Here is a 54,693-nt window from a genome sequence, read left to right on the forward strand (position 1 = left end):
TTGCGCCTTGCTCGAGGTGAGCGGAGCCAGCGCGACCAGGACTTCGGCGTAGTCGGCGGCGGCCTCGGCAACCTGCGCTCTGGCGAGAAGTGCAGGAACGTACATGATTTCGTAGGCGTGAACGCCGGCGTATGCGCGTCGTACGTGGTCACGAGCCAGTTCCCAGTTGCCGCGCAGAGCGTGAATCTGTGCTCCCGACCAGTGAACCAACGGCCGGATGATCTCGATCTCGAACCGATCTACCTCGGCCCCGGCGCCCTCGACGGTTGAGAGCGCTTCGTCCCAGGCACCGAGGGCGAATTGAGTGCGGGCGAGCCAGGCCTGTGCCCACAGCGAGATTCTTGCCGAACCACTGGAAAACTCTGTGGATACTGCGCTTTCGAGGTCGCGTCTGGCGGACTCCGGGTGGTCCAACGCAAGCTCGAGCCAACCGCGTCCCATCTGGAAGCGCTGTGCTTGAGCTCCGGGGCGGACGCGATCGGACAGTTCGTCGTATGCCGCGAGCGCGTTCTCGGTTCTTCCGGTAGCGCCGAGCCCGAGACCCTTGATCGCTTCTGACTCCACTGCTGCGGGATCAGAAGGACCTACCAATTCGACTGCGCGGTCCACCCACTCGACGAGGGCTGTGCCATCGAGCCGAGCCAGAGAATGCAGGACCATTCGTTGGGCGATCATCGCAGCGGTGCCTGGCTCACGATTTGCACTGCAGCTGTCCCACGCTCTGGTCAGCAGATCAGCAGCCTCGGTCGATCGCCCTCGATGAATGGCGAGGTAGCCGAGGACGGCGTCGCGGAGAGGCCCGCGCGAAATACTCTCGATCTCCGGCACGAAGACCATGGCGCGGGGGATGTCACCCGATCCGGTCAGCGCGTCGACTCCGCGGAGTAGTCGGTCCTCGTGTTCGGTTCGGGCCGTGGTGAGACGGCTTGCCGTGACCATGGCGTCGGCGACTTCCGACCACGCGCCGTCGGATGCTCGTAGTGATGCGTACGCAACGAGTTCGGCGGCAAGGTCCTCGTCGTGGGTGGTGCTGGCAGCGGCAAGGTGGAAAAGCCGTTCACCTTCTCCCCAAGCGATCTCGGCTGCTCGAGTGTGCAGGAGATGCAAGTGTGCGGGTCCCAACGCCGCGTGCACGGCGGCTGTCACCATCGGGCCGCTCAGTGACACCTCGGTGCTGCCGCGCTGCTCGTGGACGGAGAGGAGGCCGCTGGCGAAGGCGCTGTCCAAGGCGCCGACCACGTCGTCGACGTCGGCCAACTGAGCAAGGTGGGACAACGTCGTGCTGCGTCCGAGAACTGCTGCGGCTTCGATCAACGTTCGTGCTCCCGCCGAACACGCCGCGAGGGCGGCGGCGATCGCCACCGCACGATGGCGAGGGACGGGTAAGGTTCGGTGCCACTGGGACCAATAGGCCGGTGGCAGCTCGTCGAGGAGCGAGACGATGTCGAGTGTGTTGCCTGCTGTGAAGTCCTGAAGGGCAAGCGCGACGCCGGAACTGAGGTCGATTCCGCTTCGCATCCGCGCGATGTCGATGATGACGGGTGCGTCGAGCGGGCTGATGTGCAAACGTGTCGACCAGTGCAGGTCGAGAATCTGCCTGACATCCTCGCGCAGGAACGGCGTTTCCTCGGCGACGAGGACGAACAGCAGTGGTGCCGTTCGGCCTCGATGGAGGGCGGAGGTGATTGCCTGAAGCGAGCTGACATCGCTGTGATGGGCATCGTCGACGACGATCAGGGTCAGTTGCTCCGCTGCGTCGACGATCTCGTGTGCAACGGCTACCGGGTCCAAGATGGATACCGGACGTTCGAGTAGTTGTCCGATCACTCCGAAGGCAGTGTTCGATTCCCATTCCAACCCACGGGCACGACGGAGCGTATGAGCGGAGGAGATTTCGGCGAACCGGTCGACGAGAGTGGACTTACCGCTGCCGGCATCGCCCTCGACCAGCACGAGAGTCGGCACTCCTGACTCCGCCGCGGCCAAGGCTCGGCCGAGAACGGCAAGCTCGCGTTCTCGGCCGAGCAGCAGGTCGCGAAGTGTCACCCGACTACCGTAACGCCGGGCTCACCACGGGTTTCCTTTTCGGCACGGTCTTCATCGGATCGAAGTTCAGTGGCGCCCAGGTCGGGTGCTTGCTTCGGCACGAAGAAGGTGACGATCGCGCCCAGCACCGCGATGCCGGCGAAGACGTAGAACGCCGATTCGGAACTGATTCCGGCGCTGATCAGACTGCCTCCGATCAGTGGCCCGAATATCCCGCCCAGACGTCCGAATCCGGCGCACCACGCGACACCTGCGGCCCGAGCGGCCGTCGAATAGTAGTTGGACACGAATCCGTAGATCAGGACCTGAGTACCGATGGTGCCGACACCCGCGATGGCAACGGAGGCGAGGAGTACGGGAAGGGGGAACCCGAATGTGAACAGCAGCAGGGCGAGTGCAGCTAGGCCGAAGGTGGTGGCGACAACCCGTTGCGGACCGGTGACGTCCGCGATCTTGGAGGCGAGAAGTCCACCGATGATGGCACCGCCGTTGAGTACCAACAGGAACGAGAGCGAACCCTTCGCGTTGTATCCCGCATTTTCCATGATCTTGGGCAGCCAGGTGTTGAGTCCGTAGGTCAGGAGGAGGCCGGCGAAGCTCATGAGGCCGAGAAGCGCGGTGCCCCAGACGTATTGTCTGCTCGCCAACGCTTGGAAGCCGACCTTCTCGGCTACGGCGTCGTTGGGTCGATCTGCACCGACAGGCAACGGAATTCCAGTTTTCGAGGAAATGGCGCGAGCTTCCTCGACACGTCCGCGAGCAATGAGCCACGCGGGAGACTCCGGCAGTTTGAACCAGGCGAGTGGGAACAGGAACACCAACGGCAGCGCGCCGATGAGAAACAGTCCGCGCCATCCGATGGAATCGCGGAGAACGATCGCCAGGACGGAAGCCATGACGCCACCGGCAGGGACACCGCTGTAGACGATGGCGTTGAACAGATTGCGGCGTCCCGGCGGCGCGAACTCGGCAATCATGGCTCCGGCGGTGGCGACGAGCCCACCGACGCCGATGCCGGTGAAGAACCGCAGCAGACCGAAGGTGGTGATGCTGGTGGCGAACGCTGCGAGTGCCATTCCGACCGAGAACCAGATGATGTTGATCAGCATCATCTTTCGGCGACCGAAGTGATCGCCGATCGCTCCACATGTCAGTGCGCCGACCATCACTCCGACGAGTGCATACGAACCCAACGCACCGGCCTGAGATGCGGTCAAGGTGCCGATGTGGCTGGGGTCGTCCATGAGCACCGGCAGGATCGTGCCGTAGACGACCAGGTCGTATCCGTCGAACAGAATGGCAATGGCGGCGATGGTGACCACCCACAACACTGACGAGCGATGGCGGGCACTGGCCCAGGAACCACGTTCGATCGAGGACATGGCGAATCTCCGTTCGAGAGATCAGGAATCGGGGGAGGCTGGATTCAGCCGAGGTCGCCACCGGCGACGGGCAGAACCGTTCCGGTGACATACGAAGCCTCATCGGAGGCAAGGAAAGTGATAGCGGCAGCTTGTTCGTCCAGGGTGCCGTAACGCTTGAGCAGCGACGAGTCGACGGTCTGGTCGACGATCTGCTGGTACCAGGCCTTCTCCTCGTCGGTCTCGGCGCCCGGTCCGCGTGCTACGACGCGTGGTGGCGCCTCGGTTCCGCCGGGAGCGGTTGCCACGACACGTATTCCGTACTGCGCGACTTCCATCGCCAGTGCAGCGGTGATCGCGCTGACTCCGCCCTTGGCCGCCGCGTAGGGAACACGGTTGACGCCGCGGGTGGCGACCGAGGAGACGTTGACGATGGTGCCGCTCGCCTGCTCGATCAGATGGGGCAGTACCGCACGGCACGTCCAGAGCGTGGGGAACAGCGATCGTGTGACCTCGGCTTGTATCTGCTGCGGTGTGTAGTGCTCGTAGGGTTTGGCCCAGATGGTGCCGCCGACGTTGTTGACCAGGACGTCGATGCGTCCGAAGCGCTCCAATGCGGAATCTATTGCATGCTGGGCACCTTCGAACGTCTCGAGGTCCGCGGTCACCGAATGGGAACGTTCCAACGGTGTCGCGATGTCGTGAACCAGTTCGGCTCGATCCACAAGCGCGACGGAACCGCCTTCTGCGGAGACTCTTTCGGCAACGCTGCGCCCGATCCCCTGAGCCGCTCCGGTGACGACCACGACCCGGTCGTCGAACCGGCCGGCGAAGAATCTCGCGCTCACGACGCCACACTTTCCCGAGCGTCAGTGATGGCCCGGTGCATCGTCGACTTGGCGTGTTCGCTGTGCTGGACGATCAGATCACGGGCCGAGGCGCGATCATTCTGCTCGAATGCATGCACTATACGTGAGTGATCCTCCGCGACATGCTCGTCCACCCAATCGGCGGTGCGGAGCACGCGGTTCATCAGTTGTGTGACCTCGAGACGGTGGTATGCCTGCAGCAGCACATCGTTTCCGGTGCAGCGGAAGAGGAAGTCGTGGAACAGGGCATTGGTTTCGGTGAATGCCGCTGCGTCCGTGAAGTGATCGCGGTCGATGGAAGTGGCCGAGTTCTCCGCCAGAATGCGGTACTCCGTCAACTGCGCCGGAGTGAGGCGGCCGATCGTGAGTTCCATTGCTCCGAGTTCGAGTGCCATCCGCGCGTCGAACTGTGCGTCCGACTCCGCGACCGGCAGATGTTCTTCACCGATCTCGTACGTGTCGGCCGCAGATTCGTTGGCCGAGGCTGCCGGTGAATCAGCCGGTGCTGCCGCGTTGTTGAACTTCTCGAAGTAGAAGTTCGCGGGTGTGATCGAGACGTCCTTGAAGTGCAGACGTACGGCTTCAACCATCGGCGGCGGGCCGCACAGGTAGACGTCTACGTTGCCGTCGTCGAGGTGATCGGACTCGATCAAGCCCGTGACATAGCCCTTGTTCGGGGCTGTGCTGTCGGGATCGGATACGCAGTAGTCGAAGGTGAACTGGGGTAAAGACTCCGCGTAGCCGTGCAGTGTGTCGATCCCGACGAGATCGGTGTCGGAGCTGACGCCGTAGACCAGATGAACAGGCCGAGTGGAGCTTTCGGTACGCATCTTCTCCAGTATGGAGAGCAGCGGGGCCAAGCCGGTTCCACCGGCAAGCAGTAGGGCTCTCCGTTGACCTGACCGGAGGAAGAAGCTACCCATCGGGCCGGTCAGTTCGAGAGTGTCACCTATCTGCGCACGCTGACTGAGATACTCGGACATCAGACCACCCGGGGTGATCTTGACCAGGAACGACGCCGACTCGACCTCGGGGCCGGTGCTGAACGAGTACGACCGCGTCGCTTCGGTTCCGGGAACGAGGATGTTCACGTACTGACCGGGGAGAAAGACCAGATCTGGCCGGTTGTCGACTTCGACGGTGAAACCCACAGTCGAATCCGAATGGCGAATGATCTCGGTGATCGTGGACGTGTACGAACCGGCAGTGGTCTTGGCGACCGCCGACGTGGTGGGAATCTGCAGCACGAGATCTGATTCCGGCACCATCTGGCACGGAAGGCAGTATCCCTGCTCGGCCTCGTCGTCCGTCAGGGCCTCCTCGATGTAGTCGCCGGCGTCGAAAGTGCCTGACTCACAGAGTGACTTGCAGGTGCCGCAGGCTCCGTCGCGGCAGTCCAGCGGAATGTTGATTCGTGCGCGGTACGACGCGTCCGCGACGGTCTCGTCGGTGTTGCATTCGACGAAGCGGGTGATGCCGTCTTCGAAACTCAGGGCTACTTGAAAGGTCGGCGCAGCTTGAATACTCATGGGAAACAGCTCGATTCGAAGGGAAGTCGTGTCAGAAGTGGTAGATGTCGACCACGTGATGGATGTAGTCGTTCTTGAGGACTACCTTCTTCTTCATGATCAACGGCTGCTCGCCCGAGAAGTCGATCGTGTAGTGCGAGGTGCCGAAGTAGGTGTCGACGGTGTTGTAGCGGAAGTACAGCGTGAACCAATTGAAGCGGACGTCGACGACGAAGCCGCGTTCGTCGATCACTTCCACGTTGGTGATGTTGTGGCCGGTGCGGGGCTCGGGAAGGCTTGTCGCGCTGGAACGGTCAGTCCTGATTCGGAACACGCGGTCCTCGATACCGCCTCGATTCGGGTAGTAGATGAGCGAGATCTCCGCGTGCGGGTCCGTGGTCAGCTCGCCGTCGTCGGCCCACGCCGGCATCCAGTACTCGGAATCGGGGTGGTAGCACTCGATCCACTTCTCGAACTCGCGATCGTCCAGATGGCGAGCCTCACGGTAGAGAAACTGCTGCACTGTTTCGAGGGCTACGGCATTGGTGGTGGTGACAGTCATGATGATGGTCCTCAGATGGTCCGGGCAGAAGCGGCGTGCTCGGCATCTACGGCCGCAAGCATGGCGTCGCGCCAGTATCCGTGCTGAATGGGATACAAGCCTTCGTCCTCGGTCTTGGCTCCGCTCGAGAGCACGCGATTCATGCCGAGATCCTTCGCGACGTCGTTCGGACCGGGAATCTGGTGTGTGACACCACGGCTGAGGTCGTTCCACGGGGCGCCGGCTGCCTGGTAAGTCTTCTGGCAGGAACGGAACTCTTCGAGATCGTCCGGGGTGGCCATACCGCTGGCGTTGAAGAAGTCCTCGTACTGACGGATGCGGTTACTGCGTGCTTCGGTGCTCTCTCCCTTGGGAGCGATGCAGTAGATGGTGACTTCGGTCTGGTCCACGGAGATCGGACGGAAGTGCCGGATCTGGCTGCTGAACTGATCCATGAGGTAGACGTTCGGGTACAGGCAGAGATTCCTCGACGCACCGACCATGAATTCGGCTTTCTTGGAACCGAATTGAGCTTCCAGCTCCGCTTTGCGTTCGAACAGTGGACGGTCCTCGGGATTTCCCCACCACATCCAGAGCAGGAGGTGGCCGTAGTCGTAGGAGAAGTATCCACCGCCTTGCTTGCCCCAGGTGCCGGCATCCATTGCTTTGGTCTCGTTGGACGATTCACCGGCGGTGCGGCGAGCGGTGGTAGCAGCGTAGTTCCAGTGCGTCGAGGACACGTGATAGCCGTCAGCACCGTTCTCGGTCTGCAGCTTCCAGTTGCCGTCGTAGGTGTAAGTGGAAGCGCCGCGCAGGACTTCGAGTCCGTCGGGTGATTGATCGACGATCATGTCGATGACCTTCGTGGTGTCACCGAGGTGCTCTTCGAGTGGAAGTACGTCGGGGTTGAGGCTGCCGAAGAGGAAGCCGCGATAGTTCTCGAACCGCGCCACCTTGGTCAGGTCGTGTGAGCCGTCTTTGTTGAACTGTTCCGGATAGCCGCCGGTGCGAGCGTCCTTGGCCTTGAGGAGCTTTCCGCTGTTGTTGAAGGTCCAGCCGTGGAACGGGCAGGTGAAGGTGGTTCGGTTGTCGGTCTTACGGCGACAGAGCATCGCACCGCGGTGGCTGCATGCGTTGATCAGCGCACCCAATTCGCCGTCCTTGTTGCGGGTGATCACGATGGGCTGACGGCCCATGTAGGTGGTGAAGTAGTCGCCGACATTCGGGATCTGGCTCTCGTGCGCGAGGTAGATCCAATTGCCCTCGAAGATGTGCGTCATCTCGAGTTCGAACAGTTGCTCGTCCGTGAAGACGCTGCGCCGCACCTGGTAGCGGCCGGTCTCCGGGTCCTCGACGAGCGCGTCGTCGAGGGCAGCGCGGATGTTCGCGAACTGGTCGGTGCCGCGGGCAGCGTCCAACATATCCGTCATGGGTGTCCTCCAGATAAGAGTGGGCGCCGACCGAGAAATCCGAGGGCAGTCGGACAAAGTCGGCGGGACCCGCTTTCCGGACGGGGCTGCGTCCGGTACTGAATTCACCTTGACATCGTGTGTCTCGGGTCACACTAGGCAATTGCCTAGTCCTGACCAAGGGTGCAGTGTTCGTCGAATTCTGCTGATGGGCCGTGCCTGCTGAAGACGACGACGAGGGCGGACTCGACATCGCGAGTCCGCCCTACCGCCGAGTGGGCTACCGGTTCTTGAAGAAGGAGACGTCGTCGTTGCCGATGAGGTCAGGGACCGTCCAGCCGTCGAGGTCGTATTCACTCAGGCACTGCTCGGCCAGTCCCTTCATGGAACTTGCGTGTCCACGATTCTGGGCTGCGAACAGCAGTTCGGCTTTGACGTTCTCGTGATTGCCGGAGTAGTTGCGCTCGTAGAGTTCGTGTCGACCGCCGAACTCGGTGCCGATCGAATCCCAGAGCGCCTTCATGACTTTCACGCGGTCCACGGCGGTGATGCCGTCGGAACCGCGAACGTACTTGTCGAGGTAGGGACGCACGTCCGGGCTCTTGAAGTCGAGTGAACTCGAAGGCAGGTAGATCAGGCCTGACGCGACGTCCTGTTCGATGATCTCCTTGATCCGCGGGTACCCCTGGATCATGAACATTCGATAGGTGAGGCCGTACTCGAGCTTCGGGATCACCGAATCGCCGACCCACTGTTCGGGATCGCGTGCCATCGATTCGGTTAACGACCAGAAGAGGTTTCGCCACCCGATCACCTCACCGACACGGGTCTGGACTCCGCGGAAGCCGCCGGCGCCGGTGGCTTCGAGTGCCTTCATCAACAGTCCGGCGATGAAGTCGAGTTTGACGGCCAGGCGAGTGCAGCCCTGAAAGGTGAAGCGCGGCAGGAATCCCGATTGAGGGAAGAATGCGTTGATCCGGTCGACGTCGCCGTACATGAAGACGTTCTCCCACGGAACCAACACCTTGTCGAAGACGAAGATGGTGTCGTTCTCGTCCATGCGACTCGACAGCGGATAATCGAACGGACTGCCCATCACCGCAGCATGTTCGGTGTACGAGGTGCGGCAGATCAGCTTCACACCCGGTGCGTCCATCGGTACCGTGCAGATCAGGGCGAACTGCTTCTTCTTGATCGGCAGACCGTAGTGAGCGATGAAGTTGTAGTTCGTGATCGCCGATCCGGTGGCGACCACCTTGGCTCCGCTGACGATCAAACCGGCGTCGGTTTCCTTCTCCACCTTCATGAAGACGTCGCCGACTTCGTCCGGTGGAAGTTGGCGATCCACCGGGGGATTGATGATCGCGTGGTTCCAGTACAGAACCTTCTCCTGCGATTCGCGGTACCAGCGCTCGGCGTTGTCCTGGAACGGTGCGTACAACTCCTTGTTGGCGTGGAGGGTTCCCAGGAAACTTGCCTTGTAGTCGGGGGAGCGGCCCATCCAGCCGTAGGTCATACGTGCCCACGTCGCGATGGCGTCGCGTTCCTTGAGCAGATCAGCCGAGGACGTCGGAGTGCGGAAGAACGGCATGGTGACACCGCCGTTGCCCGTGTCCGTCGGAACAGTCAAGGCGTCCACGTGCTCGCCCGTGTGCAGAGCGTCGTACAGCCTTGCGGTCATGCGGATCGGATTCCGGAACGCGGGGTGCGTCGTGACGTCCTTGACACGATCACCGTGAAGCCAGATCTCGCGACCGTCCTGCAGGCTCGAGATGTACTCGTCACCGGTCATGGGCCGCGTGGCGAAGTTCTTCGTGCGGTTGGCTTCGCAGTCGGCGGCCGGATTGACCTGTGGCGCTCCGGAATCTGCGGGATCGACGCCGGTGGGAGGAATTTCGGTGGTCGTCATGGCAAAACCTTTCAGATCGTTTGGGGTGCGGGCTGAAGATGAATCGGGGTGAACGAAGTGGTGGCGTCGAACCAGCCGCTGTGGGGGTCGTCCTGACTTCCGCTCCAGACTGTGGTCGACGAGGTGGCGCCTAGATCGTGAAAAGTGCTTCGGTAGAACAGAAGCGGATCCTTGCCGCTCGACTGTGCGTCGACGATCTCGCCGATGAAGATGATGTGGTCACCGCCGTCGTACTCCTTCCACGGGATACACGAGATGGTTGCTGCGGCGCCGTCGAGCAAGGGAGCGGTCGGTCCGTCGATCCACCTCGGTTCGGTGCGCTGCGGTCGGCCGGCAAAATGCATGGCCGTGTCTACTTGGTCGGAGGCAAGGATGTTGACCGCAAACGGCGCGTTGCCGAGGTAGCCGCAGGCCTTGGACTTGCGAGTCATCGTGATCTGGCACAGCCGTGGTTCCAGGGAAATGGCCGTGAATGCGGTGACGGTGGCTCCGTGCGGTTGACCGTCGGCATTGGTACAGGTGATGACGGTGACGCCGCTCGCGAATTGACCGAAGATTCCTCGAAGCTGATTTTGTTCCATGACCGGACCTCCTTGTCGGATGGCGGTTGAGTGAAAGTGCCGCGAAGTGCGGGAGGGAAGGAGTGGGCGACTAGCGCCGGGAGTGAAGACGAACGTACGGCGGGCGCAGCCTTCGGTCGATCCGTACAGCGCGGTGGCTATCCGGATTGCGCACCCGATCGCGGCCCGTACCCGTTTCCCCTTGGAAGTGACCGGGGACACAGTGTTCAATGATGTTGAGCGCCCTTGCTCGGCAATGTGGCTGGTCACGGGTTTGGAAGGTGAAGAAGGACGATGGTCGACTCCATGATCGGTACAGCTCCCCGCGACTGGGACGAGGCGTGTCATGCGGTTTCCGACGCCTATTTTCCGCACACGCTGACGCCGTTGTCGCGGCATGCGGCCAGTGGAGTCGGGGTGTGCACCACCGAGTTGGGACCGCTGAGAATCGCTCATATTCGGTGGGGAGCAGACGTCGCCGTCGAATCCGATCATCCCGGCGCCTATGGGGTGAACATCCCGCTCTCGGGCGAGCTCGAGTCGGTGTTCGCGGGCTCGCACGTGCTCTCGACGCAGGGTGTTGCGACGGTATGTCCACCCGACATCACCACAAGAATCACGCGGTGGAGTGCGGACTGCGAGATCGTCGGAGTCCGGATGGACCGTCAGTACCTCGACCGCGAGATGGAAAAGGTTCTCGGCAGGCCCGGAATGCACTTGCCTGATCAGGTGGATCTTCGGGGAGACGACGGGGCCAGATGGCTGAAATTTGTTCGCTCACTGTCGGATCAGATACTCGGCCCGGTCGGCGTGCTGCACAACGAACTGGTGGCAGGTCAGCTCTCCGGCGCCGTGGTCACGGCATTCGTCCTTGCTGCAATGCCTGAAAGCGAGGACGCGGTGCGACACGCCAGGCCACGCATCGTCAAGCGGGTGCTGGACGAGATGCACGACGACCCGGCCCGCGTGTGGACCGCAGCGGAGATGGCCGAGGTGGCGGGCGTCAGCGTACGGAGATTGCAGGAGGGGTTTCGGCAGTACGTGGGCCGGAGTCCGTCGGAGTGCCTGCTCGACATCCGTCTCGAGCGGGTCCATGCAGATCTGGTGGATGCCGACGACTCGACGACGGTCACCGATGTCGCTGTGAGATGGGGTTTTACGCACACCGGACGGTTCGCGTCGTCCTTTCGGCGTAAGTACGGATTGCTGCCTTCCGAGGTGTTGAGGCGCTAGCTTCGGTAACCCATGTCCGCGCTGAGTTGGTTTGCCTTCTCGACGAGGAAAGGCGCGACGTCGGCGCGGAAGGCTTCCGGGGTTGTTCGTCCGGCCGAGGTCGAGCACGCTGTGACTCCGACGACGCTTCCGCCGGCGTCGCGGACGGGGGCGGCGAGGGAAATCAGGCCGTCTTCCAGTTCCTCGGACGTGAGCGCGTATCCCTGCTCGCGCACCACCCGAAGGGCGGTATGGAATGCGCCTTCGTCGGTGATCGTGGTGGGCGTGAGGGCGTCGAACGTGGAGTTCGCGATGACGTTGTCGACGATTTCGGTTGGCGCCCAAGCTAGCAGGGCCCGACCCATGGAGGTGGCATATGCAGGCACTCTGGTGCCGACGCTGACGTTGATGCTCATGATCCGCCGGACGGGTACACGGGCGGCGTAGACCACGTCGACGCCGTCGAGCACCCCGAGCGACGCCGACTCGTGGGTGTGTTCTGCGATCTCCAGCAGGCGAGGGAGCGCCGCCTCCGTCAAAGCATGTGATGCCGAGAAGTGCTGCCCGATGCTCAGAACGCGCGGGGTGAGCGACCACCGACTGTTGTTACCGGTGACGTATCCGAGCTTCTGCAGCGTGAGGAGGATGCGCCGGACCGCTGGGCGGGAGAGACCTGTTTCGGCGGCAAGATCGGCGAGCGACGGGTTGGGGTTCTTCTCGTCGAAGGCCGTCAGCACAGCAAATCCACGCTCGATGCTCTGGATGTAATCGCGATCGTTCTCGCTCACGGAATGGCCTTTCATCTGCGGGTATGCCCGATCGACGCCTTCGAAGGTTGACAAACCTTGTGACTGGGCGCACAGTACAAGCGTACGCAGAGCGTAACAGATGTACGCACAGCGTACAACCCAAACTTGGGGAGCCGACTCAGCCCAGCAGTACGGCACCCACCCGGTAACAGCCACATACGGCCCCGAGGAGGACCACATGACCACTTCCGAGAGCCCCACCGCAGTAGGTTCGGGCACTGCCGCCACCGACAAGTTCCTCCAGGAACGAGTCAGCGCGGACACCCCGCCCGAGCGCGTCTCGGCCATCGCCAAGGACGTTCTCGAGGCACTCGCCGGCGTCATCGACAAGCACGGCATCACCTACCCCGAGTACCGCGTCCTCAAGCAGTGGCTCATCGACATCGGCCAGTTCGGCGAGTGGCCCCTGTGGCTGGACGTCTTCCTCGAGCACAACGTCGAAGAGGTTGCGTACCGCGGCCAGCACGGCACCAAGGGAAGCATCGAAGGCCCGTACTACGTCGCCGACGCCAAGACGTTGCCTGCCAAGTGTGAACTTCCGATGCGTGACAACGAGGTTGGATCGAAGCTGGTCTTCGAGGGCCAGGTTCGCGATCTCGACGGCAAGGGGTTGAGCGGTGCAACCGTCGAACTCTGGCACGCGGACGACGAAGGCTACTACTCTCATTTCGCGCCGCACATCCCCGACGGCAACCTCCGCGGAACGATCGTCGCCGACGACGAGGGGCGCTTCGAGATCACCACGATTCAGCCTGCGCCGTATCAGATCCCGACCGACGGCCCCACTGGCTGGTTCATCGAGAAGGCCGGCTGGCACCCGTGGCGTCCGGCTCACCTGCACCTCATGGTGAAGGCTCCCGGTAAGCGCACGATCACCACCCAGCTCTATTTCAAGGATGGAGAGTGGATCGAGAACGACGTGGCAACGGCGACGAAGCCCGAACTGATTCTCGATCCGAAGCCGGGTGCTGACGGAACCAACCGGGTCACATACGACTTCGTGCTCGATCCGGCCTGATCCACAACTGCTCAATAGAAAGTGATTTGATGACAGACCTGTCGATCGTCTCCATCGAGACGACCATCCTCGACGTTCCTCTGGTTCGCCCCCACAAGTTCGCCACCACGTCGATGACGGCGCAGCCGTTGTTGCTGGTCGCGATTCGCACCTCCGACGGAGTGATCGGATACGGCGAAGGTGTCGTTCCGGGCGGGCCGTGGTGGGGCGGCGAATCGGTGGAGACGATGCAGGTCATCATCGAGAAGTACATCGCGCCGGTGGTGGTCGGCAGGCGCGTGGATCAGATCACCGCGGTCATGGCCGACATCGAAAAAGTTGTCGCCAATGCACGATTCGCGAAGGCCGCCGTCGACGTGGCGCTGCACGACGCCTGGGCTCGTAGCCTGGGAGTCCCCGTGCACACGCTGCTCGGCGGGGCCTTCCGTGAGAGCGTCGACGTCACGTGGGCACTGGGCGCGGCGCCGGCGGCGGAGATCATCGAGGAAGCTCACGAAAAGCTCGAAGCCCGACTCAATTTCAGCTTCAAACTGAAGATGGGCGCACTCGATCCTGCCGTCGATGTTGCGCGCATCGTCGAGATCGCTCAGGCGCTCGACGGTCATGCCGGTGTCCGCGTCGACGTCAACGCGCGGTGGGATCGCTTCACCGCACTGCGGTACCTGCCTCAACTCGCCGAGGGCGGAGTCGAACTGATCGAACAGCCCACTCCGGCAGACCAAATCGAGGTCCTCGCCGAACTCAGCAGGCTTCTACCAATTCCGATCATGGCCGACGAGAGTGTGCAGACCCCACACGACGCTCTGGAAATCGCTCGCCGGAGCGCCGCGGATGTCATCGCCCTCAAGACCACCAAGTGCGGTGGCCTGCAGCGCAGCCGCGACATCGTCGCGATTGCCAAGGCCGCGGGTATCGCGTGCCACGGTGCGACGTCCATCGAAGGTCCGATCGGCACAGCAGCTTCGTTGCACTTCGCGTGCGCCGAGCCGGGAATCAACTTCGGAACAGAACTTTTCGGCCCTCTGCTCTTCAGTGAGGAATTGCTCCAGGAACCCCTGAAGTATTCCGAGGGTCAGTTGCACCTCCCCGCCGGGCCTGGCTTGGGAGTCGAACTGAACATGGACGCCGTCAAGACCTGGACCAGGAACTAGAGGAAAAAGGAACATGGCACTCTTTCACGTTCGGATGGACGTCGATATTCCGCGCGACCTGGATCCGGAAGTTCGCGCCGATACCGTCGCGACGGAGAAGGCGTACTCACAAGACCTTCAGCGCCAGGGCAAGTGGGTTCATTTGTGGCGAATTGTGGGGCAGTTCAGCAACATCAGCATTTTCGACGTCGAGTCGGCTGACGAACTGCACGAGATTCTCTGGAATCTCCCCTTGTTCCCGTACATGAGCATCGAGGTCATGCCATTGACGCAGCACGGATCTTCGATCAAGTAGCCCGCCATGTCTGCCGTGTCTGCCACACCTCCGGGCCTGCTGGAATCTGTGCAGCAGTGGCACTGCGAGATATCGGATACCTTCGGTGGCCTGTCCCCCGAGAGCTCCGTCGATACCGCACCTGTGGGCACGGTCAGCGGCGTAAGTCTCGGGGACGTAGGCGCTTTCGACATCTCCGGTTCACCTCAGATACTGCGGCGGAGCACGCGCGCAGCAAAGCGAGACGGTAGCGATCTGCTCAAGATCTGCACGGTCCGAACCGGGCGAGCGACCCTGCGCCAATCCGACCGCGAGTTGACGGCCCCGCCCGGCGGGATGATTCTCTACGACGTAGAGCGTCCGTACGCGTTGCGTTTCGACGGTCACTGGTCGTGCACCGTCATGACGGTACCGCGCGGCGCAATGTGCCTGACCGAACGAGAGCTGAATTGCGCGCTCGCGCGCATCCACGACGGCCGGCGCGGATCCGGTGCATTGCTGCAGAACTTCATCTCGGGCGCTGTTGCATCGCAGGTAGACGGCAGCGCCGCAGGACTTCTCGGAGATGCCGGAGTCAATCTCGCTGCGGCAGTCCTGGTGCAAGACTTTGCGCCCGCGACACCCGGAAGTTCCTCGCGTGAGGCGATCTTGCGATATGTGCTTCGGAATCTCGATGTACCGGACCTCTCGGTCGCGTCGATCGCCGGTGCGCTGCACATGTCACCGAGAACAATTCAGCGTCATTTCGGCGACGGGGGTCTGACCCTCAACGCGCTGATCCGTCGAGAACGGTTGATCCGTGTACGCCGCGATCTAACCGACGTCTCATTGCGCGATCACTCGATCTCCGTCCTGGCCGCGCGATGGTGTTTCCATGACGCACCGGCATTTTCGCGTGCGTTCAAAGCGGAATTCGGTACGGCGCCGTCGGAAGTACGTCACTGATCTGTCGCATCCGAACAACAAACGTGTCCGATCACGACAACTCGGAGCCCGAATACCGGGGCAGAGTGTGTTCCAGATCGCTTTTCAAGCTCGCGAAGAGCTCGGGCCCGCGAACAGCGAGGGCCGCAGCGGAAGCTACGAATCGAGGAACTCATGACGAATCTGCTCGCTCATCAGCAATGGCACGGAAAGATTTTCGACGGCCAATGGATCGACGGGGGCGGTGACACCGTCGAGTCCGTCGAACCGGCTACCGGCGAGGTGCTCGGTGTGATCGGGACGGCGACTGTTGCGGATATCGATCGAGCGGCACACATCGCGTCGGCCGCGCAGCCGTCGTGGGCGGCCACGATCGGGCAGGCCCGAGCTTCGGTGATCCGTAAGGCGGCGCAGATTTTGGAAGCCGAGCGAGCCGAGGTGGAGCGCTGGTTGATTCGTGAAGGTGGCTCCGTACCAGGGAAAGCCGCGTTCGAAGTTGATCTTGTCATCTCCGAACTGTGGGAGGCGTCGGCACTGCCGACACAGCCGTTCGGACACCTCCTGCCTGCCAGCCAGGAGGGGCGTACGAGCATCGGTCGCCGGGTGCCCCTGGGCGTAGTCGGCGTGATCAGCCCGTGGAACTTCCCGCTGCTCCTCGCCATGCGCGCTGTCGCACCCGCCTTGGCGCTCGGAAATGGCGTCGTTCTCAAGCCGGACGTTCAAACTGCGATCAGCGGTGGCGCGGTCATCGCGGAATTGTTCACGGCAGCAGGTCTTCCGGAAGGTCTCCTGCATGTGCTCGCCGGTGACGCGGAGCCTGGTCAGGCATTGTGCGAGAGCCCCAGCATCGCGATGGTGTCCTTCACGGGTTCGACCGCCGTCGGCCGTCAGGTCGGAGCAACAGCCGGACGCACGCTCAAGCGTGTCTCGCTCGAGTTGGGCGGGAACAATGCTCTGATCGTCCTCGACGACGCAGACCTCGATGCCGCGAGTTCGGCGGGTGCGTGGGGATCGTTCCTGCATCAGGGCCAGGTCTGCATGACCGCGGGCCGACACATCGTGCTGGAGTCGGTCGCCGATCAGTACCTGGACCTGCTGGCCAAGCGTGCCTCGGTCCTACCCGTCGGGGATCCCAATACAGGCAACGTCGCTCTCGGTCCGCTCATCAACGCGAGGCAGATTGCCAACGTCGATCGAATCGTCCAGGGCACCAAGGCGGCCGGCGCCGAAATCCGCGCCGGTGGAACCTACGAAGGGCTGTTCTATCAGCCGACCGTCCTGGCCGGTGTCACCTCGGACATGCCTGCGTTCCGCGAAGAGATTTTCGGACCCGTGGCGCCCGTCGTGGTCGTCAAGGACGAAGACGAGGCCGTCAGACTTGCCAATGACAGCGAATACGGTCTGGTAGCGGCCATTCAAACAGGATCGGTGGAACGCGGCGAGCGGATCGCGGACCGTCTGCGGACCGGCACAGTGCACATCAACGATCAGACGTTGAACAACGATGCCTATGCACCATTCGGCGGTGCGGGTGCCTCCGGAAACGGCGCGAGATTCGGAACTCAAAGCAGCTGGGACGAATTCACCACCTGGCAGTGGCGAACCAGCCGGCCCGCCGCCCAGACCTTCCCGTTCTGAAGTCGAAAGGAACTCCGATGCACACCATCTCGGCTCACGAGCTTCCCGTCGTGTTGCAGGACGGCGAATTCGAACTGCGAATGCGAGAAGAAGGCGACATGATCGTCAACTTCGTCAAAATGCCTGCCGGAGCCAACTTTGCCGAACCGTTCGCGCATTTGGAAGGTGGGCGCTGTCAATGTCCGCACTACGGATACGTCTTGAAAGGCAGGATCTACACAGATTCCGAATCGGGTCGGCAGATCTACAATGCGGGAGAGGTCTTCTACTGGGCACCCGGTCACGTTCCCGGCGCGATCGAGGACGCGGAGTACGTGGACTTCGCTCCGAAGGCCGAATTCCTCGAACTGATCGACGGAGTACGTGAGGCGATGGGTGACTGAGCTGTTCGGCCCTTACCGAGGTCAGCGTATTCCGTCGCGGCGCAATGCGACGGACACTGCGGCAGAGCGGGTATCGACGCCGAGCTTGGCGTAGATGTGCCCGAGGTGGGTTTTCACAGTCGCCTCGCTGATGAAAAGCGCCTTGCCCAGCTCGCGGTTGGTCATCCCCTCGGCGAGCAGGCTGAGCAGTTCGGACTCACGCGCGGTGAGCGCTTCCTGCGGGCGCTGCATCTGCTGGACAAGACGAGAGGCCACGGTAGGGGAGAGAACGCTTCGCCCGGCAACCGCGCCGCGCACCGCTCCGAAGATCTCGTCGGGAGTCGAGTCCTTGAGTAGATAGCCGATGGCACCGGCGTCGACGGCCCGTACGACGTCGGCGTCGGTGTCATAGGTCGTGAAAACGAGTACGGGAACATCGACCCCGTCGTTGCGAAGCCGTTTGATCGCTTCTGCACCGTGCATGCCGGTGCCCATGTCCAGATCCATCATCACCAGATCAGGCGAGGCGGAAGGTATCGCCGTGGCCGCTTCCTCGCCGGACGATGCTTCGCCGACCACCTCGACGTCCGGCTGAGTGTCCAGCAGCGCTCTCAGCCCGGCGCGCACGACCAGATGGTCGTCGACGAGGAACACACGAATAGAGGTGGTCATCGGATCCTCCGTTCGAGCGGGAACTGGGCCGCGACGACGGTGCCGTCTCCTGGTGCGCTTTCCACGGTGAACGATCCGCCGAGCTGAGCCACGCGGCTCCGCATCGCACGTAGGCCGTATCCACCGTACCGAGAATGGTCGGTGAGTTTTCCCGGATCGAAGCCGACGCCGTCGTCGAAGATGTCTACGGAGACGGAGTCGTCGAGATACGTGATCGTCACGCCCGCTGTTTCGGCGCGAGCGTGGCGGGCGATGTTGGACGACGCGCTCGAGACCACTCGCACGATGGCGTGAGCCACGTCCGGCGACACGGCGACCGGTTCGCCCACAGTGCGAACCCGAACATCAGGGGTGAACTGACGGGCGGCGGCAACGACCAGGGCGTCGAAATCAGCGGGGCCACCTTTGGCCGGTGCGAGGTCATGGACGAGGTCGCGGCTCTGCATCAGGCTCGTGCGGATGTTCTCTGTCGCGGCATCGACATCGGTTCGAGACGGCGAACCCGTTGTATTCCACGTTTGTTCGGCTGCCTCGAGCCGAAGTAGGGCGCTTGCCAGTCCCTGAGTAACGGTGTCGTGGATCTCGCGAGCGAGGCGCTCTCGTTCAGCGGCAACGCCGGCAGCCCGTTCGGTATCTGCCAGTGCCGACTGCGCTTCCGCCACCTGGCGCAGAAGCCGAAGGCGTTCTCGGGCATCACGTTCCATCTGACCGTACGCGGCCGCGACCAGTGCAGCGGTGCACAGAGGTCCAAGTAGGGTCACCAATTCTGCGCGACCGGTGACCCGGTAGAACGCGATACCGGCGAGGACCCCCAGGATCCCGACGAGGGGGTAGGCGATCTTGCTCGGATACAGACGAATGCAGAGGAAGAGAACCGGGAAGGCGCACCACGCGAAACTCGGTGCAAGCCAGACCAACGCTGCCCACGTGCTCAGTACCGGCCACATCCAGAGCCGTTGGCGAACCACCTCTCGCGAGGACACCGTAGCCATGACGGCGTAGAGCAGGGCGAGGACCACGGCCAGGACGAGCACCACCCCGAACCGACCGCTGGTGCCGTGGACTGCGACGTACCGAACGCCGGACGTGGACAGCAGCACGAAGAACGACGCGTGGATCGCATACGCCAACGGACCGCGTAGGCCGAGGTCGGCGTCGGCATCCGTCGTGGCTCCACTGCTCATCCCTCGAATGTTACGGAGTGCGCCTGGCCCTCGTATCAACCATTCGGATGACATCTAGGTAGCCGTTGTGGGCACTGTTCGCCACCCGAGCGCCCGATGTGCGGACCCTCACCGGAACGCGACGCTGTAGTGGACGGTTTCGAACCACTCGACTGAAAGTGTGCCCATCATGAACCACCGCATTTACACACGACTGCCCCGGACGCTTGCTGTCGCCATTCCGGTTGTCGCGATCCTTGCGAGCGCCGCATGCTCGAGCACCGACACACCGGTGGCGAACGCATCGAGCACGACGTCGATTACTGCCACGCAGCAGCCTGCTGCGAGCGGCGATTCGGCAGTTGTCACTCAGAATCGACTCAGCGCCGACGCAGCAGTGACGGCTGCCGGTGCAGCGCTGGCGAAATGCCGCGCCGACGGTCTCGGCTTCGTCACCGTCTCCGTCGTCGACCGTGCCGGCAATGTCATCGCCATGGTGCGCGGCGACAACGCAGCCCAGCACACGGTGGAAGCCTCACGCGAGAAGGCATACACCTCTGCGGCTTTCGGAGCCGACACCAGTGACCTCTTGCAGCGTACCAAAGGCGAAGGATCGACCATCGCCGACCTTCCCGGCACTCTCTTCCTTGCAGGTGGAGTCACATTGAAGGCTGGAGCCGGGTCGATCGCCGGTATCGGCGTCGGTGGCGCTCCAGACGGAATGCAGGACCAAGCTTGTGCCGCTGCTGGGCGAGACGCGATCGCTTCGATGCTCGGCTGAGTGAGCGCAGAGAGCGTGCTTCGTGAATTGTGCTTTTCGCCACCCGGTTTCGCTCGGCATGACAGTTGTCCGTTTGCTGCGATGACCTCGGCTTTGTAACACCGAAGACCCCACAAAGGGACAAACACGTCGACAGTGGAACCGACGATGCACTTACCGGAGCAGTTTCTTCATGCGCAGTTTCGGGGAAAGACACAACCTTGCAGAGAATCAGATTCACGTTGCCCGAACGCAATACACGGCGGGTGCGGGTGCTCCTAGCGGCGTTGTTGTCGATATTCCTGCTCGGCGGTATGTTCGGTCCGACCGCCGCGAGTGCTACTCCGGCGCGCTCGGCGCCATGGGGTGGTTACGACGAGTTGTGGGTCCCGTCTTCGATGGGAAACATCAAGGTTCAGGTGCAGTGGGCCGCGCGCGGTGGCAACGCCGCGCTGTACCTGCTCGACGGTCTTCGCGCGCAAAACGACAGGAATGCCTGGAGTTTCGAAACGAACGCACTCGATCAGTACCGCAACGACAACATCACTTTGGTGATGCCTGTGGGCGGCGAGTCGAGTTTCTACACGGACTGGTACGCGCCGTCGAACTTCAACGCCCAGCCGATAACGTACAGGTGGGAAACATTTCTCACTCGTGAGCTTCCAGACTTTCTTGCAGGGTACGGTGTTTCGCCTACCAACAATGCGATTATCGGGTTGTCGATGGGTGGTAGCGCGGCATTGAATTTGGCTGGGCACCATCGTGATCAGTTCAAGTTCGCAGGCTCGCTGTCCGGGTACATAAACATTTCGGGGCCGGGCATGCGTGAAGCGATCAGGGTAGCGATGTTCGATGCCGGGCGGTACAACGTGGACTCGATGTGGGGCCCGCCGTGGTCGTCAGGCTGGCTTCGCAACGACCCGTTTGTCAACGCGGAATCGCTTCGCGGACTGTCGATGTACATTTCGTCGTCCAACGGCATCCCTGGACCGTACGATCACCCATCTGCGCCGATCGACTACTTCCACACGGCGACGGGCATGGGTCTAGAGGCGCTCTCGTGGGTGCATGCGCGTGCATTCGAGATTCGTCTGAAATCCTTGGGAATCCCAGCGACGTACAGCTTTCCGCCCGCCGGAATTCACTCGTGGCCGTACTGGTCTGCTGAATTGTGGATGGCCAGAGGACAAATCCTCGACACCATGAACGCTTGGTGAAGCCGTAGTGAGGATCTCTCCGGACTTGCTCTCGATCGAAAGTCCGGAGAGAACTCGCTCAGAAGGTGATGATCCCGCGAAGATTGCGACCGGCATGCATGTCGGCGAAGCCGTCGTTGATCTGGTCGAGGGTGTACCGGTTGGTGATCAGTTCGTCGAGTTCGAGTTTGCCGCTGGTGTAGAGATCGATCATCCAGGGAATGTCGGCGGTGGGATTCGACGCGCCGAACAGGGATCCTTGAATTCTCTTCTGGTACAGCGTGAGTTCCATCAGGCTCACGGGTATTCCGACGTCCGTCATCTTCCCGAGGCCGGTGACGACGCATGTTCCGGCCTTGCGGATGGACGAGAATGCTTGCGCGACATGTTCTCCGGTGGTGACGCCGACGGTGACGATGGCGGAATCGGCGCCCTGGCCGTTGGTGAACGAGCGCGCTATGTCGGTGGCTTCCTCCATGGTGGCGACGGCATGGGTGGCGCCCAACTTCAATGCACTGTCGCGCTTGAAAGCGACCGGGTCCACCGCGATCACGTGGGCGGCGCCGGCGTGCGAGGCTCCCTGTACCGCGTTGATTCCGATTCCGCCGACCCCCATGACGATGACGGTCTGCCCGGGATACACCTGAGCGGAGTTGACGGCGGCGCCCCAGCCGGTTCCGACGCCGCAGCCGAGCAGGCACAGAGCGTCGAGTGGCAGATGCTTGTCGACCTTGACCGCCGAGAGAGTGCTGACCGTGGTGTATTCGCTGAAGGTGGACAGGCCGCAGGTTTGTGCGACGGGTTGACCGTCGAGAGACATTCTGTAGCTCGAGGTTTCGCCTGGCCTGCTGCCGGTCATGATGGCGGCGCCGTTGTCGCAGAGGTTCTGGATTCCGCTTGCACACCAACGACAACGGCCGCAGGCGGCGAGGAAAGAGAACACGACATGATCGCCCTCGGACCACCCTTCGGTGTTCGGCCCGACCTCGACGACGATTCCGGCGCCTTCGTGCCCGCCGCAGATGGGGTAGCGGCCAACGCCGTGGTCGCCGCTGGCGAAGTGGTCGTCCGAGTGGCACAGGCCGGAGGCGACCATCTTGACGGTGAGTTCGCCGCTACGGGGTGAGTCGAGTTCGAGGTCGACCACCTCGTATGTGCCTGGTGCTTGGCGAATGACGGCTCCACGAGTGCGCAAGGTATCTCCTGAGGTGAGAGTTGTTCTTCGGCTTCCTCAGTTGTCTACTCGAGAGTTCGAGACGGGCCCGAGATCCGTCTCACTGATCGGACGTTTCGTACCGCTCAGACTCGTCCGGGGTGCGTCCCAATATGGCGAGTTGCAGTTCGGTGAGCAGGCGCGTGTCCGGCTCGTCCAACGAAATGCCCATGATCTGTTCAGCGCGCCGGATGCGGTAGCGCAGCGTGTTCGGATGCACTTTCAAAGAGGATGCGGCCTTCTTCACGTCCCCGAAAGCTGTCAGGTAGGCAGTGAGCGTGAACTGCATGTCAGAGGTGTTCTTGTCGTCGTAGGAGATGAGTCTGTCGATACGAGGGTCGCGCAATCGCTCGTGATCAGCGACGAGGTCGAGTATCTCGCCCAGCAATACCGCGGTGCGCGACGCCGCGAGGGTGGTGACCTTCGAGGTTCCGTGATCATCGGTGGTATCGAGCACGCGGTCCACTTCTCGACGCGCCTCGGGTACGCCGTGCAACCGCGCGATCGGCACTGCGACGGCCGCGCGGACGCTGATACCCGCACGTCTTTCGAGCACTCGCACGGTGTCGTAAGCCCAGTCGCTGATCGCGACCTCGTGCTCGGCCTGCGGGAACAGCACGTAGATCCGGTTGTCGATGATCGTCGTGACGGCATCGTGGCGAAATGCGCTGGCACGCAGGCGCAAGGCGTTGGTGATTCGATCGAGATTCGATCCGGGTGCAAGTGATGTCGCAAATCCGATGACCGCAGCCGGTCCGTCGGTGCTGATGCCGAACGAGCCGGCGAGTGAGTGCATGTCGACCCCGCCGGAGCGAACGCCGAACAGCCTTTCCACTTGGGCGTTCTCGCGGCTGGAGGCGTCCAACGACCGCATGAGAATGCGCGCGGCGACAGCGGCGGCGCCGCGCAATACCGCTCGTGCGTCGTCGGAAAGAGGTCCGGATGCCTGCTGTATCCAGATGCTTCCGAGATTATGTTGGTGCGCAACGGAACCCGTCGGCCCTGGCTGGCCGGGCCGGGTAATGCTCACAGCCAGACGGTGTGCGGCGCCGATGCTCAGCTCGGATGGCAGACTGATGACCTCGTCCGAGCGCCTGAGATGCTCGAACACGCCCCTTTTCTCGATCCATTCGGTGTATTCGATCGGCCATTCCCGGCCGAGTATGGAGAGCTGACGAAGCTCGTCTTCGCCCTCGTGAGCAGCAGAATATGCAATGACGTGCAGTGCGGTGTCGTCGATCGTGACGAGTCCACCGGTCAATTCGGCGATCGTTTCCGAGAGCGCGAACAAATCGGAATCACCGCCTGATACAGCGCCGGCGGCGGCTCGCGAACGATACAAGCTCTGCGTCAGAAGACGTTGTACAAGCGAATAGACGTGGCCGGAACTGGCCTGCGGATGGACCGCGGCCACGGCGATACCGATGCTACGTGCGGCGGTCAGTACCGCCGTCGCCTCGCGTGCATTTTTGACGAGCAGGAGCTTCGGACGACGCCTTGGCGGCCTGCCCTCGAACTTTCGCAGCCATTGCGTGAGCGTCGATTCGGGAACCCCGACGGGAAGATAGATGTCGGAGATCGCACCTCGGCTGTCGGTGCCGTCTATGTCGGAGGACTCGACGAGGGCGATCGAACGGATTTCGACATCAAGCCCGTCCGGGCTTTCCAGTAGCTCGATCACGGACTTGTCCGTGGAATGCATGAGGGCGCCGAGGGTGGTGCCGACACGCGGCCCGTTACTCCTCGGACCTGTCGTCGCTTGCGGGAGGGCTACAGAAAGTGGCTGCACATTTGCTCCTCGGCCGGTGGGTCATTACAGGCTAACCCCGCCAGACGAAATGCAGAATAAGGAAATAGGGGACAAATTTATTCGTCAGGCATGATGATGCCGAGTTCTCGGGCCTTTTCGGCGACTGCCTCGGGAAATACGTTCTTGAACAGATAAAGGTCTTGTCCGATCACCCAACCAGGTGCCAACGCCGTCGCATATCGCTCGAAGTATCCGAGTTGCTTTCCGAAAAGAACCAATTCCTCTGGACTCGCAACACCCCACTGTTTACCCAATTGAATCAGCGCCATGATCAGCTCGCTGAGCTTGAGTTCACCCAGATCGCGGCCGAGGATCGGAGCTAGAGCAGTGGCGACCTGCATACCCAGTTGGGCGTCGTCGACTTCGTAGTCGGTTGCATAACCCAAGGATCGAATTCCCCGGGCAACGCGGGCGAAATCTCCGTCGACAATCGTTGCGCGGAACATATCGGAGAGTATCGATCGCCACGTTTCCGGAAGAACACCGACAATGCCGAAGTCGAGCATTGCTATCCGGCCGTCATCGAGGACCCACAGATTCCCGGCGTGTACGTCGCCGTGGAAAGGACCGTGAACGATGACTGATTCGAGCCAGACCTTCACACCGCGCCGGATCAACATGCGGGCTTCGTCGATTCCGTCCGGACCGGCGACGAATCGATCGAGCGGAACGCCCCGCATGCGTTCCATACAGATGACTCGGGGGCCGCAGTAATCCCAGTAGACCTCCGGCGTCGTGACTCCCTTGTTGTCGCCGAACGCACTGATGTTGTTCCGGAAAGTGGTTTGCCGGTCGGCCTCGACTGCACTGTTCAATTCCGTCATCGTTGCGTTGTGCAGATCGCGAATGATGGCGGTGGCATTGGCAATTCGAAGGAACTCGACAAACTTCTCGAGGATGTTCGCACCCCAATATGCCGCCCGCAGGTCGATCAGCATGCGCGCATAGATGTCCGGGCGCTGGATCTTGATGACTGCCTCTCGGCCGTCGTGCAGAACGCACGCGTGTACCTGCGCAACCGATGCCGCTGCTAGAGGCGCGTCGTCGAATTTCGCGAACAGTTCGTCCACGGAGTAACCGAGGTCCTCCTGCACGACTCTTCGGGCCTGCTCGGCAGGGAAGGACGGAACGTCGTCGAGGCAACGCAGGCACGCATTGGCGACCGGGGCCGGGAACAGGCCGGACGACGACGCGACCAGTTGACCGAGCTTGACGAAGGTGGGCCCCAGAGCGATGAAGCCGTCGACCATTCCGTCGGAGGCAGCGTCCGCCCAGGTGCGTCCACGCTTGCGGAAAGGCCACACGATCAGCGCCAGCATGATCGACGTGGACAGCACGACGGCGATGATCGCGGAGCGCCACAACTGGGCGAGGCCGAAGCGTTCCAGGTCCGGCATGCGGACCTCGAGGGCAGTGGCGGGCACTCCCGAGGAGTACGGCCCGACAGGTCGCGTTGGATCCAGCACAGCTCTCCCTCGTTCAACGAGCGCATCCAGCATTTTGCCGTGAGATCACCTACGTGACCCCTTCCGTTAGTCAGTATGCCAAGTCACACATAACTGCCGGAACCGCCCACGCATTCAGCCTACGATCGGTGAATGCGTGAGCACTTGATCCCGATCGGCGAGGTTGCAAAATCGTTCGGAATCGCGGCGTCGACCTTGCGGTACTACGAGGATGAAGGCTTGCTGTCCGCGCGGTCGCGAACCGGCGGCAAACGCTGGTACGGGCAGTGTGAGCTGCGACGGCTGGCATTGATCCGGATGTACACCGAGACGGGAATGTCCTTGGAACAGGTGCGCTCCTTCATCGAAACCGACACCACGTCCGAGCAGTTCTCCGCGGTTCTCGCGGATCAAGTTTCGGCACTCGAGGCACAGATCGCCGCCGCTACGCGAGCGAAACTGATTCTCGAGCATCACCTGACGTGTCGGCAAGAGCGTCCGATGCAGTGTCCGTGGTTGCTCGAGCAACTCGACATTCGCGTAGAAGCGGCGCTTGACTTCAAGTTGACTTGAACCTCCATAGTTAGGGCGCACTTACCGCCCTACTCGGAGGTTGACCATGTCGACACGACGATGGCTGCCGCTCATCGCCGCATGCATCGGAACTTTCCTGTTGCTGACGTACGCCACGATCACGACGATCGCGGTGCCGGCCATCGCAGACGGTTTGAACGGCAGTACGGGCGCGATGTCCTGGGTCGTCGACGCGTACACACTGGCCCTTGCTGCGCTTCTGGTGGGCATGGGCGCGCTCGGCGATGTATGGGGACGCAAACGCCTCTACATCTGCGGCCTGGTCGTGTTCCTGGTTGCGACGGCCGTGTGTGCTGTTGCTCCGGACGTCACGGTTCTGGTCACAGCTCGCGGCGCGCAAGGAATTGCCGGTGCAGCGATGTTCGCGACGCTCCTGCCTCTGCTCGGCGACGCATACTCGGGCCGTGATCGTCACGTCGCCTTTGCCGCGTGGGGCGCCGTCGCCGGATTGGCGGCCGGAATCGGGAATGTTGCAGGAGGGCTGCTGACGCAGTTCTTCGACTGGCGTGCGGTCTTCTATTTCGGAATCCCCGTGGCCGCAGTAGCGCTCGCAATGGCTGTTTTCTGTTTCGCCGAAAGTTGGCGCGGCGACGACAATATCGACTGGGCCGGAATGGTTTTGTTCACTCTCGCTGCCGTTGCCGCGGTTCTCGGCGTGACGTGGGGCGGCGACGCCGGGTGGACTTCGTCTTCGACAGCTCTCGCCTTCCTCATCGCAATCGTTGCGTTGACGGCATTTGTGTCCTGGCAGCGTCGAAGCAGCAGTCCGATGCTCGATCCGGCCTTGTTCCGATCCCTGAAATTCGACGGAGTTCTCGTCGCGGCTTTCGGTTACTACCTTGCGGCTTACGGCCCGCTCGTAGTTCTTTCACTGTGGCTGCAAAACGGGTTGGAACTGTCGGCGTCGACGGCCGCACTTGTGCTCTCGATTCAACCGCTCGCTTTTGTCTTCGTATCAGCACTGGGTGGATCACGGCTTCAGCGAGTCGATCTTCGATTTTCGCTCGGATTCGGGACGGTCCTCTGCGGAATCGGTTGCCTGGCAATGTTGTACGTTCTCATCGCGCCGATCTGGCCGGCGCTTATCGCCGGACTGATTCTGACGGGTGTCGGTTCAGCCATGGTGTCGCCGGTGTTGCCAGGTGCCGCGATGTCGGATGCTCCGGCAGAGCGCGCCGGGACGGCTTCGGCCACAGCCAACTCGTCGCGCCAATTCGGGCTCGCAGTCGGAATTGCTTTGTGCGGCTCGCTCTTCGCCGGATCGGACGAGTTTGCTCTGCTGTGGCCGTTGGTCTTCTGCGCCGGCGTCGGAATACTCACGGGTTTTGGATCGATCCTTCTCTTTTCTCGCTCGTCATCTCCTGCAACAGTTCAACCAATCGCCGAAAGGGCACACACATGACCACGCTGCTCACTCCACGACCGCACAGGCGTCTCGAGATGGACTGGAATCGTCGCAGGTTCCTCGGCGCAGCAGCAGGATTGGCTGCTGCGCTGGCAGCGGCCGGGTGCTCACGCTCCGGCGCAGATGCCGGCGGCACACGCGATGCCGGTTGGTCCTTCACCGATGATCGCGGAACCCTGATCGAGTTGGCTTCACCGCCGAGAACATTTGTCACCTACACCGGAATCGCGGGTGCTCTGTGGGATTACGGACTGGTGCCTGTCGGTGTTTTCGGGGCGCTCACACGATCGCCGGGATCGACGGACGCCAGCATCTCCGGCAACTTGGATTTCTCGAAGACCGACATGGTCGGGCAACTCTGGGGGCAAGTGGAACTCGAAAAGATCGCTGCGCTGGAGCCGGACGTCGTCATAGTCCCTCAGTTGCGTGGTTCGGCTCTACTCGACGAGGCGAACTTGGATGCGGTGAAGGGCTTGTCGACAGTACTGTTCGTGGAAACGGCAGCAGGAACCATCGACCGAACCGTGCGAGAGATCGTGGAACTGGCCGTGGAACTCGGAGCAGACCCGGATATGGACGTGCAGCGAAAGGACTACGACGCTGCGCGCCAGCGGATCTCCGAAGTTGCTTCTTCACTGAACAATTCACCCGTACTATTCGCCTCCGCAGATCCGGACACGATTCGAGTCAGTCGTTCCGGATTTCCGATCCTCGCAGACCTGGCGGGTTTGGGTCTTACCGTCGTCGATCCAGCAGAGGGATCGTCGGTCTACGTCGAGAAGCTGGCCTGGGAGATGGCGGACCACTATCCGGCCGGCATGATCTTCCTCGACGATCGTCCGTCCAGTTTGCAACTCGATACGCTCGGCACCAATCCTGCGTGGTCCAACTTGCCTGCGGTGAAGGCGGGGAAGGTCGGCACCTGGAATCCGGAACCCGTACTCAGCTATGCCGGGATCGCCCGTACTTACAATACTTTGGCTGACCAACTGCTGGCATTCTCACATTCCTGACTGCCGCGTCGTCTACGACGTATGGACCTGTTCACTGATCTGTCTGCTCGAGTTGATTCCCTCGATTGGCCTGCACTGTTGGGTGTGCACAGACGACACCGCTACTCGACGAATCGGAGTGTCGCGAGATCGCTTCCTGGTACTCGGACGTCGACCGATTTCGAAGCACGATCGACATGGCTCGGTACCGCTTCGGTCAAGGGGAGTATCGATACTTCGGTGATCCGGTACCCGAGCCGATCACCGCTATGCGAGCGGCTTTCTACCGGCAACTTCTCCCGATCGCGCGAGAGTGGGCGTTCAAGCTGGGGGACAGCGCACCGTGGCCGGACACTTTCGAAGGATGGATCGATCAATGCCGCAACGCCGGCCAGAATCGACCTACCCCGATTCTCCTGTCCTACGGTCCTGGCGACTGGAATGCACTGCATCGGGACCTTTACGGAGAGTTGGTGTTTCCCTTGCAGGTGGTGATCGGGCTCGACAGACCTCGGATCGATCACGCCGGGGGAGAGTTCTTGCTCGTCGAACAGCGGCCGCGCGCTCAGTCGAAAGGGACTGTCACGGTGCTCGAACAAGGTCACGCGTTGATCTTCACCACGCGGGATCGGCCGGTCCAGAGTTCTCGGGGGTGGTCCAGAGCCCCTGTGCGACATGGTGTCAGCGTGGTGCACTCGGGTACGCGTCGAACATTGGGATTGGTGCTTCACAATGCCGAATAGGACGTACATTCTCCGCGACGCCCGCAACAAACCTTACGAGAGTTCGATGCCCGGTGCGCTTGGCGGGCATAGGAAAACGAAGATCTACGGCCGACTCGACTGTCGAGGGGCGGCGCAGGCAATCGCGCGTGGTGGGTATGTCGCCAGTCGGGTGTTCTTCGCGGACGAGCCGACCGCGATTGCGGCCGGCTATCGCCCCTGCGCTGTCTGCATGCCCGAAGACTACGCAGCGTGGAAGGCGGGTTCTACGCGCCGAAGCGGTCGCGGTACTCCTTCGGAATGAGCGGCTTGTCGCCGCGGACCTTCAGCTGCTGGACAGCCCAGGTATTACCGTCCGGGTCGGCGAATCCGAAGAAGGTGCCACCGTCACGCTCGTCGAAGACGGTGACCTCACTGGCATCGACGCCGCGGTCGATGAGCTCCTGCCGAGCCGCTGCAGCGTCGGCCACTACCAACTGCAATCCCTTCAACGAACCAGGGGCCATCTCGGTTTGCGACGGCAGGTTGCCGATGACGATCGAGCAACCCGAACCACGCGGAGTGAGCTGAGCAATCGTCATGTGTTCGTTGACGGTGTGGTGGTCGAGATCGAAACCGACCTTGTCACGGTAGAACTCGATGGAGCGGTCGAGGTCGCTGACGGGAACGATGACTACTTCGAGGGTCCAGTCCATGAAACTGCCTTTCGCTGAGGAGGTTCGGGCAAACAGGTGGTCAGAGTTGCGCGACGATCTTGTCCAGGCGTTCGTAACCTTCGGTGACGCCGAGTTCCATATTGCTCTCGATCATTCCGTCTCGCGCTTCGAGGCTCGGATATACGGAATGGCCGGAGAGGCGGGTGCGTCCATTGCCCAGATCCTCGAACGTGATCGATTCGATGCTGACGACGTCGGGAAATCCCTCGTATTCGAAGGTTTGGATGGCAAAGTCGTTCTCGCGAACGACGTGAAATACACCATTGAACCGGAACTCTTCGCCCTCGGGGTTCCGATGGACGTACTTGTATCGACCGCCGCTCACGAACTCGTATTCGTCGATCTCCATCTCGTATCCGTTGGGGCCGAGCCACTGCTTGACCAGTTCGGGATTCGAATGAGCCGCGAAGACGGCACTGACGGGTGCGTCGAATTCGCGGGTGATGTCGATGTACGGCACGCCCTCAGGAGCCGTGATGGTGACGGGATTGGTGGTAGCCATGGCTAAGTCTCCTTCTGTGTGGTGCTGAGTAGGTGATCGAGCTTGCGGAACTGTTGTTCGTGGATCAGTCGATAGCGGTCGATCCAGGCGGTCAAAGCCTCGAGAGTTGCGGCGTTGAGATGTACCGGCCGCCTCTGGGCGTCGCGGCTGCGAGTGACCAAACCAGCGGCTTCGAGTACCTGAATATGTTTGGAGACAGCCTGTTTGGTGATCTCGAACGGCTCGGCCAACTCGTTGACCGTTTGGGGGCCGCTACTCAGGCGGGCGATGATCCGCCGTCGTACCGGGTCGGCGAGCGCCATGAACGCTTTGTCGAGACGCTCGTCTGCCCCTGGATCCACGATCACTTGTCAACCATCTCCTTTATCAACCAATCTGTTGATTACGATACGAGCCGATGTGGAGGGTGTCAATGCCTCGGGACCGATTAGCGTGGAAACCATGAACGCTCTGATTCCTCGGCCACGATTGGAAGTGGCGCCAGGGGCGATCCTCGTTCCGGATTGGCTCAGCGTTGAACAGCAACGCACCTTGGTGGCCGAGTGCAGACGGTGGGCAACCGCACCCGTACCGATGCGCTCCGCTGTTGTCCCAGGTGGTCACAAGATGTCGGTGCAAACAGTTTGTCTCGGTTGGCATTGGCAGCCGTACAAGTACACCCGCACCGCCGACGACGTGAACGGTGCGCCTGTCGCAGCGGTGCCCGACTGGCTCGCCGACCTCGGCCGCACCGCAGTTGCCGCTGCCTACGGTGACCCGCGTGCGGGGGAGAGCTACGCACCCGACACCGCTCTGATCAACTTCTATGACGAGGGCGCTCGCATGGGCATGCACCAGGACAAGGACGAGCGCTGCGACGCTCCCGTCGTCTCACTGAGCGTCGGGCAGAGTTGTGTCTTTCGGTTCGGGAATTCCGCGAACCGGAACAAGCCGTACACCGACGTCGAATTGCACTCGGGTGATCTCTTCGTGTTCGGCGGAGAGTCGAGGTTCGCGTATCACGGTGTGCCGAAAGTTATTGCAGGAAGTTCTCTTCCGGGCATCGGTCTGCCATCGGGGAGGCTGAACATCACGTTGCGAGATACCGGAATGTCCTGACAGTCTCACCCCTGTTGTGCGACTGGTTCAGTAGGGTCGAAGTCTGCGCTGGAAGGTCCGTCCCCGACCATCTCGACCAACTCGGTCGACGGCGGAGTTGGCAGAGTGCGCCAGCGCTCTCGTTCGAGGCTTTGGGGTTGTATCTCGTTCATGCCCTCATTATCGACTTCCTACTCCATTCCGTCGGCTATTTGTGGGTGGATATCTGCTAGGCCTCGTGTCCGACGTCGATATCGAGTCGGGTCGAGATATTGACTGTTACCGTAAGTCGCACATACTCTGGTTACTGGCGCTGACCGAAGGGAACCCGGCCTGAAACGACCGATCGTTCTCGGCCACCGCCGACGCCAGATGTAGCTTCGCGACGACCTACGAAACGAGTTTCCTCCATGCCACAGCATGTCGACGTACTGATCATCGGCGCTGGCTTGTCCGGAATCGGCGCGGCTTGTCACCTCATTCGGGAGCAGACGGGAAGCACTTACGCGATCCTCGAGCGCCGGGAAAATATCGGTGGCACCTGGGACCTGTTCAAGTACCCAGGCATCCGTTCGGACTCCGACATGCTCACTTTCGGATTCGGTTTCCGTCCGTGGATCGGCACCAAAGTGCTCGCCGACGGCTCCAGCATCCGGGACTACGTCGAGGAAACCGCCAAGGAATACGGCGTCACCGACCACATCAACTTCGGCCGCAAGGTCGTGGCAATGGACTTCGATCGCGCGACTGCTCAGTGGACCGTGACCGTCCTGATCGAGGCCACCGGCGAGACCGAGACGTGGACCGCGAATGTCCTCGTCGGCGCCTGCGGTTACTACAACTACGACAAGGGCTACCGCCCCGCCTTCCCCGGTGAGGACGACTTCCGCGGTCAGATCGTGCACCCACAGCACTGGCCCGAGGATCTCGATTACACCGGAAAGAAGGTCGTGGTCATCGGGTCCGGTGCCACCGCGATCACGCTGATCCCGTCGATGGCCCCCACTGCCGGCCACGTCACCATGCTGCAGCGCTCGCCCACGTGGATCCAGGCACTGCCGTCCGAGGACCCTGTTGCCAAAGGTCTCAAGCTCGCACGCGTTCCCGACCAGATCGCTTACAAGATCGGTCGAGCCCGCAATATCGCACTGCAACGCGCCAGCTTTCAGCTCTCACGTACCAATCCGAAGCTGGCGAAGAAGCTGTTCCTCACCCAGATTCGCTTGCAACTCGGCAAGAACGTGGACCTGCGTCACTTCACCCCCAGCTACAACCCGTGGGATCAGCGTCTGTGCGTGGTTCCCAACGGAGACCTGTTCAAGGTGCTCAAGAGCGGCAAGGCCGACATCGTCACAGACCGTATCGCCAAGTTCACCGAGAATGGCATCGTGACCGAGTCGGGTCTCGAACTCGAGGCCGACATCATCGTCACGGCGACCGGCTTGAACGTGCAGATCCTGGGCGGGGCGGCAATGAGCATCGACGGCGAGCCCGTCAAGCTCAACGAGACGGTCGCCTACAAGAGCGTGCTCTACTCCGACATCCCGAACTTCCTGATGATCCTCGGCTACACCAACGCATCCTGGACGCTCAAGGCCGACCTGGCCGCGTCCTATCTGTGTCGCGTACTCACGATCATGCGTAAGCGCGACTACACGACTTTCGAGGTTCATGCCGAACCTGAGGACTTCGCCGAAGAATCTCTCATGGGCGGAGCCCTGACCTCGGGCTACATCCAGCGCGGCGACGGAGAAATGCCGCGTCAGGGTGCCCGCGGTGCGTGGAAAGTGGTCAACAATTACTACCGCGACCGCAAGCTGATGCACGACGCCGAGATCGAAGACGGTGTGCTGCAGTTCAGCAAGGTCGATATTGCTGTCGTGCCTGATAGCAAGGTCGCCAGCGCATAGTCGACTCCACCTGAGGCGAACCGGTCGCACCACCCAGACGTCGGTCCGACGTCTGGGAAGGCTGAACGTGGCGCTGCGAGATATCGGAATGTCGTGGCAGCTCAGGTTGACGACGCCCGCTTGACCCGTACGTTATGCACAACCATCGGGACGGTTATCGCCAGAACCATGGCTATCGCGAACAACGATATGAAAACCCAGGGACGTCCTGCTTCGGATGCCCGGACGGTCAACACTGCTCCACTCGTAAGCAAGGGCATTCCTGCTGCTGCGAGCAGATCGAGGTGCCGCGGGGCGACAGGAGGTCCGCCGAAGTATGGTAGTCGGATGCCCGCATTCTCCCGAAGCATCCGACGCTCCGACATCGCGTAAGTGCTCGCGCCGACCGCGAAAATAGCCAGTCCGAGTACGGCGAGACCGACTCCCGTTCGCGTGGTGAGTGCGGCAAACATGAACACCGACATCACTGCCGGGTAGAGGACGACCATCTTCCAGAGGGGAGTCTTGGTCCGCGTGTCGACTGCAACACTCACCGAGCGCATCGGTTCGAGGGGCTCCATCAGCCCAGCGTGCCAGGTGCCGCTCGCAAAACAAACTGTCTGCGCCGTTTTCAGGGAGGCTGCAGATCCGGGCAGTACTCCGGCTGCCTGGCCGAGATGTCGGGACCTCTCACTACGATTCTCGTCGTGACCGATTACGACGATCTCGACATGTTCGGTGGCCTCGACGCCTCCTCCCTGCCGCTCCGCCAGCAGCAGATTCTGATGACCATCCGGGATCTCGTTGCTGCCAACGGGTGCACGCCGAGCACGCGGCAGATCGGAGACGCGGTTGGCTTGCGCTCGACATCGACGGTGTCCAAGCACCTCAAGAGCCTCGAGGAGAAGGGCTTCCTCCGCCGGGGAGCGGCCATGGCTCGGCAGTTGGACGTGCGGCCTTTCCTCGTGGGCGCGAAGGAACAGTCGTCGTCGAATACCGTGACGGTTCCAGTGGTCGGCGACATTGCCGCCGGCGCGCCGATCCTCGCGGAAGAGCACACCGACGAGGTGCTCGCGCTTCCTCGCGAGCTCGTCGGTTCCGGCACGGTGTTCGGTCTTCGGGTGCGTGGTGAGTCGATGGTCGACGCAGCAATCTGTGACGGTGACGTCGTCGTGGTGCGCCGCCAAGACGAAGCCCATTCCGGTGAGATCGTTGCCGCGATGATCGACGGTGAGGCCACCGTGAAGGTGCTCCGACGCCGCGACGGTCACGTGTATCTCGAGCCTCGCAATCCCGCGTACAGCGTGATCGACGGCGACCGAGCGGCCATCTTGGGCAAGGTTGTTTCCGTGATGCGACGTATCTGAGACTTATCCGGTCTCAGCGACGGTTGGCGCGGAGACCGTTGTATTCCTCGTCGGTGACTTCGTCGCCCCACGTGGTTTCGGCGCTACCGTCGCCTGGTCCTTCCCACAGTGCGAGGTGGCTCATGAAACGATCTGGTGCCGCGCCGTGCCAGTGTTCTTCTCCCGCCGGGGTATAGACGGTCTCGCCCGGGTGCGCTTCGATGATCTCGCCGCCGCGAGCTTGAATCAGCGCGGTGCCGGAGACAATGTGGAGGGTCTGCCCGAGGGCATGTGAATGCCAGTCGGTTCGCGCACACGGTGAAAAGCGAACCATGTTGGCGCGCATCCTCGACGGCTCCTGGCCGGCGTAGATGACGTCCCACCAGACGTCGCCGGTGAACCAGTCGCCGGGTGCCTTGCTGGTGGGCTGGGGCGTCAGGATTTCCATGAGTTCTCCTCGGGATCGAAAGGGTGAGTTCAGTTCTGCGTCAGCGGAACAAGTCGAATTGTGTTGGGCGCGGCCTCCGGCCCGGTCACGGAGCCGACAATCTGTGGGCCGTAGCGGTCGTATTTGGTGTGATAGGCGGAGTCGATCACGGAGTGGGCATCCGCTGTGGCGGCCTCGAAAGAGACGTCCCGTTCAATTCCTCCTGCTCGGATTCGGCCCGTTCCGCTTGCCGTTGCTCGGACGAACCAAGGGTTGTCGGTTCCGTATGCCGAGCGCACGTACAACTCGTTGCCGGCCCGAACAACCCATATGCTGACGTACGGCCTCGCGGTGCCGTCGCGGCGGAACGAGGAGATCTGCAATTCCTCGGCACTGCCGATCTTGGTCAGTTCAGCCTCGGTCCACGAGTGCGACATCTCTGGTTCCTTTCTCCGGTTCGAATTGCTGTGTGGTACTTCGCGTTCTCGTAGCCGGGACGATCAGTGCGAGAACTATGACGAGACAAGCGGCGAGCAGGACGGTTCCTGTGGTGAGAGCCGTTGACACGTGATCGGTGAGTGCGGTTGCAGCGTCGTCGGCAGTGGATCCGGCTCCTGCCGAGACCGCGACGAGGATGCCGAGCCCGAGAGCGCTGCCCAGTTGGTGGGCAGTGGTGACCAATCCTGATGCGGCACCTGCATCCTCGGCCTGTACTCCGGAGATACCGGCGGAGGTCAGTGGCGCGAATGCCAGCCCCTGCCCGGCGCCGATCAAGATCATCGGAAGCGCAATCGCAGTGAGATACGAGCTGTTGGGATGGACCAGGCTGAGCCAGCCCATGCCGGCGAGAGTAACGGCAATGCCGACCGAAAGAAGCGCGGAGTTGCCGAATCGCGGCGTCAGTCGCGGAATAAGCATCGCCACAGCAAAATTGACGATCGTCATCGGGAAGAAGGCGACGCCGGCTTGGAACGCGCTGAAGCCCAAAACACCTTGGAGCAGCTGAGTAGTGAAGTAGAAAAATCCGATCATGGCACCCAGATAGAGCATTCGGGCGGCGTAGGCACCGGATCGCTCTCGGCTACGGAACAATCTCAGGGGCATGATCGGTTGTTCCGCACGCGCTTCGTTGAGGAAGAGCAGGATCAGAAGTGTCGCCCCAGCCGCCAGGGTCGAAACAGTGATCGGTGAGGTCCACCCCGCTTCGGCCGAGTTGACGGTGCCGAAGACGAGTGCGGTCATGCCGAGTGTGGCGAGAACGGCGCCGGTCACATCGAAACGTCCGGTGTTCGGCTCGGTTTCCGGAATGAACCGGGGAGCGAGCACGATCATCGCGATACCGATCGGAACGTTGATGAAAAAGCCTGCGCGCCATGACACCCAGTCGGCCAGAGCGCCACCGATCACGAGTCCGAGGCTGGCGCCTATCCCTGCTGCAGCGCCGTACCAGGCAACAGCGCGCGTTCGCTCCCGGCCGGGTGGGAAACTGGCGGTCAACAGCGACAGCGACGCCGGGGCCACCACCGCAGCTCCGACGCCTTGGAGAGCGCGTGCCGCGATGAGCCACCACCCGTTCGGTGCGACGCCGACGAGAAACGACGCAATCGCGAAAATCGCGAGCCCGGTGACGAATACGCGACGACGACCGAAGATGTCCCCGAGACGAGCGCCCAGCAGGAGAAGGCCGCCGAACACCAGGGTGTAGGCGTCCTGGACCCAGGAAAGACCGGTCGCCGAGAAACCCATGCTGATGTGGATGCTGGGTAGACCGGTGAAGATGATCGAATTGTCGAGCAGGATCATGAAATAGCTGATCAGAATGATCGCCAGGATCGCGGTGGAATTGATTCGACCGGCGGCCGGGTTGTCGGCAGTGTGAGTCACGCGCTTCTTCTTCACAGGTGGTGGATTACGGGCGGACGAGGACCTTCAGCGATTCACGGGAATCCATGGCTCGGTAGCCTTCCGCAACGTCGTCCAGTCCGACGGTGCGGTCGAAGACCTTGCCCGGCTGGATCTTTCCGTCAAGAACGTCGGGCATCAGTTCTTCGATGTACGCGCGAACGGGAGCCGGTCCGCCGGTGAGAGTGATGTTGGGCCCGAAGAGTGTCCCGAATCCGATTGGAGCTTCTTCGTATTGGGGTACTCCGACTCGGCTGATGACGCCGCCCGGTCGGACAACTCCGAGTGACTGCTCGTAGGCAGGCATATGACCTACCGCTTCGAGAACGACGTGAGTACCGTCCCCGCCGGTCAGTTCACGGACTTTCTCGATGCCTTCGTTGCCACGTTCGGCAACCACATCGGTTGCTCCGAACTCGAGGCCGAGGTCCGTGCGGATCTTGTGGCGCCCCATGAGGATGATGCGCTCGGCACCGAGGCGTTTGGCGGAGAGCACTGCCATCAGGCCCACTGCTCCGTCTCCGATGACCGTGACCGTCGTGCGTTGGTTGACGCCGCCCTTGACCGCCGCGTGATAGCCGGTGCCGAAGACGTCGGAAAGCGTCAGCAGTGACGGCAGGAGTTCGGAATCCTCGCCCACCGGTGCCTTGACCAGGGTGCCGTCTGCCAACGGCACGCGGATGGCCTCCGCCTGCCCGCCTCCGATCCCGTTTCCGGCCCAGAATCCGCCGTGTCGGCAGGAAGTCTGCAAGCCTTCGCGGCAGAAGTCGCACGTCCCGTCCGACCAGGCGAAGGGAGCGATGACGAAGTCGCCCTTCTTCAACGTGGACACCTCCCGACCTATCTCTTCGACCACTCCGACGAACTCGTGGCCCATCGGGGAACCGCCTGGCGTGGCCGGCATGTTGTGGTAAGGGTGCAGGTCAGAGCCGCAGACGCAGGCCCTGACGACCCGTACGATCGCGTCCGTCGGCTGCTGAAGTACTGGATCCGGCACGGTCTCGACTCGAACGTCTCCGGCGCCGTACATGATGGTTGCGCGCATGATGTCCCCTCTTGCTTATGGTGTTGCGTGCTTCTGGGTCGACGTTTCTGCGTGAACCGGTCGACTGCAATGAGTCAACGCCGCGCATCGCGGGCGCGGGAGTGTCTGTTGTTCCAGGTAACGGCAGTACCTCCCTCTGTCATCGCCGCTCGAGTAACGTGAACTGCATGGACAACCGAGCCGAGATTCGCGAATTCCTCAGCTCCCGTCGTGCTCGCATCACACCCGAGCAGGCAGGACTGCCGGCCTACGGCGGAAACCGTAGAGTCAAGGGATTGCGCCGTGAGGAAGTCGCTCTGCTCGCCGGTGTGAGCATCGACTACTACGTACGCATGGAGCGCGGAAATCTGGCTGGAGCGTCGGACTCGGTACTCGAAAGCCTCTCCCGAGCACTACAACTCGACGAGGCCGAAACTGCCCATTTGTACGACCTGGCGAAGGCTGCCGGTGCAGGCGCACCGAGTAGAAAGCGGCCGGCGCCCAAGGGCGTGAGCCCGGCGATTCAGCAGATACTCGACGCCATCACCGACGCCCCGGCGTGGGTACGTAATGCCAGGCACGACATGCTGGCGGCCAATCGCATGGCGCGCGCGTTGTATTCGCCGGTCTTGGCTGATCCGCGTAGGCCGGCGAATAACGCCCGCTTCGTGTACCTGGACCCGGCGTCGCAAGACTTCTTCGTGGATTGGGAGCGCGCGGCAGACGACATTGCCGCGATGCTCCGCTCGGAAGCGGGGCGCAATCCCCACGACAAGGCGCTGACCGAGCTCATCGGTGAACTTGCCACCCGCAGTGAGGTATTCCGCACTCGTTGGGCGAAACACAATGTGCGCTTTCATCGGACGGGTTTCAAGAAGGTTCGCCACCCCGTCGTCGGTGACCTGGAACTGAACTTCGAGGCGATGGAACTGCCGTCCAATCCCGGGCTGACACTGCTGGTCTACACCGCAGCGCCTGGGACGCCGACGGCTGATGCCCTCAAACTCTTGGCAAGTTGGGCGGCTACCCAGGATCAATTGGATCCGGCGCACGACAGCGAAGCGTCGCTCTAGAAGTCGATCGGTATGTGACGTGCTGATTCAGCTCAGATGCGTTACCGCCCAGGCTACCTGGTCTCCACCTCGTCGCTTGGCCCGATACATCGCGTTGTCGGCGTCGGCAAGTATGCGATCGATGGTTCCCGGAGCGTCCGGGATTGTCGAGGACAGCCACACGCTGGCGCCGACGCTCACCGAGATCGACTGTCGGCCGGCGGGCCGCGATATCGAGTTGTGGATGTCGACCACGGTTTTTTCGATGCGACGTGGCTCGACAGGCATGAGAATCACGAACTCGTCGCCGCCCGTCCGCGCCACCAGCCCGATCTCTCCGACGGCCGAGTTCAATCGTCGTCCCACGGTCACCAGCATCCGATCGCCTTCGGCGTGACCGAGTTTGTCGTTGACGCTCTTGAACGAATCGACGTCGATCACTATCGCAAGGACTACGTGTCCCCGGAGTTCATCGACATCGAACAGCTGGTGCCAGACATTGTGCAGCCCACGCCGATTCAGGGCAGCGGTGAGCGGATCTCGCCAAGCGTGTCGTGCATCGTCGGTCAAATACAGGACGAGAAAATGCACGGTCATCGCGGCTGAGGCGATAACACACCCGATGACCAATCCAGTGGACACCGACAGTGAGGAATCGGTATCCGGATCGGTGACCGCTCGAATTGTCAGGAGGGCTACGACCAGCAGTGCGCCGGCGATCTGCGCAGTCACTATCCGGGGGCTGTGAAACACCGACGAATAGTTCGCGACGACCACGAAGAGCACAGCACCGGTCAGTGCCAGGAAGCTCGCATGGATTCCGGCGAGCAGGATCAGGGACAAACAGATGTTGGTGAGCGCAATGAATCGAACGGATTGGCGGTGGCTCGGCCAGGATCGTCCGAACGACCAACGAATCATGCAGTACAGCGCGATCACGCATGCTGTCCCAGCAGCGAGTCGTTCAGGGACTTCGGTCGCGCCGCCCTTCACGAATTGAGCCAGTACGGCGAGTGCGACGAACACCGCACACCAGAAGGTGACGACGACCCTGGCTGTCCCCAGCATCGATCGAGCAGCCAGAAACCTGGGGAACCACTCGCCGTCGTACGCAAGGGACCACCAGCGACGCAACAGTCCCGTTGTCTGACGGATATTCTGCCCCAACCCCGCAGCGCCACTGACTCCCATGAAACCCCCTCCGAGATCTTGCGAAAATTCCCGGAGGTTTCTTCGTCAAGATTTGATCCCCGAACAAGGTACCCGATAGTTGAAAGACGCATTAATGCATCGTGAAGCGTAGACGACTCTAGGGCGAGATCGGTTCCGTCAGGATCTTTCTGAGGGCCGGAAGGTCCAGGGTTGCAGCTAGATCGGCAATCGTGACCCCCGACAGTGATGCGCGCCAGGCTTTTTCGGCGTCAGCCATGACTTTGGCTATTCCGCAGGCGGAACGGCACTGCTCGGGCGGAGCGGCGAGGATTCCTTGCTGCCGAATCTCCGTGCACCGGAAAGCAGGTTCGGTGCCGTCAACCGCCTGTACGACGTCGAGAACCGTGATGCTCTCGGGAGCCCGGGTGAGAACGTACCCACCGTCTCGGCCCTCGGTCGGATTGACCAGACCGGCGTGCGCGAGCGCTCGCAGATGCTTCGCCAGGTATGTCTTCGACACCCCGTGAAGTTCGGCGAGTCTGGCTGTGGGTACCGGCCCCTCGGCCTGGCTGAGAACCACACAGCAGTGGAGTGACCACTCCACGCCTCCGGAAAGCTTCATGATTGGACTCTATCGACGCCGCGGAAAGCGGTGCGGGTCGGACATCGGTCGAGGGTGAACGTCAGGCCTTCTCGGCAAGCCACGCGTCGTATGTTGTCGGCGCAATCCATGCATCTGCACCGGGTGTCGGGGTGAGTGCCGAGTTGTCGAGTTTCGCGCCGAAGTAGCCGGCCTCGGGATCGGAGATCACCGAACGCTTGTCGCCGGTGACGAGGAACAGGCGCCGGACCAGTTCGTCGATGCCCAGCGGTTCGGGCCCGGCAATCTCGACCGTGCCGTTTTGCGGCGCGGCGGTCACTACCTCGGCGACGTGAGAAACGACGTCTCGAGACGCGATGGGTTGCAGATGTCCCGGCGTTGCGTGGACAGCGCCGTCGGTGGTTCCAGAATCGGTGGTTCCCGCGTCGGCGATTCCGGCGACGAACTCGAAGAACTGGGTCGAGCGGACGATCGTGTAGGGGATCGGGCCCGCTTTGACCAGGTCTTCCTGGGCGACCTTGGCTCGCATGTACCCCGAATCGGGCAGTCGATCGGCACCCACGATGGACAGAATGACGTGGTGCCCGACGCCTGCCTTCTCTTCGGCGGCGAGAATGTGGCCGGTTCCGTCACGGAAGAAGGCCAAGACGTCTTCGTCCGACCAGGACGGGGAATTGGTCAGGTCCACGACGACGTCGGCGCCCTCGACGGCTTCGGCGATACCTGTGCCGGTGGTGATGTCGATCCCGTCGGCACGACCGAGTGCCTTCACGTCGTGCCTGGCATCAGTGAGCTTGGCCGCGACCTGGCTTCCGATGAGCCCGTTCCCGAAAATGACGATCTTCATGATTTTCTCCTTTACTCGGATAAGTCATGTCCAAGTATACTCGGACATGACTTATCCAAGTCAAGGTTGTCTGGTCAGTCGAAGAGTTCGGCGGCCAGTGCTTCGTAGGTCGCGAGCGGATCACCCTCGGCAGGAAGTGCTTGGATCGCAACGTGATCGGCACCCGCCGCGACATGCTCGCGAAGTCGATCGGCGATGGACTTCGCGGTACCGCGGGCAACCAGAGCGTCGATGACGCGATCGTTTCCCTCGTTGGCCAACTCTTCGGGTGCAAAACCGAGGCGCTCGAGATTGCTCGTGTAGTTGCGCAAATGCAGATAGGGGTTGGCGACGGCGGGACGTCCGATTGCTCTGGCCTTCTCCGGATTGGTTTCCAGAACAACCTTGTGCTCAGGGGCAAGAATCTTCGAAGGACCGAGGATTTCACGAGCTTCGGCGGTGTGTTCGGGGATGGTCAGGTACGGATGCGCGCCGGCAGCGCGATCTGCGGACAGTTTCAACACCTTCGGTCCCAGTGCGGCGAGGACGCGCCGCGATTCCGGGACCTGGGCCTCGTCGAGTTCGTCGAGGTACGACACGAGCGAGGCGTACGGCTTGGTGTAGTCGCCGGTCGCCTCCGGATGTCCGACGCCTACACCGAGCAGGAATCGCCCCGGATGCGCGGCTTCGAGTCGGTGATAGGACTCCGCCACCTCAGCCGCAGGTGAGGACCAGATGTTGACGATTCCTGTCGCCACGGTGATGTGCTCGGTCGCGTCGAGAAGTTTCTCGGCGATCCGTAGATCGGCGCGTGGTGAGCCGCCGATCCAGATGGTGCCGAAACCGAGTTTCTCGATCGCTGTTCCCAGTTCGGGCGGCAAACCAGCCGCTCCTCGCCAGATTCCGTAGGTGCCCAGGTCAGGTGCATTCGTAGTCTCCGTCACAGCGGGTGCAACTCGGCTGCTGCCGGGATCTATTCCTTCCGACGTCATTTGCCCGGCGCGCGGTAGTCGGTCGGTCGCTTGACTGCCTCGTCGATCTGCTCCGGTGTAAGCAGTGTGATCGACTCCGAGCGGGCTGCACCTGCCGCAGCTGTACGAATGCTCAATGCGGCGGCCGCGACGTCGTCCGGCAGGTTGCCGATCACGAACATGTCGTGACCGCCCAGCGCGAAGTGGCAGGATTCGACTGTGCCACCGATGCTTTCGACCATTCGCGTTATCGCGTCGCGCCGCGCAGTGCCTCCCTCCTGCTGTAGACCGGCGGCGCCGGAGGGTGAGTACGTCACTTGCCAGAGGTATTTCGGCATTTCCACTCCTTGCTCGGGATTGGTACTTCGATCGTGTACCCGTAGGGCGCTCGGTGGCAATGGGTAGGGGACAATCACGGCATGGTTGGAACTCCGGTGATCGTGACTATCGTGTCCGTGTGTGTGGGTTTTGTGATCTTCATGCTGGCTGCCAGTGGTGCACGCGGAAAGTGGGACCGTCGCCTCGTGATCGCGTTGTTCGTCGGCGCGGTGGTGTGCCTGACCGTCGTACCGGTATCCGTCGCGCTCAGCGCCGGAGTTTGAAACACGCAGTGTCAAAACGCTCGAGTGCCGCTTAGTCTGAAGCGATGGCAGATATTCGGGTAGGTATCTCCGGGTGGACGTATCCCGCGTGGCGCGGAGATTTCTATCCGAAAGGTCTTGCTCACCGCAAAGAATTGTCTTATGCCGCAGAGAGATTGACGTCGATCGAGATCAACGGCTCGTTCTATGCGCTGCAGAAGCCGGAAAGCTACACCAAATGGCGCAGTGAAACTCCCGAAGATTTTGTGTTTGCCATCAAGGGCGGCCGGTACATCACGCACATGAAACGGCTGCTCGACGCCCGCGACGGACTCGCGAACTTCTTCGCCGCCGGGACGCTCGCTCTCGGTCCCAAGCTCGGGCCGATTCTGTGGCAACTACCTCCGACGCTGCAGTTCGAACCGCGGCGGTTGGCGGATTTCTTCGACGGTCTTCCCCGCACCACCCAGGCTGCAGCCGATCTGGCAGCGCAGCACGACGACAAGCTGACCGACGAGAGAGTGTTCGCGCAGACGGAGAAGGATGTACCGATCCGTTACGCGGTGGAGGCGCGGCACGCCAGCTTCGAGACCGACGAAGCCGTGGACCTGATGCGCGAGCACTCCATCGGTTTTGTCGTTGCAGACACCGCCGGCAGGTACCCCCGCATCACCACTCCGACTACCGACTTCGTCTACGTGCGGATGCACGGAGACAAGGAGTTGTATGCGAGTGGGTACACCGACGAAGCTCTGGACAAGTGGTCCAAGCGATTTCAGGCCTGGGCGGACGAGGGTCTCGACGTGTACGTCTACTTCGACAACGACATGAAAGGCTTTGCGCCGCACAACGCAATGTCCTTGTTGGGGCGGCTGCACTGACGGATCGTCTGGCCTGTCGGTGGGCTGTGGCAGGCTTCCGCGTGAACGCGAAGACCGAGGAGACACCACGATGATGCCCGAACAGCGGACGCCCGAACAGTGGATGCCAGAACAGGGCTGGCCGGCGGCTTGGCCGAACGTGGCCCGTGACATCGCCGATGCCACGGCCGACGCACTCGTCGCGGTCCGGGCGGCAAATCGTGACGGATTGCTCGCCGCCGTCGAAGAACTGCGCGGGCTCTCCTTCGAGCAGGTCAGCTCCGTTCACGCGGCGATCGTGCGCGAATTGCTCGAGGACACGCATCCGGACGGCTTGTCCAGTGAGGACGTGCAGGATGCGCTGACTACTTGCGCCAAGTCCACGATCGTGTGGCTGCCGGATCTGGACGTGCAGGCACTGGCCGCGGTCTACACCGGGGCGCTCGGGATCTCGGATCTGGAAGACGATTCGTTCCGCATCGGGCACGGCGCGTACCTGCGTTCGGCGGTCCTGGTCATCGGGAGCTTGTCCACAGGAGTGAAGAAAGCTCAGAGCGCCTACATCATTCGTGCAATCGGCGAAATCGCACGTGCTCAGACCATCGAGATGCCCTAGGCGTCAGCTCGTAAATCGAATTAGGCTGAGGCCATGTCCAAGATCGCCAGCGCAGATCGTGTGTCGTTTGCAGAACTCCTCGAATTCGTCAGGCCGCGCCATCGGGCCACCTTCGTGACGGTGAAGAAATCGGGCGACCTGCAGATCTCGCCGGTGACGTGTGGTGTCGACGACGAGGGTCGGATCGTCATCTCCACGTACCCGGAACGGGCCAAAGCGGCGAATGTTCGACGGACGCCGGCGGTGTCTCTATGTATCCACTCTGACGAGTGGAACGGTCCCTACGTCCAGGTGAACGGAACCGCGGAGTTGATCGATCTCCCGGATTCGGTGGAACCGTTGGTCGACTACTACCGATCCATCGCCGGTGATCATCCTGACTGGGACGAGTACCGCGAAGCCATGCGCAAGCAGGGCAAGAGCCTGATCCGTGTCACCGTCGACTCGTGGGGTCCGATCGCAACCGGCGGGTTTCCGCCCGGACGTTGACGCTATCGAGCAGGTGGCGAGAGTTCGACTACGTGCGCGTCTCTGGCGGCCAGCGGCTCTTTGCAGTGTGCGCACACAACTTGGGCGTGCATGATTTCACCGCAACGATGCTCGACGACGGTTGGCGGCGGACCCGTCGTCGCAAAGGTGTCTCCCCATTCCATGAGTGCCATCAGGATCGGGTAGAGCGCCTTCCCTGATTCGGTGGCGACGTATTCGTAGCGCGGCGGATGTTCTTCGTACCGACGCTTTGCGAGGACGTCGGCGTCGACAAGGGTGCGCAGACGCGCGGCGAGGATGTCGCGGCTGGCTCCCGTGCCCGCGGCGATCTCGTCGAACCGTCGTTGCCCGAGAACGATTTCTCTGAGCACCAGAAGTGACCACTTCTCGCCGACGACCTCCAAGGCGTTGGCGATGGAGCAGTTACGTCCTTTTGCTGCCATCGTGTCGGTGTCCTTATTGGTTGAAGACGTTAGTTGGGAAATCAAACTTAGCACTTGACGGCACGTATTTCGGGGCGGAAGGTGAGTCGAGAAATCCAACCGAGCAGATGAGGGGTCGACATGACGGAATTGAATCTCGAGGCAGCAAGCGGATTTGTTAGTGCCGCCGGATTGCAACTGGACGAGGTCTCCGGCACCAAGGTTGTCGGGCACATCGATCTGTCCGAGGCACACCACACTCCGTGGGGCGTTGTCCACGGCGGCGTTTACACGACTGCCGTCGAGTCGGCCGCGAGCATCGGGGCGAGTACCGCAGTGGCGGACCGTGGCGAATTTGCCGTCGGTGTGCACAACGGAACGGATTTCCTGCGCGCCCGCACGGGTGGGCGCGTGGACGTCGTAGCTCTCCCGATTCAACAAGGACGGGTTCAGCAGTTGTGGTCGGTGGTCATCACCGATCCGGAATCGGGCAAAGAGGTGGCACGCGGTCAGGTGCGTTTGCAGAACGTACCGCTGCCGAAGTAGGTCAGTCCCAGATGCCTGAGTCGATGTTGAGTGAGATTCGTTTGAGCAGTGCCGTCAGTTGGGCTCGTTCGCTCTCGTCGAGTCCGGTCAGAACCTGACGGTCTCGCTCGACTCGTCGGGGAAACTCTGCCTCGACCAATTCGCGACCGGCATCGGTGAGTTGAAGCAGAACCACCCGCCCGTCGTGTTCGAAACGCTGACGCTCGACAAAGCCCAGTTTGGCCAGGCGGTCGGCGTGTTTTGTGGTGGCGGCGCCGCTGACCATCGTGACGGCGGTGACCTCGCTCGCTCGCAGGGGACGGTCGCTGCGAGCGAGTGCGCTCATCACGTCGAATTCGGCTCGAGAGACTCCGCTCGATGCCAGCGCCCGGTCGAGCTGGTGGAGAGACTGCGCGTTGATGCGGGCGATCCGGCCCATCACCTCGACGGGAGCAGTGTCGAACTCGGGGTAGGCGCGCTTCCATTCGCGACGGACTTTGTCGATGAAGTCGTCTTCGGATCTGTTCGCCGCGCCCATGGCCCCATCTTAGCGACAGATTTCACATTACTTCACAAGTAATTTACTAGTGAAATAAATGTATGCTGGGTGGGTGACCCGAACCGAAACCGCAGCCAGGACGCCCAGCCGTCTCACTCATTCGAGTGAGGCCATTGCACATACCGTCTCCGGGGCGACGTGGCGAGCGGCTTTTCGTATCGGATCCGCGGACGCGACCATCGCCCCGGCGATCAGGGTTGGACTCGCCACCGCCGTAGTCCTCGTGGTCGGCGGACTGCTCGGGCATCGGGAATTGGCCGGCTTCGCGGCCTTGGGTGCGCTGTGTGCCGCTTTCGGCAGGTACGAGCCGTATCCACGGTTGGCCGGCAAGCTGGCAATGGTGGGCGCTGCACTGGTGGTTTCGATTGCCTTCGGCGGCGCCATGGGTGTCGCGGGCGTTCCGATATGGGTGCAGATCGGCATCCTGTCGTTGCTTGCCGGTGCGTCGTATTGCTTCATGTCGGGCTTCCGGATCACCGGGCCGGGGCCCGTCATCCTCGTCTTCGCAGCGACCGGTGCAGCCGGATATGCCTCCAGCTTCGATGATTTGGCGAGGTTGGTGACTGTCGGTGCGCTCGGAGTTCTGGTCGGGTGGATAGCCGCGATGCTTCCGGCACTCGTGTTGCCGATGGGACCTGCTCGCCTGGCAGTGGCCCGTGCCGTCTCTGCCGTCGGGCGCCTCGAACAGTCCGGCAAAGACGGAGTGGACCCAGCACTCGCATCGATTGCCAACGCGCGCTTGGTCATTGCGTCGAGTGGCCGAATCAAGTCGACCGTCGATCACGGACGCGAACTGGTCGCAGTGCTCGACGAAGCAGAAGCGGCAGTTCAGGAGTGGCAGTTGCACGCCGACGCCACCCTGATTCGCAGCATCGCTCGGCACGAGAAGGAGCTTCGGAAGCTCAAGCGTTCCAGCATGATCGAACACGACCTCGCGCCGGCACAGACCCTGGCCGCACCCGAAGGCTATTTTCTCGAAGGATTGAATCGGCTGTATTCGCGCCCGGTGCGGATGAATGCTCTGCGCATCGTGGCAGCGTCGGCTCTGGCCGGTTGGCTCGCGGCGGGAGCCGGGTTGGAGCATCCACTCTGGGCGTCGATGGGTGCCATCGCAGCGATGCAGGGGCTGAACTACAAGCAGACCGTCCAGCGCGGGATTCAGCGGTTGGTGGGAAATGTCGGTGGCGCCGTCGTCGCTGCTGCTCTCATCGCATTGACGCTCGGCTACTGGCAAGCGGTTGCCGTGGTCGTGATTCTGCAAACCGCTGCGGAGCTGCTCGTGATCAAGAACTATGCACTGACATCACTGGCCGTCACCCCGATGGCACTGCTCCTCATCGGTTTCAGCGCTCCGATCGGGACCGAAGCGGCAGTGGCTCGCGTCGCGGACACCCTCATCGGCGTGGTGATCGGTGTTGTCGTCGCCGCAGTGACGATCAGTCGATCGGATCGCCAGCACGTCACCGTGTAACCGGTACTACCGTGTTTCCGGTACTGCTGTGTTTCCGGTACTGCTGTGTTTCCGGTACTGCGTAGGCTCCTGCAGGTGGAGGACAGCACGCCGATCGACGGCCGAAAACTGCGTTACCAGCATCGCCGTGCCGAATTGCTCGAGCAGGTGACCGCGTATGTCACGGCGAACGGCGTCGGTGAACTGTCCATGCGGCCGTTGGCCAAGGATCTGGGGATCAGTCATGCGACACTCATCCATCATTTCGGTTCGAAGGAACAACTGCTCACTGAAGTAGTCGCCACCCTGCGAGACAGCTCTTCTCTCGACATCTCTTCCGGGACCGACATCGTCGAGATGTTGACGAGTAACTGGAATGGGCGCACATCAGCGGAATCGTTGCCGAACTTTCGCTTGATGTTCGAGATCTACGGACAGGCGTTGTTGCATCCGGAGCGGTATCGCGAGTTTCTCGAACACGTAGTGGGGGACTGGTTGGGTGGTTTGGCAGATGCTGCGCTCGCGCATGGATGTCCACCCGATCGCGCTGATCGCTACGCGACGATCGTGTTGGCGCAGATTCGCGGGCTGACGCTCGATCTGGTGACCACCGGTGACCGCGTCAGAATCGACGCGGCGTTCGCCGAATTCGCGGCCGCGATGGGCGCTCTGGCCAGCTCGTGGAAGGCGATCTGACGGCCCAGTTGCCGTGACGCTTCAGGCGATCTGCTCGAACAGGGACACGATGATCCCTTCAGGCCCCCGGACGTAGGCCATTCGCACGCTGTTCTCGTACTCGCCGATCCCGCCGATGAGCCCGTACCCGTCTGCAGCCACTGCGTCGACCGCCCCTTGGAGATCGCCCACCTCGAAAGAGACATTGCGCAGCCCGATCTCGTTGGCCATCGGAGCAGGCGATCCGGGTATGTGGTCGGGCGTGACGAACGACGAGAGCTCCAGCCGTGACCCTTCGCCCGGCGGGCGCAGCATTGCGATTTCACACTTGGCTCCAGGGATACCGCAGACGGTTTCGACGAACTCACCCTCCACGGATCCGGTGCCCTCCAGTTCGAGGCCAAGTCCGACGAAGAACGCCGTCGCTGATTCGAGGTCCGCGACGGTGATGCCGATGTGGTCGAAACGCTGTACATGTGCCATGGATCCATCCTCCTACTGTTTCTTCGTGCCGGTTCGATGCTAGGTCGGAGTCACGGCCGGGATTTCGACATGTCTCTATTGTCAAACTGCAAAATTTTGCTTGACCGATCGGTTAAACAAAATCTACGATAGCGTCCAACGAGGTCGCCCATCGCACGAACCGGAGTCGTCAGACGTGAAATTCCAGTCGAAGTCGTTCGCACGCATATCCATCGCAGCCCTCTGTGCTGCAACGATCGGCTCCGCCGTTGCTGCGCCCATCGCGTCCGCACAGGCACCGAGCGCGTCGCAAGCCACGGGCACTCTGGTGTCGAGTGAGCCGCTACCGAAAGATCTGTGGATTCCGGGTACCACCGACGCTAAGCGATTCACCTACTGGACCATCGGTTCCAACGGCGGGCCCGCGCTGAGCAGTGGCGCCTACTACGTCCCGGCCGGTCCGGCACCGGAAGGTGGGTGGCCGGTCATCGCGTGGGCGCACGGCACCACGGGACTTGATGATTCCTGTGCCCCTTCGTTGGTCGGTCCCGGCCTGCCCGAGCGTGACTACCCCTACCTGGGGCGTTGGCTCTCCGAGGGCTACGCCGTAGTTGCCACCGATTACGTCGGTCTGGGAACACCGGGACTGATGCCGTATCTCGACGGAAAGGTGGAGGCGCACAGCGTCGTCGACTCGGTCAAGGCGGCTCGGGTGATCGACCCCACCATCTCGAATCGGTGGGCAGTGGTCGGGCAGTCGCAGGGCGGCGGTGCGGCCATCACGACGGCGCGCTACGCCACCGAATACGGTGGGGATTCTCTCGACTATCGCGGCGGTGTGGGTACCGGCGTGCCGGCCAACATCGAGTTGACGCTCCTGCCTGCAGGTCCGGGCTTCCCGCCCATCGCCCTCGGCGGCGGCTTGACCTCGTACGCGCTCTACATTCTCGCAGGCCTGCGCGAAGCGCACCCCGAGATCGACCTGAACTCGTACCTCAACGAACTGGGCAGGGAAAAGGTCGACTCGGCCGAAAAACTCTGCGCCGCAGACTTGGACGAGGCGTCCAAGGATCTGGTGCTCGGTGACATCTTCTCCCGCCCGCTCAGTCAGATCCCGAACTTCCAAGGTCTGTTAAACGATTACATGGGTGTGCCGACGAGCGGATACGACCGCCCCATTTTCATCGGCCAGGGTCTACTTGACGTGGATGTTCCTGCACCGTCGGCACTTTCGCTGGTGGCAGCGTTGGTCGCCAACGGTGAACCGGTAACCTTCAAGACCTACAACACCGATCACAGCGGTGCTTTGGTCGAATCGCAGGCTGACACGATTCCGTTTGTCGCGAACCTGTTCCGTTAGGCATACCGAGAATCCAGATCATCCGAGGGGTCGCTGTCGCACAAGGGCGACAGCGACCCCTCGGTCATTTCTGTGACTCTTTGATTGCGTCCAGTCGCGCTTCGAGACCGTCGAGGACGCGGTCGAGTGTGTAGCGATAGTGTTCTGCCCGTGTCGCTTCCGCAGTATCCGGTGGCCCCGCGAACTTCCCGATCAGTGTCTCCATCGATGAACGGGGATCGGCGGGCCCGTCGTTGCTCAGTCGTTCCAGCATCGCGCTGTGATCGGGTGAAGGCTGACCGCTGGGAATCCGCCTGGCGTCGTTCATGGCGATCAGCGTGGTTGTCGAGGTGAAGGCGACGGTGTAGGCCTGGGCGGCTTCCGCTCCGAACCCGGCGTCTGTCAGCGATGCCAATCCGGCCTCCATGAGTACGCGGCTGCGCTCGGTGGCAACTCCGTTCATCAGCAGCCACTGCGCCGCGCCTGGACACTCGATCAACGCTTCTCGCATCTGCAAGAGCAGATGTGTCAACCATTGACGCCAATCTTCTTCTGCGGACGGCACGTTCACGGCCGACATCGCACTGTCGACCACCGCCGCCGAGAGTGCTTCGCGATCTCCGACGAGTCGATAGACGACGGAGAACGACGTATCGAGTTCGCCGAGCAGCTGCCGCAGCGACCAGCCATCGACTCCGTGCTCGCGACTGAGCCCGAACGCAACGGTCAGCACTGCGTCCGCAGTGATCCCGGTGTTGTAACTCCGGCGGCGCTGTGATTTCGCGGCGGGCTTCTTGTCAGGTGATGGCGCAGTCATGGTCCGACCGAGCTTAGCGGCGTCGGATCGGGTCGCGTAGTCGGCGCAAGCGATTGACGGATGAACTTAGGTGAGGTTTACTTGCCAAATCCGAGCAGTGCTCGGATTTGTGCGAACCTCCCGATTTTTCGAAGCTGAAGGACACCATGAAGTTGAAAACGCGACCCGGCTATCTATCAAGGCTGGGTGCTTCGCTGCTGGTCAGTGTCGTTGCCCTGACTGCGGCCGCCTGTAGCTCCAGTGAGGCAGGGCCGACGACGGAACCGGTAGAGGGAACGCATGCTGTGTCCCACGAATTCGGTGAGACGTCGGTTCCGGACGACCTACGGCGGGTTGTTTCCCTGGACGAATACGCCGCACTCGGTCTCCTTGCCGTCGGCATTACGCCCGACGTGGTCTTCACGTCGTGGGGATCGGAGATCGGCCAGGACATCCTGGCGTCCGCGGGTACCGAGGTGGTCACGGTGCCGCCGCTCGGTGCGCCCCCGATCGAGCAGGTCCTCGCCCAGGATCCGGGACTGGTCATCTTCACGTCGATGGGTGATCGTAGCTACTACGACTCCCTCGCATCGACCGTCCCCACAGTGCCGGTCCCGGCCGTCACCACTCCGTGGCGTGAGAATCTTGCCTTCTTCGGTCGTGCTTTCGATCGTCAGGCGGTCGCCGACAAGTTGACTGGCGCTTTGGAGAGCAAGATCGCTGACGTCTCTGCTCACTCCGGTGGTGAAACGAACACAGTATCGGTGTTGATGAGCAGTTCAGGAATTCTCGCCACCACCACCGAACAGGCACCGCCGTCGTTGTTGTTGGCGGAGAGCGGCTTCGGGCGTCCGGAATCCCAGCGAACCAACGCCGCTGGAGGTCTGCCGTATGCACCCTTGTCCGATGAAGCAATCCCCGCGCAGGACGCTCGGATCGTGGCCGTGTTCGACGAGGGCGTGTACGAGTTCGGCAAGGTTGCCGGTGTTCCCGGATTCTCGAGTCTTCCAGCGGTGCAGGAGAACCGAGTGGCCAAAGTCAACGGAGACATGTGGCTCGCTACTCATCCTTTCGCCACCTTCTGGATGATCGAGGACATGGATGCCATGGCTGCGGGCAATCTGGCTGGTGCGGGTACCGAATCTGTTGCCGCGAAGCGCTATCAGGATTTCACGGCGCTGACGGCATGAGTTCGAGTGCGTTGAGTCGGCGTCTGGCTCTGAAATGGGGAGCGTTGACGCTCGGCTCTGCGGCTCTGAGTTCGGCGGCATTGAGTGCGTGCAGCCGCGGTTCGGCGAACGAAACCAGTTCCGAAATTTCGCCGTTCGACGACGAGGTTCGTGCTGCCGAGCAATTGCGTTTTCGTAGCGGACATACAGTCGAACGAAACCTGACATCTACGCCGGCTCGGGTGAGCCTGGGCGGTAGAGAGGTCGACACGTGGTCGTACGGCGCAGAAGCGGTGGGCCCGGAGATCCGAATCTCCAAGGGAGACCAGCTCAAAGTTCGGTTGCAGAACAATCTTCCGGCGGAGACCTCGGTTCACTGGCACGGCATTGCGATCCGCAACGACATGGACGGTGTCCCGCCGATCACCCAGGAACGAATCCAACCAGGCGCGGAATTCACCTACGACTTCGTGGCCCCGGACCACGGAACCTACTGGTACCACTCTCATTCAGGGTTGCAGGCTGATCGAGGGCTCTTCGGTGCGCTCGTGGTCGAGGACCCGAACGATCTGACCGGCGCCGACGAGGACGTTGTCATCGTGATCGACGACTGGCTCGACGGGCTGGGAACAACCCCGGATGCAGTTCTTCGTGCATTGTCTCCGGAAGTGCAGGGAGGACACCACGGGCACGGTGGAACCCCGCCGGAAGTCGACGATGCAGAGATCGACTCTGCTGCAGTACTTCTTGCGGGCGGACACGGAAGTTCGACGGCACTCGGCGGAATGGCAACGCACATCACCTACCCCTTGCATCTGATCAACGGACGACCGGCGGAAGATCCGTTTGTCGTCAGTGCGCCGGCCGGAACGCGGCTCCGACTACGGGTGATCAATGCCGGGGCGGAGACTCCGTACCGTTTCTCGGTTGCCGGGCACGAGTTGACCGTTGTCAGCGCTGACGGGCAGGACGTCGCTCACGCAGTCGGAGAGGAGATTCTGATCGCACCCGCGCAGCGATACGACGTATTGGTGACGGTGCAGTCCGGTTCGTGGCTTATTGCCGCGAAGGTGGAAGGGAAGCCAGGTGGAGCCGCGTGCCTGCTCCGGACACCGGATTCGGTAACGAGCGTCGATCTGACTTCTTCTGCAGTGCTGTCAGGTTCCGGCGGTCGACTCGTTCTGGAGTCGGAGCTTCGCCCGTCAGGCGCACGGGAACAGAGGGTGCCGGATCGTGAGTATTCGGTGGATCTCATTCAGGCCGGCGATCGATATGTCTGGGGAATGGCGGGCGCCGATGCAGGTCGGTTGATCATGAAGCAGGGCGAGCGGATACGAATCGTCATGAACAACAACACCGATATGTGGCACCCGATGCACACCCACGGCCACACCTTCTCGGTTCCCTCGTACGGTGGGCTTCGCCGAGACACCGTGATCTCGCTTCCGCGTACACAATTGGCGATCGACTTCGACGCCGACAATCCAGGACGGTGGATGTTCCACTGTCACAACGCGTACCACTTCGAGGCCGGGATGACTGCCGACCTCCACTATGTTCGATGAGGAGAGTGCAATGTCAGTTCGCACCGGGTTGACCACATTGTTCGCTGTTGCAGCGGTGTTCACACTGACGTCGTGCGGTGACGATTCGACGGGATCTACCGAGCAAGCGCCGGTCGAGATCTCGGTGAAGAACCTTG

Annotated in this window: 59 protein-coding genes and 1 pseudogene (2 of these 60 running past the window's edge); 29 read left to right on the forward strand and 31 right to left on the reverse strand. The window is 61.9% G+C overall.

The window, feature by feature from the left end:
• From ACWF6P_RS05700 to ACWF6P_RS05735, 8 genes are all read right to left on the reverse strand, one after another.
• Window positions 1-2,046, reverse strand: the 5' portion of a protein-coding gene (locus tag ACWF6P_RS05700; protein WP_452620321.1) for a LuxR C-terminal-related transcriptional regulator. It extends 657 nt beyond the left edge of the window; only the first 2,046 of its 2,703 coding nucleotides appear in the window; its start codon is at window positions 2,044-2,046; its stop codon lies off the left edge, out of view.
• Complete coding sequence (locus ACWF6P_RS05705; protein WP_452620322.1) at window positions 2,043-3,428, reverse strand: MFS transporter; 1,386 nt, start codon at window positions 3,426-3,428, stop codon at window positions 2,043-2,045. Before ACWF6P_RS05705 ends, ACWF6P_RS05700 begins: the two co-directional genes overlap by 4 nt.
• A 44-nt stretch (window positions 3,429-3,472) precedes the next feature.
• On the reverse strand, window positions 3,473-4,255 hold the full coding sequence (locus tag ACWF6P_RS05710) for a 1,6-dihydroxycyclohexa-2,4-diene-1-carboxylate dehydrogenase (RefSeq protein WP_452620323.1): 783 nt from the start codon (window positions 4,253-4,255) through the stop codon (window positions 3,473-3,475).
• The gene (gene benC, locus ACWF6P_RS05715) at window positions 4,252-5,805 is read right to left on the reverse strand and encodes a benzoate 1,2-dioxygenase electron transfer component BenC (protein WP_452620324.1); all 1,554 of its coding nucleotides are present in this window, start codon (window positions 5,803-5,805) and stop codon (window positions 4,252-4,254) included. Before benC ends, ACWF6P_RS05710 begins: the two co-directional genes overlap by 4 nt.
• A gap of 31 nt (window positions 5,806-5,836) precedes the next feature.
• Entirely contained in the window at window positions 5,837-6,346 is a 510-nt protein-coding gene (gene benB, locus ACWF6P_RS05720; RefSeq protein ID WP_378542102.1) for a benzoate 1,2-dioxygenase small subunit, read from the reverse strand.
• Window positions 6,347-6,357: 11 nt separating this feature from the next.
• Window positions 6,358-7,755: a benzoate 1,2-dioxygenase large subunit gene (gene benA, locus ACWF6P_RS05725; RefSeq protein WP_452620325.1), complete on the reverse strand. Its 1,398-nt coding sequence runs from the start codon at window positions 7,753-7,755 to the stop codon at window positions 6,358-6,360.
• A 259-nt stretch (window positions 7,756-8,014) separates the two neighbouring features.
• Window positions 8,015-9,643 carry a 4-hydroxyphenylacetate 3-hydroxylase family protein gene (locus ACWF6P_RS05730; protein WP_003939685.1) on the reverse strand — a complete coding sequence of 543 codons (1,629 nt, stop codon included), beginning with the start codon at window positions 9,641-9,643 and terminating at the stop codon, window positions 8,015-8,017.
• Between the two features lie 11 nt (window positions 9,644-9,654).
• On the reverse strand, window positions 9,655-10,224 hold the full coding sequence (locus tag ACWF6P_RS05735; RefSeq protein WP_452620326.1) for a flavin reductase family protein: 570 nt from the start codon (window positions 10,222-10,224) through the stop codon (window positions 9,655-9,657).
• 273 nt (window positions 10,225-10,497) lie between these two features.
• Here ACWF6P_RS05735 and ACWF6P_RS05740 point away from each other — a divergent pair, with 273 nt between their 5' ends.
• Window positions 10,498-11,436 carry an AraC family transcriptional regulator gene (locus tag ACWF6P_RS05740; RefSeq protein ID WP_007729772.1) on the forward strand — a complete coding sequence of 313 codons (939 nt, stop codon included), beginning with the start codon at window positions 10,498-10,500 and terminating at the stop codon, window positions 11,434-11,436.
• Here the strand turns inward: ACWF6P_RS05740 and ACWF6P_RS05745 are convergent.
• Window positions 11,433-12,203 carry an IclR family transcriptional regulator gene (locus ACWF6P_RS05745; RefSeq protein WP_378447374.1) on the reverse strand — a complete coding sequence of 257 codons (771 nt, stop codon included), beginning with the start codon at window positions 12,201-12,203 and terminating at the stop codon, window positions 11,433-11,435. The genes ACWF6P_RS05740 and ACWF6P_RS05745 overlap by 4 nt on opposite strands.
• Before the next feature lie 199 nt (window positions 12,204-12,402).
• On the opposite strand from ACWF6P_RS05745, the gene catA reads away from it, so the two are divergent.
• The 6 genes from catA (at window position 12,403) to ACWF6P_RS05775 (ending at window position 17,612) form a co-directional block, all read left to right on the forward strand.
• Window positions 12,403-13,242, forward strand: a complete 840-nt coding sequence (gene catA, locus ACWF6P_RS05750) for a catechol 1,2-dioxygenase (protein WP_378628397.1) — start codon at window positions 12,403-12,405, stop codon at window positions 13,240-13,242.
• 29 nt (window positions 13,243-13,271) lie between these two features.
• On the forward strand, window positions 13,272-14,393 hold the full coding sequence (locus tag ACWF6P_RS05755; protein WP_452620327.1) for a muconate/chloromuconate family cycloisomerase: 1,122 nt from the start codon (window positions 13,272-13,274) through the stop codon (window positions 14,391-14,393).
• A gap of 13 nt (window positions 14,394-14,406) precedes the next feature.
• Window positions 14,407-14,688: a muconolactone Delta-isomerase gene (gene catC, locus ACWF6P_RS05760; protein WP_138870757.1), complete on the forward strand. Its 282-nt coding sequence runs from the start codon at window positions 14,407-14,409 to the stop codon at window positions 14,686-14,688.
• 6 nt (window positions 14,689-14,694) lie between these two features.
• Window positions 14,695-15,612 (forward strand): helix-turn-helix domain-containing protein, encoded by a 918-nt coding sequence (locus ACWF6P_RS05765; protein ID WP_452620328.1) that lies wholly within the window; start codon window positions 14,695-14,697, stop codon window positions 15,610-15,612.
• 153 nt (window positions 15,613-15,765) lie between these two features.
• The gene (locus ACWF6P_RS05770) at window positions 15,766-17,229 is read left to right on the forward strand and encodes a benzaldehyde dehydrogenase (protein ID WP_452620329.1); all 1,464 of its coding nucleotides are present in this window, start codon (window positions 15,766-15,768) and stop codon (window positions 17,227-17,229) included.
• A gap of 17 nt (window positions 17,230-17,246) precedes the next feature.
• On the forward strand, window positions 17,247-17,612 hold the full coding sequence (locus ACWF6P_RS05775; protein ID WP_452620330.1) for a hypothetical protein: 366 nt from the start codon (window positions 17,247-17,249) through the stop codon (window positions 17,610-17,612).
• Between the two features lie 21 nt (window positions 17,613-17,633).
• Here ACWF6P_RS05775 and ACWF6P_RS05780 read toward each other — a convergent pair whose 3' ends face one another.
• Together ACWF6P_RS05780 and ACWF6P_RS05785 are read right to left on the reverse strand one after the other, a co-directional pair.
• Window positions 17,634-18,263, reverse strand: a complete 630-nt coding sequence (locus tag ACWF6P_RS05780; RefSeq protein ID WP_452620331.1) for a response regulator — start codon at window positions 18,261-18,263, stop codon at window positions 17,634-17,636.
• Window positions 18,260-19,447 (reverse strand): sensor histidine kinase, encoded by a 1,188-nt coding sequence (locus ACWF6P_RS05785; protein WP_452620332.1) that lies wholly within the window; start codon window positions 19,445-19,447, stop codon window positions 18,260-18,262. Before ACWF6P_RS05785 ends, ACWF6P_RS05780 begins: the two co-directional genes overlap by 4 nt.
• A gap of 169 nt (window positions 19,448-19,616) precedes the next feature.
• Between ACWF6P_RS05785 and ACWF6P_RS05790 the strand changes: the two genes are divergently transcribed.
• Window positions 19,617-20,207: a GlcG/HbpS family heme-binding protein gene (locus ACWF6P_RS05790; protein ID WP_378628406.1), complete on the forward strand. Its 591-nt coding sequence runs from the start codon at window positions 19,617-19,619 to the stop codon at window positions 20,205-20,207.
• Window positions 20,208-20,452: 245 nt separating this feature from the next.
• Window positions 20,453-21,403 (forward strand): alpha/beta hydrolase, encoded by a 951-nt coding sequence (locus tag ACWF6P_RS05795; protein ID WP_452620333.1) that lies wholly within the window; start codon window positions 20,453-20,455, stop codon window positions 21,401-21,403.
• Window positions 21,404-21,461: 58 nt separating this feature from the next.
• On the opposite strand, the gene ACWF6P_RS05800 is transcribed toward ACWF6P_RS05795, so the two are convergent.
• From ACWF6P_RS05800 to ACWF6P_RS05810, 3 genes are all read right to left on the reverse strand, one after another.
• Entirely contained in the window at window positions 21,462-22,577 is a 1,116-nt protein-coding gene (locus ACWF6P_RS05800) for an NDMA-dependent alcohol dehydrogenase (RefSeq protein WP_452620334.1), read from the reverse strand.
• A 79-nt stretch (window positions 22,578-22,656) separates the two neighbouring features.
• Window positions 22,657-24,384: a PucR family transcriptional regulator gene (locus ACWF6P_RS05805; protein ID WP_378648884.1), complete on the reverse strand. Its 1,728-nt coding sequence runs from the start codon at window positions 24,382-24,384 to the stop codon at window positions 22,657-22,659.
• 77 nt (window positions 24,385-24,461) lie between these two features.
• Window positions 24,462-25,871 carry an ABC1 kinase family protein gene (locus tag ACWF6P_RS05810; protein WP_378531016.1) on the reverse strand — a complete coding sequence of 470 codons (1,410 nt, stop codon included), beginning with the start codon at window positions 25,869-25,871 and terminating at the stop codon, window positions 24,462-24,464.
• Window positions 25,872-26,003: 132 nt separating this feature from the next.
• Between ACWF6P_RS05810 and ACWF6P_RS05815 the strand changes: the two genes are divergently transcribed.
• The 5 genes and pseudogenes from ACWF6P_RS05815 to ACWF6P_RS05835 all read left to right on the forward strand — a co-directional run bounded on the left by ACWF6P_RS05815 (window position 26,004) and on the right by ACWF6P_RS05835 (window position 29,867).
• Window positions 26,004-26,423, forward strand: a complete 420-nt coding sequence (locus ACWF6P_RS05815; RefSeq protein WP_378531018.1) for a MerR family transcriptional regulator — start codon at window positions 26,004-26,006, stop codon at window positions 26,421-26,423.
• A 46-nt stretch (window positions 26,424-26,469) separates the two neighbouring features.
• Window positions 26,470-27,846, forward strand: coding sequence for an MFS transporter (locus ACWF6P_RS05820; RefSeq protein ID WP_452620335.1), 1,377 nt, complete (start codon window positions 26,470-26,472; stop codon window positions 27,844-27,846).
• Window positions 27,843-28,862, forward strand: a complete 1,020-nt coding sequence (locus tag ACWF6P_RS05825) for an ABC transporter substrate-binding protein (protein WP_452620336.1) — start codon at window positions 27,843-27,845, stop codon at window positions 28,860-28,862. Before ACWF6P_RS05820 ends, ACWF6P_RS05825 begins: the two co-directional genes overlap by 4 nt.
• A 21-nt stretch (window positions 28,863-28,883) precedes the next feature.
• Window positions 28,884-29,584 (forward strand): annotated as a pseudogene (locus ACWF6P_RS05830) (2OG-Fe(II) oxygenase).
• Window positions 29,574-29,867, forward strand: a complete 294-nt coding sequence (locus ACWF6P_RS05835) for an Ada metal-binding domain-containing protein (RefSeq protein ID WP_452620337.1) — start codon at window positions 29,574-29,576, stop codon at window positions 29,865-29,867. Before ACWF6P_RS05830 ends, ACWF6P_RS05835 begins: the two are co-directional and overlap by 11 nt.
• Here the strand turns inward: ACWF6P_RS05835 and ACWF6P_RS05840 are convergent.
• Genes ACWF6P_RS05840 through ACWF6P_RS05850 form a run of 3 tightly spaced genes read right to left on the reverse strand, consistent with a single transcriptional unit; the run spans window position 29,830 to window position 31,128 of the window.
• Window positions 29,830-30,258: a VOC family protein gene (locus tag ACWF6P_RS05840; RefSeq protein WP_378542135.1), complete on the reverse strand. Its 429-nt coding sequence runs from the start codon at window positions 30,256-30,258 to the stop codon at window positions 29,830-29,832. The genes ACWF6P_RS05835 and ACWF6P_RS05840 overlap by 38 nt on opposite strands.
• Before the next feature lie 40 nt (window positions 30,259-30,298).
• A complete protein-coding gene (locus tag ACWF6P_RS05845; RefSeq protein ID WP_019745615.1) occupies window positions 30,299-30,781 on the reverse strand; it encodes an SRPBCC family protein in 483 nt (160 codons plus the stop codon).
• 2 nt (window positions 30,782-30,783) lie between these two features.
• Window positions 30,784-31,128, reverse strand: a complete 345-nt coding sequence (locus ACWF6P_RS05850; RefSeq protein WP_378531033.1) for an ArsR/SmtB family transcription factor — start codon at window positions 31,126-31,128, stop codon at window positions 30,784-30,786.
• Between the two features lie 94 nt (window positions 31,129-31,222).
• Here ACWF6P_RS05850 and ACWF6P_RS05855 point away from each other — a divergent pair, with 94 nt between their 5' ends.
• Window positions 31,223-31,879: an alpha-ketoglutarate-dependent dioxygenase AlkB family protein gene (locus ACWF6P_RS05855; RefSeq protein WP_452620338.1), complete on the forward strand. Its 657-nt coding sequence runs from the start codon at window positions 31,223-31,225 to the stop codon at window positions 31,877-31,879.
• 389 nt (window positions 31,880-32,268) lie between these two features.
• Window positions 32,269-33,768: a flavin-containing monooxygenase gene (locus ACWF6P_RS05860; protein ID WP_452620339.1), complete on the forward strand. Its 1,500-nt coding sequence runs from the start codon at window positions 32,269-32,271 to the stop codon at window positions 33,766-33,768.
• A gap of 101 nt (window positions 33,769-33,869) precedes the next feature.
• On the opposite strand, the gene ACWF6P_RS05865 is transcribed toward ACWF6P_RS05860, so the two are convergent.
• The gene (locus ACWF6P_RS05865) at window positions 33,870-34,328 is read right to left on the reverse strand and encodes a hypothetical protein (protein ID WP_452620340.1); all 459 of its coding nucleotides are present in this window, start codon (window positions 34,326-34,328) and stop codon (window positions 33,870-33,872) included.
• Between the two features lie 96 nt (window positions 34,329-34,424).
• On the opposite strand from ACWF6P_RS05865, the gene lexA reads away from it, so the two are divergent.
• On the forward strand, window positions 34,425-35,114 hold the full coding sequence (gene lexA, locus ACWF6P_RS05870; protein WP_317552332.1) for a transcriptional repressor LexA: 690 nt from the start codon (window positions 34,425-34,427) through the stop codon (window positions 35,112-35,114).
• A gap of 13 nt (window positions 35,115-35,127) precedes the next feature.
• On the opposite strand, the gene ACWF6P_RS05875 is transcribed toward lexA, so the two are convergent.
• From ACWF6P_RS05875 to ACWF6P_RS05890, 4 genes are read right to left on the reverse strand one after another with little or no spacing between them, the layout of a single operon-like run.
• Window positions 35,128-35,541 carry a (R)-mandelonitrile lyase gene (locus ACWF6P_RS05875; RefSeq protein ID WP_452620341.1) on the reverse strand — a complete coding sequence of 138 codons (414 nt, stop codon included), beginning with the start codon at window positions 35,539-35,541 and terminating at the stop codon, window positions 35,128-35,130.
• A gap of 29 nt (window positions 35,542-35,570) precedes the next feature.
• Entirely contained in the window at window positions 35,571-35,957 is a 387-nt protein-coding gene (locus ACWF6P_RS05880) for a DUF2255 family protein (RefSeq protein WP_452620342.1), read from the reverse strand.
• Window positions 35,932-37,404, reverse strand: coding sequence for an MFS transporter (locus tag ACWF6P_RS05885; protein ID WP_452620343.1), 1,473 nt, complete (start codon window positions 37,402-37,404; stop codon window positions 35,932-35,934). The genes ACWF6P_RS05880 and ACWF6P_RS05885 overlap by 26 nt, the downstream gene beginning before the upstream one ends.
• A gap of 25 nt (window positions 37,405-37,429) precedes the next feature.
• Window positions 37,430-38,467 carry a zinc-dependent alcohol dehydrogenase family protein gene (locus tag ACWF6P_RS05890; protein ID WP_452620344.1) on the reverse strand — a complete coding sequence of 346 codons (1,038 nt, stop codon included), beginning with the start codon at window positions 38,465-38,467 and terminating at the stop codon, window positions 37,430-37,432.
• A 167-nt stretch (window positions 38,468-38,634) separates the two neighbouring features.
• Between ACWF6P_RS05890 and ACWF6P_RS05895 the strand changes: the two genes are divergently transcribed.
• On the forward strand, window positions 38,635-39,519 hold the full coding sequence (locus tag ACWF6P_RS05895; RefSeq protein ID WP_452620345.1) for a helix-turn-helix transcriptional regulator: 885 nt from the start codon (window positions 38,635-38,637) through the stop codon (window positions 39,517-39,519).
• A 27-nt stretch (window positions 39,520-39,546) separates the two neighbouring features.
• On the opposite strand, the gene ACWF6P_RS05900 is transcribed toward ACWF6P_RS05895, so the two are convergent.
• The 5 genes from ACWF6P_RS05900 to ACWF6P_RS05920 form a co-directional block, all read right to left on the reverse strand.
• Window positions 39,547-40,689, reverse strand: coding sequence for a diguanylate cyclase (locus tag ACWF6P_RS05900; RefSeq protein WP_452620346.1), 1,143 nt, complete (start codon window positions 40,687-40,689; stop codon window positions 39,547-39,549).
• 118 nt (window positions 40,690-40,807) lie between these two features.
• Window positions 40,808-41,272, reverse strand: a complete 465-nt coding sequence (locus ACWF6P_RS05905) for an RrF2 family transcriptional regulator (RefSeq protein WP_378447348.1) — start codon at window positions 41,270-41,272, stop codon at window positions 40,808-40,810.
• A 61-nt stretch (window positions 41,273-41,333) separates the two neighbouring features.
• Complete coding sequence (locus ACWF6P_RS05910; RefSeq protein ID WP_452620347.1) at window positions 41,334-42,098, reverse strand: SDR family oxidoreductase; 765 nt, start codon at window positions 42,096-42,098, stop codon at window positions 41,334-41,336.
• Window positions 42,099-42,172: 74 nt separating this feature from the next.
• A complete protein-coding gene (locus ACWF6P_RS05915) occupies window positions 42,173-43,069 on the reverse strand; it encodes an LLM class F420-dependent oxidoreductase (protein ID WP_452620348.1) in 897 nt (298 codons plus the stop codon).
• Window positions 43,066-43,386, reverse strand: a complete 321-nt coding sequence (locus ACWF6P_RS05920) for a GYD domain-containing protein (RefSeq protein ID WP_007729728.1) — start codon at window positions 43,384-43,386, stop codon at window positions 43,066-43,068. Before ACWF6P_RS05920 ends, ACWF6P_RS05915 begins: the two co-directional genes overlap by 4 nt.
• A gap of 81 nt (window positions 43,387-43,467) precedes the next feature.
• Here ACWF6P_RS05920 and ACWF6P_RS05925 point away from each other — a divergent pair, with 81 nt between their 5' ends.
• The 4 genes from ACWF6P_RS05925 to ACWF6P_RS05940 all read left to right on the forward strand — a co-directional run bounded on the left by ACWF6P_RS05925 (window position 43,468) and on the right by ACWF6P_RS05940 (window position 45,594).
• Window positions 43,468-43,650 carry a hypothetical protein gene (locus ACWF6P_RS05925; RefSeq protein ID WP_007729726.1) on the forward strand — a complete coding sequence of 61 codons (183 nt, stop codon included), beginning with the start codon at window positions 43,468-43,470 and terminating at the stop codon, window positions 43,648-43,650.
• Window positions 43,651-43,694: 44 nt separating this feature from the next.
• Window positions 43,695-44,510: a DUF72 domain-containing protein gene (locus ACWF6P_RS05930; RefSeq protein ID WP_452620349.1), complete on the forward strand. Its 816-nt coding sequence runs from the start codon at window positions 43,695-43,697 to the stop codon at window positions 44,508-44,510.
• A 70-nt stretch (window positions 44,511-44,580) separates the two neighbouring features.
• The gene (locus ACWF6P_RS05935) at window positions 44,581-45,105 is read left to right on the forward strand and encodes a hypothetical protein (protein ID WP_378628457.1); all 525 of its coding nucleotides are present in this window, start codon (window positions 44,581-44,583) and stop codon (window positions 45,103-45,105) included.
• Between the two features lie 33 nt (window positions 45,106-45,138).
• Window positions 45,139-45,594: a PPOX class F420-dependent oxidoreductase gene (locus ACWF6P_RS05940; protein WP_452620350.1), complete on the forward strand. Its 456-nt coding sequence runs from the start codon at window positions 45,139-45,141 to the stop codon at window positions 45,592-45,594.
• Window positions 45,595-45,596: 2 nt separating this feature from the next.
• Here the strand turns inward: ACWF6P_RS05940 and ACWF6P_RS05945 are convergent, their stop codons facing one another.
• Complete coding sequence (locus ACWF6P_RS05945; protein ID WP_378628459.1) at window positions 45,597-46,037, reverse strand: winged helix-turn-helix transcriptional regulator; 441 nt, start codon at window positions 46,035-46,037, stop codon at window positions 45,597-45,599.
• 120 nt (window positions 46,038-46,157) lie between these two features.
• Here ACWF6P_RS05945 and ACWF6P_RS05950 point away from each other — a divergent pair, with 120 nt between their 5' ends.
• Window positions 46,158-46,562 (forward strand): PaaI family thioesterase, encoded by a 405-nt coding sequence (locus ACWF6P_RS05950; protein ID WP_069145498.1) that lies wholly within the window; start codon window positions 46,158-46,160, stop codon window positions 46,560-46,562.
• Between the two features lies 1 nt (window position 46,563).
• Here the strand turns inward: ACWF6P_RS05950 and ACWF6P_RS05955 are convergent, their stop codons facing one another.
• Window positions 46,564-47,079, reverse strand: coding sequence for a MarR family winged helix-turn-helix transcriptional regulator (locus tag ACWF6P_RS05955; RefSeq protein WP_230817536.1), 516 nt, complete (start codon window positions 47,077-47,079; stop codon window positions 46,564-46,566).
• Between the two features lie 58 nt (window positions 47,080-47,137).
• Between ACWF6P_RS05955 and ACWF6P_RS05960 the strand changes: the two genes are divergently transcribed.
• Window positions 47,138-48,571 (forward strand): FUSC family protein, encoded by a 1,434-nt coding sequence (locus ACWF6P_RS05960; protein WP_452620351.1) that lies wholly within the window; start codon window positions 47,138-47,140, stop codon window positions 48,569-48,571.
• 75 nt (window positions 48,572-48,646) lie between these two features.
• Window positions 48,647-49,246 (forward strand): TetR/AcrR family transcriptional regulator, encoded by a 600-nt coding sequence (locus ACWF6P_RS05965; protein WP_452620352.1) that lies wholly within the window; start codon window positions 48,647-48,649, stop codon window positions 49,244-49,246.
• 21 nt (window positions 49,247-49,267) lie between these two features.
• On the opposite strand, the gene ACWF6P_RS05970 is transcribed toward ACWF6P_RS05965, so the two are convergent.
• Window positions 49,268-49,708, reverse strand: coding sequence for a VOC family protein (locus tag ACWF6P_RS05970; protein ID WP_378447339.1), 441 nt, complete (start codon window positions 49,706-49,708; stop codon window positions 49,268-49,270).
• A gap of 175 nt (window positions 49,709-49,883) precedes the next feature.
• Here ACWF6P_RS05970 and ACWF6P_RS05975 point away from each other — a divergent pair, with 175 nt between their 5' ends.
• Complete coding sequence (locus tag ACWF6P_RS05975) at window positions 49,884-51,047, forward strand: alpha/beta hydrolase family protein (protein WP_452620353.1); 1,164 nt, start codon at window positions 49,884-49,886, stop codon at window positions 51,045-51,047.
• Between the two features lie 64 nt (window positions 51,048-51,111).
• Here the strand turns inward: ACWF6P_RS05975 and ACWF6P_RS05980 are convergent, their stop codons facing one another.
• Entirely contained in the window at window positions 51,112-51,843 is a 732-nt protein-coding gene (locus tag ACWF6P_RS05980) for a TetR/AcrR family transcriptional regulator (protein WP_378447337.1), read from the reverse strand.
• A gap of 146 nt (window positions 51,844-51,989) precedes the next feature.
• Between ACWF6P_RS05980 and ACWF6P_RS05985 the strand changes: the two genes are divergently transcribed.
• The 3 genes in view from ACWF6P_RS05985 to ACWF6P_RS05995 are tightly spaced (at most 10 nt apart) and all read left to right on the forward strand, a layout consistent with a single transcriptional unit that may run on beyond the window.
• A complete protein-coding gene (locus tag ACWF6P_RS05985; RefSeq protein ID WP_452620354.1) occupies window positions 51,990-53,012 on the forward strand; it encodes an ABC transporter substrate-binding protein in 1,023 nt (340 codons plus the stop codon).
• On the forward strand, window positions 53,009-54,556 hold the full coding sequence (locus ACWF6P_RS05990) for a multicopper oxidase family protein (protein WP_452620355.1): 1,548 nt from the start codon (window positions 53,009-53,011) through the stop codon (window positions 54,554-54,556). Before ACWF6P_RS05985 ends, ACWF6P_RS05990 begins: the two co-directional genes overlap by 4 nt.
• Before the next feature lie 10 nt (window positions 54,557-54,566).
• Window positions 54,567-54,693, forward strand: the start of a protein-coding gene (locus tag ACWF6P_RS05995) for a plastocyanin/azurin family copper-binding protein (RefSeq protein ID WP_452620356.1). Its footprint extends 221 nt past the window's final position; only the first 127 of its 348 coding nucleotides appear in the window; it begins with the start codon at window positions 54,567-54,569; the stop codon falls past the right edge of the window.

It is taken from the genome of Rhodococcus sp. NPDC055024 (assembly GCF_053608585.1).

What these genes read in the sequence shown, in the direction of transcription:
- ACWF6P_RS05835 (WP_452620337.1), top strand. Translation starts at nt 29,574, where the DNA reads ATGCCGAATAGGACGTACATTCTCCGCGACGCCCGCAACAAACCTTAC.
- ACWF6P_RS05820 (WP_452620335.1), top strand. Translation starts at nt 26,470, where the DNA reads ATGTCGACACGACGATGGCTGCCGCTCATCGCCGCATGCATCGGAACT.
- ACWF6P_RS05785 (WP_452620332.1), bottom strand. Translation starts at nt 19,447, where the DNA reads ATGAGCAGTGGAGCCACGACGGATGCCGACGCCGACCTCGGCCTACGC.
- benA (WP_452620325.1), bottom strand. Translation starts at nt 7,755, where the DNA reads ATGACGGATATGTTGGACGCTGCCCGCGGCACCGACCAGTTCGCGAAC.
- ACWF6P_RS05705 (WP_452620322.1), bottom strand. Translation starts at nt 3,428, where the DNA reads ATGTCCTCGATCGAACGTGGTTCCTGGGCCAGTGCCCGCCATCGCTCG.
- ACWF6P_RS05770 (WP_452620329.1), top strand. Translation starts at nt 15,766, where the DNA reads ATGACGAATCTGCTCGCTCATCAGCAATGGCACGGAAAGATTTTCGAC.
- ACWF6P_RS05960 (WP_452620351.1), top strand. Translation starts at nt 47,138, where the DNA reads ATGTATGCTGGGTGGGTGACCCGAACCGAAACCGCAGCCAGGACGCCC.
- ACWF6P_RS05955 (WP_230817536.1), bottom strand. Translation starts at nt 47,079, where the DNA reads ATGGGCGCGGCGAACAGATCCGAAGACGACTTCATCGACAAAGTCCGT.
- ACWF6P_RS05900 (WP_452620346.1), bottom strand. Translation starts at nt 40,689, where the DNA reads ATGGGAGTCAGTGGCGCTGCGGGGTTGGGGCAGAATATCCGTCAGACA.
- ACWF6P_RS05990 (WP_452620355.1), top strand. Translation starts at nt 53,009, where the DNA reads ATGAGTTCGAGTGCGTTGAGTCGGCGTCTGGCTCTGAAATGGGGAGCG.
- ACWF6P_RS05925 (WP_007729726.1), top strand. Translation starts at nt 43,468, where the DNA reads ATGGTTGGAACTCCGGTGATCGTGACTATCGTGTCCGTGTGTGTGGGT.
- ACWF6P_RS05855 (WP_452620338.1), top strand. Translation starts at nt 31,223, where the DNA reads ATGAACGCTCTGATTCCTCGGCCACGATTGGAAGTGGCGCCAGGGGCG.
- ACWF6P_RS05945 (WP_378628459.1), bottom strand. Translation starts at nt 46,037, where the DNA reads ATGGCAGCAAAAGGACGTAACTGCTCCATCGCCAACGCCTTGGAGGTC.
- ACWF6P_RS05910 (WP_452620347.1), bottom strand. Translation starts at nt 42,098, where the DNA reads ATGAAGATCGTCATTTTCGGGAACGGGCTCATCGGAAGCCAGGTCGCG.
- ACWF6P_RS05875 (WP_452620341.1), bottom strand. Translation starts at nt 35,541, where the DNA reads ATGGAAATCCTGACGCCCCAGCCCACCAGCAAGGCACCCGGCGACTGG.
- ACWF6P_RS05845 (WP_019745615.1), bottom strand. Translation starts at nt 30,781, where the DNA reads ATGGCTACCACCAATCCCGTCACCATCACGGCTCCTGAGGGCGTGCCG.
- ACWF6P_RS05765 (WP_452620328.1), top strand. Translation starts at nt 14,695, where the DNA reads ATGTCTGCCGTGTCTGCCACACCTCCGGGCCTGCTGGAATCTGTGCAG.
- ACWF6P_RS05865 (WP_452620340.1), bottom strand. Translation starts at nt 34,328, where the DNA reads ATGGAGCCCCTCGAACCGATGCGCTCGGTGAGTGTTGCAGTCGACACG.
- ACWF6P_RS05735 (WP_452620326.1), bottom strand. Translation starts at nt 10,224, where the DNA reads ATGGAACAAAATCAGCTTCGAGGAATCTTCGGTCAATTCGCGAGCGGC.
- ACWF6P_RS05755 (WP_452620327.1), top strand. Translation starts at nt 13,272, where the DNA reads ATGACAGACCTGTCGATCGTCTCCATCGAGACGACCATCCTCGACGTT.
- ACWF6P_RS05950 (WP_069145498.1), top strand. Translation starts at nt 46,158, where the DNA reads ATGACGGAATTGAATCTCGAGGCAGCAAGCGGATTTGTTAGTGCCGCC.
- benC (WP_452620324.1), bottom strand. Translation starts at nt 5,805, where the DNA reads ATGAGTATTCAAGCTGCGCCGACCTTTCAAGTAGCCCTGAGTTTCGAA.
- ACWF6P_RS05935 (WP_378628457.1), top strand. Translation starts at nt 44,581, where the DNA reads ATGATGCCCGAACAGCGGACGCCCGAACAGTGGATGCCAGAACAGGGC.
- ACWF6P_RS05825 (WP_452620336.1), top strand. Translation starts at nt 27,843, where the DNA reads ATGACCACGCTGCTCACTCCACGACCGCACAGGCGTCTCGAGATGGAC.
- ACWF6P_RS05895 (WP_452620345.1), top strand. Translation starts at nt 38,635, where the DNA reads ATGGACAACCGAGCCGAGATTCGCGAATTCCTCAGCTCCCGTCGTGCT.
- catC (WP_138870757.1), top strand. Translation starts at nt 14,407, where the DNA reads ATGGCACTCTTTCACGTTCGGATGGACGTCGATATTCCGCGCGACCTG.
- ACWF6P_RS05890 (WP_452620344.1), bottom strand. Translation starts at nt 38,467, where the DNA reads ATGCGCGCAACCATCATGTACGGCGCCGGAGACGTTCGAGTCGAGACC.
- ACWF6P_RS05920 (WP_007729728.1), bottom strand. Translation starts at nt 43,386, where the DNA reads ATGCCGAAATACCTCTGGCAAGTGACGTACTCACCCTCCGGCGCCGCC.
- ACWF6P_RS05730 (WP_003939685.1), bottom strand. Translation starts at nt 9,643, where the DNA reads ATGACGACCACCGAAATTCCTCCCACCGGCGTCGATCCCGCAGATTCC.
- ACWF6P_RS05860 (WP_452620339.1), top strand. Translation starts at nt 32,269, where the DNA reads ATGCCACAGCATGTCGACGTACTGATCATCGGCGCTGGCTTGTCCGGA.
- catA (WP_378628397.1), top strand. Translation starts at nt 12,403, where the DNA reads ATGACCACTTCCGAGAGCCCCACCGCAGTAGGTTCGGGCACTGCCGCC.
- ACWF6P_RS05930 (WP_452620349.1), top strand. Translation starts at nt 43,695, where the DNA reads ATGGCAGATATTCGGGTAGGTATCTCCGGGTGGACGTATCCCGCGTGG.
- lexA (WP_317552332.1), top strand. Translation starts at nt 34,425, where the DNA reads ATGTCGGGACCTCTCACTACGATTCTCGTCGTGACCGATTACGACGAT.
- ACWF6P_RS05980 (WP_378447337.1), bottom strand. Translation starts at nt 51,843, where the DNA reads ATGACTGCGCCATCACCTGACAAGAAGCCCGCCGCGAAATCACAGCGC.
- benB (WP_378542102.1), bottom strand. Translation starts at nt 6,346, where the DNA reads ATGACTGTCACCACCACCAATGCCGTAGCCCTCGAAACAGTGCAGCAG.
- ACWF6P_RS05915 (WP_452620348.1), bottom strand. Translation starts at nt 43,069, where the DNA reads ATGACGTCGGAAGGAATAGATCCCGGCAGCAGCCGAGTTGCACCCGCT.
- ACWF6P_RS05815 (WP_378531018.1), top strand. Translation starts at nt 26,004, where the DNA reads ATGCGTGAGCACTTGATCCCGATCGGCGAGGTTGCAAAATCGTTCGGA.
- ACWF6P_RS05775 (WP_452620330.1), top strand. Translation starts at nt 17,247, where the DNA reads ATGCACACCATCTCGGCTCACGAGCTTCCCGTCGTGTTGCAGGACGGC.
- ACWF6P_RS05840 (WP_378542135.1), bottom strand. Translation starts at nt 30,258, where the DNA reads ATGGACTGGACCCTCGAAGTAGTCATCGTTCCCGTCAGCGACCTCGAC.
- ACWF6P_RS05970 (WP_378447339.1), bottom strand. Translation starts at nt 49,708, where the DNA reads ATGGCACATGTACAGCGTTTCGACCACATCGGCATCACCGTCGCGGAC.
- ACWF6P_RS05985 (WP_452620354.1), top strand. Translation starts at nt 51,990, where the DNA reads ATGAAGTTGAAAACGCGACCCGGCTATCTATCAAGGCTGGGTGCTTCG.
- ACWF6P_RS05780 (WP_452620331.1), bottom strand. Translation starts at nt 18,263, where the DNA reads ATGACCACCTCTATTCGTGTGTTCCTCGTCGACGACCATCTGGTCGTG.
- ACWF6P_RS05790 (WP_378628406.1), top strand. Translation starts at nt 19,617, where the DNA reads ATGAACCACCGCATTTACACACGACTGCCCCGGACGCTTGCTGTCGCC.
- ACWF6P_RS05905 (WP_378447348.1), bottom strand. Translation starts at nt 41,272, where the DNA reads ATGAAGCTTTCCGGAGGCGTGGAGTGGTCACTCCACTGCTGTGTGGTT.
- ACWF6P_RS05940 (WP_452620350.1), top strand. Translation starts at nt 45,139, where the DNA reads ATGTCCAAGATCGCCAGCGCAGATCGTGTGTCGTTTGCAGAACTCCTC.
- ACWF6P_RS05880 (WP_452620342.1), bottom strand. Translation starts at nt 35,957, where the DNA reads ATGTCGCACTCGTGGACCGAGGCTGAACTGACCAAGATCGGCAGTGCC.
- ACWF6P_RS05740 (WP_007729772.1), top strand. Translation starts at nt 10,498, where the DNA reads ATGGTCGACTCCATGATCGGTACAGCTCCCCGCGACTGGGACGAGGCG.